Below are 57,671 nucleotides of genomic sequence, written 5' to 3' on the forward strand. Positions count from 1 at the left end.
GTTGGTGGAGAAAAAATATTTATTGAAAAAATTCACCTCTTTAGTTCATAAACTTTCTTTTCATTTATATGAAAAAAGGAAGTCTTATGAAGCTCTTAGTAACCGGATCTGCTGGATTAATTGGATCCGCATTATCCTCTGCCTTAAAAAAACGAGGCATAAAAGTGATCGGAATCGACATTAAAGCACAGTCGAATTGTGAAGATTATGGAGATATTTTAGATTATAATCGAGTTTTAGATGCAGCGTCTCAAGTCGATGGGATTGTACATTTAGCAGCTGTCTCTCGAGTGATATGGGGAGAAGAAAACCCAAAATTTTGTTGGGAAACCAATGTTGAAGGGACAAAACACATTCTTGAAGCGGCTCTTGAATCTCCTTTAAAGCCTTGGGTCCTTTATGGGAGTAGTCGAGAAGTTTATGGACAGCAAGAGCGATTACCCGTAAAAGAAACCGCCCCCTTAGCTCCTGTAAATATTTACGGAGAATCAAAAGTTGCCGCAGAACAAGCAGTTAAAAATGCAGTCAAAAGAGGCCTCAAAGGGTCTATTGTCCGCTTTTCTAATGTTTTTGGAAGCGTGAACGATCATCATGATCGGGTGATTCCTGCATTTTGTTTGGCCGCATTTTATGGAACACCTATTCGGATTGATGGTAGAGAAAACCTTTTTGATTTCACGTTTATTGATGATGTTGTTCGAGGGATGTTATCTTATATTGATATTTTAAACAAAAGCCCTATTCCCCTTATGCCAATTCACTTCACGACAGGTCTTGGAGTGAGTTTAGAAGAAGCCGCTTTCTATGCACAAGAAGCAAGCGTTCATAATATAGAAATCATAGAAGCGCCTTCCCGCTCATTTGACGTTTCAAAGTTTTCGGGAGAGACGTCTCGTGCTAGAGAGATTTTAAAATGGAAAGCCTCTGTCCATCTTCGAGAAGGGATCCATCAGATGCTGAATCAATTGAAATCCTCTTGAAAAAGAGAAGCTGTTTCAAAGATGTCTTCTAATTATACCCATTATTTCATTAGGCACGCACATAGAGCTCCATTCAGCCTGAATGACTGGGGACACGAAGTATCTATTACCCTGCAAGGCCAAAAAAGATCTAGAGAATTTGGAAAGCAGATCGCTCAATCTAAGGTAGAGGTCATTTGGAGCAGTCCTATTAAGCGATGCATCCAAACTGCAGAAGAGATAAAAAACGGAATAGGAGTCGATATTCCAACTTACCAATCAATATTGCTTGGAGACCCAGGTTTTATGATTTTGAATCCTAAAATTGCTGAAAAAGCGTTTCAAAACGACCCACTTGTTGAAATTATAAAATGTTTGTTGGATGGAAAGTCTATGCCTGGTTTTTACTCCGTAACTGTTGGATGCGATCGCATGTTAAGAAAACTATTAGAAAACAAACAATCGAATCAAATATGGATTTCACATGATATCCACGTTTGTTTACTGACTTGTTATATTTTTAAAAGTCAAAATCCTGAAAGGATGATGCCAACATTTTTAGAGGGACTCACATTTTCTTTCGAAAACTTAGGTGTCTTTGCTCACTTTAGGGGCTTAAGAACAAAGATAGATGAGACCTCATTAAGAGGCTCTTGAGACTCAACAGAAAAACCCGCTTCTTCAAATAGAAAATGGAATGCATCAAAGGTGCGCTCTTGACCTCCTGTCATTACGAGCATGTTTAGATTTAAGAGGGCACCCTTTCCTGTGTCCTGATCCAAGATACTTTCTATCACAAATAATCGACTGGCAGAATTTTTTAGTAATGTCCGCACCTGTTTTAAAATATGAAGAGCCCTTTTGTTGTCCCAATCATGAATCACGCGACAGAGCAGTGCCGCATCCACTTTTAGATCCGGCCATCGTTTAAAAAAATTACAGGGATGTAGGTGCATTCTTCTTCTAACGGATTCTTCTATTTTGATTTGATCGATTACAGTGGGTAAATCAAGTAAATGGCCATTTAGATGTTGATATTGGGTTAAGAATCTTTCTAAGACAGTTCCTGTTGATCCTCCAATGTCAGCAAGGGATTGATAGCTTGAACAATTGATTCTTTTTACAATTTCTCCATAGTCTCTCTTTGCATATTGAGATAGAGCTCTATGATACAAGGCTTGCTTTTTGGGATGTTGATTCAAAAAGTCAAACCACTTAACTTGATAGAGTCTTTCAAACGCGCATTGCCCATTTTTGAGCGCCTCAAGAAGTCCATGCCAGCTATTAAAGTGTTCCATCATCCAAAGCTCTTGAGCCTCTTTTAGAGAAAAAGGATGGGAAGAGGTCAGAAGCTGTCCAGTATTTGTAGTATTCCACCCTTCTTTTGATTCCCTCACATATTGCATTTCTTTGAGAGCCAGGAGAATTTTTTCAACAGTTGAAGAAGACAACCCGATCTGATCAGAAATCAGGGAAAGGGTGCTAGGAAGCAAGTCAAAGAGATTAAGATCTTGAGCTGTTTTTAAAGTGAATAACTTCCAATAAGAGACCAGATCTCTAGAAACGTGATGAAAGGGATCTTTTGTTTGCTTTCGGATCTCCTGAATGACCTTTCCCTCCTGGTTAATTAATACAAGTGCTCCCCAATGTGTCTCCACACGGGCAATCTTATTGTAAAAAGGCTCAATACATGCATATTTTTCTCGATAAATCGGTTGACCTAATCGGTCAATATGAAACCATCCCTCAGAATCTTTGGCCCGAGCAAATCCTTTATGATAAACATCTAAGTCGAGAAAGCGATAAGGATGGATGGGCTTTCCCCTTGGATTGATATGAAAATGGGCTCCTTCTTCTGTTTGAACAACGGCTGTTCCATCATGAAAATCTCCAACATAAGCATACTGCTCAGGATAAGGGCGCTCACCTGTCAGATCAATATGAAAAAAGCCTAAATTGTCTCTAACTGCGCAGAATGCTTCTTGAAAATTTCCACACCACTGATAGCAATGCGGATATAAAGGGGTCCCATCTAAAAGGATATGGAACCACTCCCCTTGTTGGCTCACTGCCGCGCGCTCAAAATAAAAACCAAACGCATGTGTATAGCGTTGCGAGTAGATCGGTTCTCCGAGTGAATTAATATGATAAGCCCCTGTTTCATCTAAAACTGGAGCAACTCCTGGAGAATGAAACTTTAGGACATGAAAAAAACGCCTTGTGTAAGCAGGTGTTTTTCCAATCAGATGATGGGTTTCATCTGGAGAGACTTGGTAGGTCGTCCAATTCAACTTCTGACCCGTTTTCATAAAGCTCCTCTGGTTTTTTACGCATGTTACAACTTTGACAGACGTCGTAGTTTAGGTAATTTTTTTGAAGCTTTTGATAAGCATCGCTCTGCCATACGGTTTGAATAGACTGGTGATGCAAAGAGCCAAAATTTCCTAATTTTTTTCTCTCTTTATCAGGCGCGCAGCACGGTCCGAAAAGACCCTCTGCGGAAACCCAGGCCTCTTTTCCTAAAAAAGGACACACTCCTTGAGGCACTAATTCTTTCTCTGCTGTTTCGTCTAAGGCATAAATGTTTTCTAACAAGACTTTTTCTCCATTAGGCAATCGAAAATTTTCAGCAGCAACATGCGCTTTGGCAACAATTTGATTCCACCTTTGAATCACTTCTTTACTTCGCCTCATGGATTGATTTTCCATTTCTTTCGTAAAGATCCATAAATGGTGTCCCTTAACCCGATTGACACCGAGTGCAGCAGCAAGTTTCACTACTTCAGGAATTTCTTCGATTCCAATTTCTATAAAAGTTAATTGAAAAGTTACGCGACATGAATTCCTTCCTTGAGCTGCGATCTCATTGCGCACTTGAATGAAATCTCGAACGTTTTGGACCCTTTGCTCAAAGTTTGAACCAATCATAATCTTTTCAGAGGTCTCTTTTGTAGCTCCATTCCAAGAAATTTTAACATCTGATCCAATTGGGACAATTTTTTTTGCCCACTCAGTCGCTCCAAATTTTGGAAAGGTTCCATTAGTGGTCAAATTCATTTTCACATTAAATTCGTGGCAAAGATCAATAATCTTCTCAAAGTGACGATAGAGTAGGGGTTCACCCATTGTTGAAGGGATAATCTCTTTTAAAGGAGAGCCTTTGGATTCCTCAAGCACTTTTCGCATTAAATCAATGTCCATCCGTCGTCGTGAACGTCCTTCTGCTTTTCTTTTTATTTGACATTGGCTGTAAATCGAATGCTCCTCACACATGATGCAACGCAAATTGCAATCATCAGGATTAGTATCAAATGTGATCCTCCAAGGACCTGGTTTTTTGTCCATCATTCATACTCCTTTGTTGAATGATTAAACGATAATAAGACTCGACTTGCTCTACATGCTCTTGGATGCTAGGAATGCGTCCGTCATCAGATTGTAGATACCCTTTGCACGTAATAGACTCTAAAAGCTCCGGCTCTTGAATCAGTCGTTGCATCTGAATAGCAAGTTTAGAAAAAGAGCGGTGCTCAAATAAAAGTCCATTGATTTCGTGATGGATATATTCTTTCATTCCTCCAAAGTTTGCAGTGATAATCGGAATTTTTGCTTCTAAAGCTTCATGAATAACTAGAGGAGAATTTTCGCCCCATATCGAAGGAATAACAATCGCATCCACATAGTTAAAAACATCTTCGACAATTCTCCCATTTTGATATCCGCCCATCCAGAAGATCTTTTTCTGAACCTCAGGAGACATATTTAAGACGAGTGTTTCTAAAGAGCTGGTGAAAGGTTCTAAGGGAGATCCCCAAATTTTAAGTTGCGCTTGTTTAGTATTCAATTGAGAGAACGCTTGAAGCAAAAGGAAGATGCCTTTCGCTTGTTTATGCGTGCCAATATACCCAAATGTAAACGATTGATTTCCTACTCTCTTTCTTTTTGTAAGGCTGTCTCTTAGAAAGCCATAATCCAAATAAATAATTTTCGAGGGGTCCATTGGAAAATCATAAATAAATCGTTCCATCAAATAGCGAGAGGGAGCGATAAACAAATCAACCCTAGGTAGGATCTCTTCTTTAATATGGCGCATTCTTTTACTCACCCACCCTGTCCAATACAGGATGTCTTCTTGATTGTCCTGAGAACTGAAGTAACGCCAATAGCATTTTCTAGCACATGTTTTGTCTTTTTGGGAGTGACAGAGAGGGTAAAGATCTGCGTCTTTAGAGTTAGTAGATTGTAGAAATTGCCCACGAGGACACATCAGCCAAAAATCATGCAACGTAAATATAATGGGAACGTTTTGTTTGAATGCTTCCAAAACAATGGAAGTGGAAAGGTGGTTGAGATGGCCAATATGAACAATATCGGGTTTGTATTCTCTTAATAGTTTATTAAATTCTACATCAACAGCGGCGTGTCGGTATCCATCTCGACTCTGCGCCATATTAATTAAACACAGTCTAATATCAGAACACATTGGGTCCACTTGCCAATCAACTGCATACTCTTTCTTATAGGCATTTTCTTGTCGAGTAAATACAACCACTTCATGTCTTTGTTTAACAAGCTCGCAGCAAAGGGCTTGTGAATAAACCTCCGAACCAGCAGAATAAAATGGGGGATACCCGTGGATCACTTTTAAAATTTTCAATTCTTTTCCTTGTACTAAATATTTGAGATCAATAATACTTCTAATTGTTTTTTTAAGAAACCAAAAATGTCATATGGATCCAGTACTGATTACAGGATTATTTTCAAAAAAATATGGGCATTTAGAAAAAATTTCTCAAAAAATTTTGCATGAAGTGCAAACTTCTTTGTATATTAATCGAGAGTACAGAGAGCGACTGATTTTTTTAGCCGGAGATGTATCCGCAGCAAGTGTTTTAAAAAATTTTGGGCTAAAGGTGCACTGCATATTCGACGATGCGCCAGATTTTATATTAAAAGAACCTGCGTTCCGCATGAAACATTGGATGGTTTATCAAATGCTTCGGCACCATCAAGAAGTGATTTGGATCGATTGGGATACAGTGAATATAAAACCTCTAGATGTTCCCTTTTTTCAATTCTGCAGAAAATATCAAACACCTAGATTTGTCTATATTCCAGGGTATCATGCAACGATTAATTGTAGTGTCTACTATGTATGTCAAAAATGGCTTTCAGCCATGGAAAAAAGTTTTTATATTCCAACTTTAGAGACAAATGATGAACTGATGTGGCTTTCCGTTCTTCCCAAAGACATAAAGGAGAAAAAAGAGTTTTGGTGGGGAGATTATGTTGTGAATGTTTGGCTACAAAACGAATGTGATTGGGTTACTTCTAACACATATTTTGTTCATATCAAAACATTTGATTATTATCAGCGTTTAGAACCTCTAATAAAAAAATATGCCAAAAAAATCTAAAATTATGCTAGAGGGAGTAAAATTTTGCTTGGGATTTGTAATAGATCTCTTGCATAACTTGTAGATAATTTATAAAATGATTAAAACTTTAAACGGTTTTGTCATGAAATACAATTGTTTAAAGGATTTTAAGAAAGAAGAGTTTCGTCGATTAACAGGATTAAAAAGAGCCACATTTAAAAAAGGTTTGAAGGAAGACTCCATAGATCCTCTACAAAGGATCAGCTTCTTATGACCCTTGAATATATAAGAGCCTGTTTAAAATCTTTTCATTAAGGTATAATGATAGTTTTCATAAAACCTTTGGAGGTAGTTATGACCCGCTCTTATCCAAGCGATATTTCTCGTAAACAATTTAGCAAAATCCATCTAATACTTGAGTCTACACGCAAAAAAACACGTCCACGAAGAGTTGATCTATATGATATTTTTTGTGGAATTTTGTACATTTTAAAAAGTGGTTGCCAGTGGCGTATGTTACCCATAGAATATCCTAAATGGGAATTATGTTATTATTATTTCCATCTTTGGAATAAAAAGATGATAAAAATTCTAAGAGTATTCTTGAAATAGTTTTAAAAAAAATTAGTTGGCGAGGTCAGAAAAAGCAGTGGTCGGAAAGAGAAAACAAGCTTTGTAATTATTGATGCTCAAAGTGTTAAAAATACTGATACAGCGGAGAAGAAAGGATATGAAGCATTTTCACTACATAAAAACAATTTGTTCGGTGTAAAAAATGTTTTAGCAGACGGAGGATATTCTGGAGAAAAATTTGCAAAGAGTGTGCAGGAGATATTGCGAAAGAAAACTACATACAAGCCTGAATATGGTGGTTCTTGCTTTTATTGCTCTACTTTTGAAAAGATTTTAAACAGGCTCTAAGAGAATATAGAACCTATTTTCCTGTTGCAGCATCCTATCATATTTCAGATAAGTGCTTGCTATCGGAGTATTTGTTGGATAGAAGAAGTGCTGATTAAGCACCCTGATTTTGCAATTCCTGGGCGTAAAGCTTTATTAAAAAACGATATGTCTTATGAAGTTGTTTTACTAGATGCAACAGAAACACCTAATTGAACGGCCAAAAAAAACCAAAGATATTTTTATTCAGGGCCCTTTCAACCTTGAAGTGCACAAAAAAGAACATATAAATACTTGAAAAAACATCTATTGTGCACCCGAGCATAGCATGTTTGTAGATAATCTCGTAAACACTTCTAGTGGAGTTTCGAAGTTGAGAGCCTTTCTAGGTCTGTTATTTAGTAAAGTTTCCACCCTTTCTATATCCTTGGAAGTCGTATCTAAAAAGCTTTGTGTTTTAGGAAAATATTGCCTAACTAGTCCGTTTGTATGCTCATTTAAGCCTCTTTCCCAAGAATGGTAGGGCGTTGCAAAGTAGAAGTCTGTCTCTAGCTCGAAACTAACCATTTGGTGATAGGCAAATTCTTTTCCGTTGTCTGCTGTTAATGTGTGTACAAAATCTTTGATAGGTTTAAGTTGTTCAATTAACGCTTGACTTACTTCCTCTGCAGTTTTATGAGAAACTTTGGCGAGCTTAGTTAGCTTGGAGTTCTTTCTACCATTGATACAATTACGCCTTTATTCCTGCCCCTATGACTGTATCTAGTTCCAGTCTTAAACGAGTTTTTTTCTACAATACAAGGCCGTTGCTTAAATCTATACGAAAAGCATGTTCCCTCTCCAGAAGCTCCCTTTCTCTGCTTGTTATATTTTTTTCCTCGATGACGGAGTCGATGACGGAGCTCTCTATAAAGCTGTCCTCCCTGTCGTTTATCTTTCCAGATATGATTATAGATGGTCTCATGACTAACATGTTCTTTACCATGTCTTTTAAGCCATCCGGATATTTGTATAGGGCTCCATTGCAACTTGATTTTTTCTTCAATACGGGTAACTATTTGAGGAGTCATTTTTTTATTGGGCTGAGAATTTTTTCTAAGAAATGCTTTTTCTTGAGCTTGCTGATGACGGTATCCTCGTTGCCCTTTATTTCTCTTAAGTTCCCTACTAATAGTGCTATGATGAACTTTTAGAATGTTTGCTATTGAGCTAGATGTATCTCCTCTAGCTTTTAAAATATAAATCTGACATCTTTGGTCATAGGTTAGGTGATGGTAGCCTTTAGGCAAGGTCTCTCCTTGTGTTTGATTGTTAAAAATCACAATAGAGATTCTTTCATCGCCTGCCTATTCTTTTTTTAATTCTTCTGTGCACTTCAAACTTGAAAAGACTCAGGAAAAAAGAAAAGGCATACGTTAAAAAGTCAGGAGATATAGTGGTTCCGATTCAATCGTATAGAAAAATATAGGATTAACGACAATTTTCAAGTCGTTGACTTGAACCCCATTAAGCTAGCCGTTTGAATTGGCACTACTATATACTAGTTTGATTTCAAATTAAGAATTGCATAACTGGGTTTTTTTGAAAAAACCGCTCTATCTTACAAGGATATGTTATCTTTTGTATAAAAATGTTTATATATTAAACCTCTTAATTTGAATGTAAACGAGTATATCATGAAGGCTATATAGTTGATTGAGCGCCTTTCTTGGGTCTGGTAATTTCGAAAAATGCATCATAATAGATGAAGAATGAATGAATCCTTCCATTTTATACTCCTTATGAAAAAGGAGCCAGAATCATTTTTTATCTCTCAATTATCAAGCAAAATCTTCATGCGTTGGCCCTGGTAGGAATGTAGGATGAAAAATATAAAGTAAGGAAAAAGCTTATTAGCCTTACTACAAAACATGAAGAAGATAAATCTTAAGAAAGAGAAAGTATTTTTTTAGTTTGTAGAACTTTATCAAAATATTGGATGGTTTTAAAAAGACCTTCTTCTAGATAAACTTGCGGTTGCCAATTCAGTAGTGATCTAGCTAAAGCAATATCAGGACAGCGCTGTTTGGGATCATCTTGTGGCAAGGGATAGTAGATTATCTTTGATTGAGAACTTGTTAGCTTAATAATTAATTCCGCTATTTCGCGAATTGTATATTCCAAAGGATTTCCTAAGTTAATTGGTCCTGTTTGACACGCTTGTGTTTTCATCATAGAAATAATTGCATCGATGAGATCATCAACATAACAAAAAGAGCGGGTTTGCATCCCGTCTCCATAAAGAGTAATAGGAAGGTTTTGCAAAGCCTGCACGATAAAATTAGAAATTACTCTCCCATCATTTGGATGCATTCTAGGTCCAAAGGTATTAAAAATACGTATTACTTTAATTGATAATCCATATTGTCTATGATAATCAAAACATAGAGTCTCTGCGCATCTTTTTCCTTCATCATAACAAGATCTAAGACCAATTGGATTTACATATCCCCAATACTTTTCCTGCTGTGGATGCATTTGAGGATCACCATATACTTCACTCGTTGATGCTTGTATAATCGTAGCTTTTTGACGCTGGGCTAGATCTAGCATATTAAGTGAGCCTAATACATTGGTCTTAACCGTTTTTACAGGATCTTTCTGATAATGAGGCGGTGAGGCAGGGCAAGCAAAATTACAAATATAATCTACTTTAAGATCGAAAGATTCACAGATATCTTTTTCCATAAAGGTAAAAGAGATGTGCTTGATAAAGCTCCGTAAGTTATTTAGGCCGCCAGTAAAAAGATTATCCACACAAATTACCTCATGCCCTTCCTGTAGAAGACGTTCACACAAATGCGAGCCTAAAAACCCAGCACCGCCTGCCACTAAAATTCGCTTTTTTGCATCCATTTTATCCTCTAGTAATTCTCCTCTATGATGACAAAAGTAGCCGAGAATCCGTTTCGTTTTTTGGGTAATGTGATACAGAGTATAGGATAGTTTAAAAAAACTCGATATACTTCAGGAAGCTTAACATAGTAATCTGTTATTTTTGTAGTTCGTTGAATACTGACTTCTGCTAAAAATTGAGGTTCTTTGGTTAATAAAAAAATAAATGCGCAAAAAAAAGAAACCGGTGCCATTATTCTTAATGCAAAGATCTAGCGGAAAAAGATTTTCTTAAGATTGGGGTCATTCATGAATATTTTACTCAAGAGTTACTTCTAAAAAGCGATATCACCAGGATATCAATAACGTCTAGGATAAGCTCCTTATATATTTTTAAAATGTATACATACTTTATTTCTAGATGATAAAATATCTTTGCTAAAGCTTGTTTTAAAGGAATAAAACCATGGGAACTATTAATAACACTCTTCTTCTACATGTTCCTAACATCATTATATAAGAATTTTTTATATCCTGAAACATCTCTAAAGATATTTATGCAAGCAGCAAATCCCTAAAAATAATAAAATCACGCGCTTAATCATTTCTAAAATCACATTTTCCGATAAACTGATGGGATCAATGTTAAAAGAGTAATCATTTTCATCAAATTATGGATAAAATTTTCATTACAGGCATTGCGGGATTTATTGGGTTTCATCTTGCAAAAAAACTACATAAGCTAGGTTTTTATGTTAGCGGTTGCGATAATTTCAATCCTTACTACGATCCTGCTTTGAAACATCAAAGAGCTGCTTATTTACATAAATTAAATATTTTAGTGCTTAATTGCGATCTCAATGATAAAGAAATCATAGATCTACATCTCAAAACATCGAATATTTCTCATTTTGTGCATTTAGCTGCACAAGCAGGGATACGTCATTCAATCACTCATCCCGAAAGTTACATGCATAGCAATCTTTCTGGCTTCTTTCAGGTTTTAGAAGTTATTAGAAAGAATCCTAATCTTAAGTTAATTTATGCATCTTCTTCTTCCGTATACGGAAAAAGAGCTGAAACTCCTTTTTGTGAAACCGCACCTACAGATCAGCCTAGTAGCTTTTACGGAGCCACAAAGAAATGCAATGAAGTGATGGCAGAATCCTATCATAAACTCTATGGGCTTCATTGCACAGCCTTGCGTTTTTTCACCGTTTATGGTCCATGGGGACGGCCAGATATGGCTTATTTCTCTTTTACAAAAGCTATTTTAGAAAACCAACCGATTCCTGTTTTTGGAGAAGGCAAGCTAATGCGAGATTTTACCTACATTGATGATATTATCGATGGGATTATAGCTTCTCTGCAAAAATCAAATGGATGTAATGACATTTTTAATCTCGGACATCATAAACCCTATAGCATATCAGAACTCATCTCTTACCTTGAAGCTCTCTTAGAAAAAAAAGCCATTATGGAATTCTTACCCACTCCTCCAGGAGATGTGCCTATTACCTATGCGAATGTATCCAAAAGCAAAAGCGTTCTTAATTTTGATCCTAAAGTCGATTTAAAAGAAGGACTCTCTTACTTTATCAAGTGGTATCAAAAGCAGTATAGCTAATTAATCTTTGAACTTCTCTCTTCTTGTGTGTATGCATACTTGTAAAAACCGCCCAAGCAGCTAATAATGCTATACAAATTACATATAGAGCTGGGGCTGCAATCCAACCAGATGCTTTATATAGCCAAAGAGAAATAAAAGCTGTAGAAGTGCCGATAACTTGCGAACCAACCGCATGAGCGGTACATAAAATCCTATAGCGATGCTCTTGTTTAACTAAATCCTGTGCCCAGACGTGATATGTTGCAGAAAATACAACACCTGCAATAACCAATAGCACACGCCCAATGCTAACTATTAAGATAGAAGAACTAGAAAAACAATAAAAACAAGGAATAGCTATAAGAGCCGTACCCAATGCGCCTATAAGCATTTGTTTTTCCCTGCCTATCTTTGTTGCTAAATAACCAAATAAAGGAAGAATACACATGTCAAAGCACAAAAGATACGTATTGATTTTGACAATTTGATTTTTCGTGATCGAATTAACTAAAGGAATATATCCACTAGCTAAAGTAAATGCTAGACAATATATACTAGAGGAAAACCCCGCAACTAAAGCAATAGTTACAAATACACGTTTGTATTGCAGGAAAACGTTGAATTTTTTTTCTTTTCTTATTTTAGGTTTTATTTCTTCTTTGCTTGCCATTCTTAAAATCAAAGCAACAATGGCAGTAAGCGCTCCTGCCCAAAATAAATAACGCCAATAAATCTCTTGAGCAGAATGGCTATAGAGAAAAAGCATAAAAGAAGCGGTTAGCATCCCTAAGACAGAGCTTGCATCATAGAGACTACTCATCCAATTTTTTTTTCTATTTTCTGTTTGTTCCAGCACGAAAATAGCTCCACCTATCGTTTCCCCTGCTGCAAAGAAACCTTGTAATAAGCGCGCTAGAAGAAGTCCCAAAGGAGCCATCATGCCCACTTGAGCATAGGTTGGTAGAAAGCCCATTAGCACTGTTGTAATAGATAGACCGGTAAGAGAGCTACATAATGCCCTCTTGCGACCTAAGTGATCGCCTAACCAGCCAAAAAATAAAGAGCCAACAAAACGAGAAAGAAAGCCCAATGGCAACATGGCATAGGTTAAAATCAGCGAGACAATAGGATCTTTCTGATCAAAAAATAAAGGAGCTAAAAAAGGAGCTAATAATGAAAAAAGAGCATAGTCGTAATGCTCTAAAAAATTGCCAAAAAAACCTGTAAGAATACTACATTTTGATGATTTCATAACACTCTCTCTACGCTGGCATAATCCAGATCAGATTTAAAGGGTTTAAGCAATATTTAAGCTTATCTCAGCCGTTAGGCACCCCCGGTGATCAACGATCATTTTATATAAGTCATGAATTTTAGTAAAACTAAAACAATTTATATAAAAAAACCGAAAGTATAGACGATTAAACAAAATCTAATCTTTCCTTTAATCTCCTATAAGAATCCCAAGCGCAAAAAGGTATCAAAACCCATAATGCTAAGGGCAGTTCCTATAGATCCTTTCGTCATGCTATAAGTATATTAGATAATAGAGCTCTTCTGAAACCTAAATTTTAATCACCACCTAAGCTACTATATCACCTCACGCGTGAGGTGATATGAGATTTGAGAACATTAAAAAATTGCAAAGCTCAAATATAGGATTTGCTTCTAATTTCTACTCATAAAAAATTTTTGATGTTATATAAACCCAGAGAAAGAAGAAAAGATCTTTTTTATTTTAGAAAGACCCAATCCAAATCTATAGTTTTTGTAAATAGTCTGCTTTTTTCATTAAAGAAAGAGCCTTTGGCAAATACTTTACAAGATCTGATGCTATAACACTATATGAAGTCAAATCCTCAGCTGCTTTTTTTCCTGCTACTGCATGAATAAAACAACCTAAAGCAGCAGCATAACGAGAGGTTAACCGATGACAGAGAAGAGCTGCAATCACTCCTGTTAGTACATCTCCGCTTCCAGCTGTTGCAAGTGCTGGATCTCCTTGAGTGATAATTAAGGGCAAATGACCACAAGTAAAGATAAAAGTAGGAGCCCCTTTTAAAACAAGAGTTACTTGTTTTTCATCTACATAATTTTGACATAAAAATAACCAGTCTATTTCTTGTGTTGTATCTGATTCAAGCAATCTTTTCATTTCCTGTTTATGAGGAGTCAAAATACAAGAAGGAGGCAATTTCCAAGAGGAGTGTGTAGCTAAAGAAAACAAAGCATCTGCGTCGATGACTAATGGTTTATTGAACTTAAGTAGATGCTGAACGATTTTATCCGTTTTTTTTACACGTCCAAGACCTGGGCCTACTAATACAGCTTTAGCTCGAGCAATTTCTTGATCTAACGCGTCAAAATTCTTATCATCTAAAGTCTGATGCATCATTTCATAAGGAACTAAAATCTTATCTGGGGAAAATACACGCACAATCCCCGCACCTGATCTTAAAGCTGCATAGCTTGCTAAAACAGCAGCTCCTGGCATCTCTTCAGAGCCTGCAATAGCTACAACATACCCTTTTTGATATTTATGCCAAGAACGTTGAATAAGAGGTAATTTAAGAGAAGACAAATTAAGCAAACAAGCAGAGGCTTTTACTTGATCTTCTGGGAGACCAAAACCACCTCGAACAATTTCTCCTACATGATCCCACCCGTCTCGTAGAAAGAATCCTGTTTTTGCTAATTCTAAATAGATGGTTTTAGTAGCATGAATAGCGATTAATCCAACCTCACCTGTGGTGCCATTTAAACCTGAGGGAATATCAATGGCAAGAATAGGAAGTTTTGAGCGATTAGCTATTTCAATAGCAGCGGCTAGCTCGTTATCTGCACTCTTTTTCATTCCAGTTCCTACAAGAGCATCTAGAATAAGGCCCGCATGACTCATCCTCTCTTGTATTTTTTCAAGAGAGAATTCTATTTTTCCTCCTTGAGAACAAAAATTCTCATACATATTCCGACACAAAGCACTAAATCTCTCTACCGGATAAATGGGGTAAGCTATAACAGAGTATCCCTTTGCTACTAGAATTGCACCTGCAGCAAAACCATCTCCTGCATTATTTCCTCTACCTGCAAAAAGCAATACTTCTTTAGGTAGTTTTCTTTCCTGGGTAAATTTTTCTACTTGCATTGCAACAGAAATTCCTGCTTGTTGCATAAACCCTAATTCTGAACAGCCCTTTTGAAAGGCTCTATTCTCTATATCCTTCATCTCTTGAGCGGTAACAACTTTTATGCCGTCTAATTCCATTATAAATGCTCTTCCTTAATAGCTCTTTGCAAAAGAGATTTTACCGCATCTCGTGGATCTAATTGTTCATAGAGTATAGAACAAATAGCGGCTGTAATAGGGACAGGGATATTTTTTTTCTCTGCTAATTGTAATGCAGAAATACATGTATAAGCCCCTTCAACTACCATGTTGATTTTTTCTTGAGCCCGTTCCCTTGTCAATCCGTCTGCAATTAATCTTCCAAACATATAATTACGACTAAGCTTGGATAAACAGGTAACACAGAGATCTCCTAACCCAGACAAACCATTTAAAGTTTCTGGATTACACTTTTTAGTAACAGAGAGTTTTCGAATTTCATGCAACCCTCGTGTCATTAGAGCAGATTTGGTGTTATCTCCAAATCCCAATCCATCTGAAATACCGCAAGCAATAGCGATAATGTTTTTCATAGCTCCACCAAAAGCCACTCCATTTATATCTGCATTGGGATAGATACGAAAATAGGAAGTCATAAATAAATCAACAACTTGGTGCATCAAAGGAACATGATAAGCTGCGCACACAATCGAAGTAGGCAATTTTTGAATGACTTCTTCTGCATGACTTGGACCACTTAAACAAGCAATCTTATCCCGCATCTTTTCCCCCAAAACCTCTAATACAACTTCGTGCAATAATAAACCGGTATTTTGCTCAATTCCTTTGGAAGTAACAATAACAGGACAATGTACTTTTCCCCTTTCTAGGACCTGTTCAAAAACAGGGCGTATTCCTTTTGAAGTAACCGATTCAACAATATATTCAGCACCTTCAACCGCTTCCGATAAGTCAGAGGTAAAGCTAAGATTGTCACTTGCTTTACAACGAAGTAACTTAGGGTGTTCTCTTTTTTCTGATAGCAAATCGGCAAATTCTGGTTTTGCCGTCCATAAAATGACTTTATGGCCTTTTGATGCAAGTAAAGCTGCTAAACAAAAACCCCATGTTCCTGCGCCTAAATAGCCAATTTTCATTTAGATCCCTTTTTCTTTTTTTGAATAACCCTGTATTATCTATTTATTTTAATTGTAAAATAAAGTATATATATTATGTGTTTTAAACCATTTCTATTGATTCTCATAAGCAATCAAGGCTTTCTTGACATTTTCTAAATCGTCTAATTCTTTTAAAGGTGCATAGGTAAGATATCGTGGATAGACAAGCGTAGCGCTGCGAGGTAAATAATCCAATACATCAAAAAGGAATTTTTCACATTTCCAAATAAAGCAAGAAACCTGTTTTGTTTGATTGAAGAGAAGCAAGTTCGTTTTTTTTCTAGCTAGATGCAAAGGTAATTTTACACGACAATAAAGATTTTGTAAATCAGACAAACAAAAGCAAAATATATTTACATTGCAAAAAAGAAATTCTTTATATCTCTCTGGAGATATTTCTGAATATTCTATAATCGAAATGCCTTCTTTTTTTTGTGCTACAACCCCCATTTTTTCTTGAGAAAATTCTCTTTTGACCACTTTCAAAGCTACACTTAAACCAGATTCTACTGTATAACCTGTAAGTTCTGGATCTAAAGGATCTGCTAAGGGGTTATCTATGGGGATCACATGAACATATTCTATCTGTAAATCTCGCCATAAATCCGCAATTTTGCTCGTAAAAAAACTATCCAATACGTCGCCATTACCATTGGGACCTTCTGCTATTTTACCAGGAGCTTCTAAACACCAATTGCCTTTTTCATCCAAAAAGGGAAGGTTTGTTTGTGAAAAAAATTGCACCTGAGAACTCTTCAATCCAAAGAAATGATTTTTTTTTAAAAAAATTTCCGTTTCTACGTGGTTAGACAAAGAGGTCATAATCGCAATTTGCAAACACTGCCCTAACGACTGTTTTTTTTTTATTCTTTCACAAAACCTTTGAAATAAACTTTTTCTCTGGTTTTGTATACAAATGGAAAATGTGCCTTTGGGGCCCCTCCAATTCAAGCGAGATCCATCTCCTCCAGCTAATATAATGCAGCCTACTTTTCCTCGATCGATGAGCTCACGACCTAATCGTTTACAGTTTTTTGACCCTAACAAGCCAGGAGTTTTTAAAGGCGTAGATAAAATGGGGGTTTTATCCCTATCGAGCAATCTTCTTTGTTCAAGTAAAAGAGAAGGATCTAGACGTTGTGCCTGTTGCCAAAATACCTTTAGCTGATCACTGCCTAGTGTTTCTAAACCATGTAAGAGATGCGCCTGATCTAAGGAATGAAAATGTTGAGATAAAAGCTGCTTTAGCATATCTATTTCTGCAGTTCACCAAGGATTTTTATGACTTGTCTAACTGAAATATTACAAATATCTTTATGTTTTGCAATAATTGGAATATGCTGCAGCAAGGGATTTGGGGATTTCACTTGCTGTTTCAATATTCCTTGCTTAGGATCTGCCCACAAAGATATCACATTAAGTTTAAAGGGACTATTTAAATAATACGTCATAGAAAGCACTCCTGAGTCAGGAGTAAGTAAGTAACAACAATGATTCTTAATAATAGAGAGCATCTCTAATAAATTGGTTTCTCCTCTTAAATCAACAACTCCTTCTTGTACAAACGGTATTTCTTTAGAAAATCCAAATAAGATAGGGGTTAGTTTTAATTCAAAAAATAGTTGATATAGACACTCTTTCCAATAAATAACAGGCCAATTTTTCTCATATTTGTATTTTGTTTCTGTCTGAATGTGAATCGCTATATATTTTTGCATGGGATCTAATCTAAACCGCTCACATAAAGCATCATGTTCTTCTAACCAATTTAACTTTGGAGTAATCCTTCCCAATTGCCATTTTAACCAACGCGTAGGATCTGGATGTTCGATAATTACATCAAATGATTTTTCGCTTTTTTGCAAACGAGCTAAAGAGCTTTTAAGATCAAAAGGTTTTCCTCTTTTCCACGAGGAGTCGACAAGTACTTTTACTTGACTTAATAAGTTAAATCCTAAAAAAAGGTCAGGACGTGTAAGAAAAGTAATTTTAGCATCAGGTATGAACTCACGAATCCTATATATTAAAGCATAAAGACCCAGAGGAATATCGCCTAACCCTCGATTCCAGCAAATCAAAAAATATGTACTTTTTTTCTTTGCTGCATTTTTTAATAAACGATCAAAAAAGGAGATTTTAAATGTATATAGTAACGTATCAAGCATGTGAATCTTAAGAGGGTTGGCTAAACAACGCTTGTAAAACTTGTTGATAAACCTCTTCTACTTCAATGGCTTTCATACAGCGAAAATCAATGGGACAAGTACGCTTATAACAAGGCGAACATGTGACGTGTTTATGGATTACTCTACCCTGAGAAAAAGGACCGGTCACTATTTCATTAGTAGAGCCGAATAATGCAACAACAGGTACGCCTAACGCATCAGCAATATGCATAGGTCCACTATCATTAGAAAGAAAAGCTCTACATAGAGAAATTAGGCTGGCTAACTCTCTTAAAGAGGTTAAACCTGCTAAGTTTATAGCTCTTGGTGGCAGAGTCCGACAAATGCTTTTAATAAGAGAGACACTCTCTAGATCTCCAAAAAACACAAGATGAATCTTTTCGTTTTGTAATAACTTATGGGCCACTTCCACGAATCTCTCAGGGAACCAACATTTAGCCGAACCATACGTAGCAGCTGGGTTAATACCGATTAAGATATCACCCTCTTGCACTCCTTGCTGCTTGACTAGCTCTTGCGCTGCTTTTATTTCTTGATTAGCAAGATACAACCGAGGGTTTGTTTTTGAAACAGGAATTCCCAATACAGACAATAACATTTTATATGTCTTGACGAGATGTTGCTTTTTTAATTGAGAGGGAGGATGAATAGGATGGGTTAATAAAAAACTTCTAAAATTACCCCCGTATCCTATCCGATAGGACACATGCCCTCGATAAAACCACCAGGAAGAAGAAAATGAATTGGTCAATAAAATGCCTAAGTCATACTTCCCTTGCCGTATTTTTTCCATAAGATCTCGGTGATTATCTCTACGATTAAATCCACTAGCCTTACTAAAACAAAATATCTCATTAATATCGGGATCCGTCTCTAATAACTGACAAACGCCTATACGACACATTGCTGTAATGGAAGCTTTTGGAAAAGAGCTGCGTACATCGGAAAGAATAGGAGTTGCCATGACAAAATCCCCTATCCAATTAGGCATGCGTATGATGATACTCTTAGGATCTATGTGTTTAATTGATTTCATGGGTTCATCATAATAATAATCAGCAAAAACTCACAAAACAATTCGTTTTAATAATTGTGGTAAGCACCTCATCAGGTGTAATTTTACGAATACAATTCATTAGATCTCTTGCATAACCAATAAGCAATCTAAAATTTTAAAGTATTTTAATCCATGAGAGCTGGAAGTAGCCCTCGAGGCGGTAGCAAATCAAAACTTTCACAAGACCAAAAAGAGTCTCTACTAAAACACCTACATGAAAAGACCTATCTTAAAGTCAAAGGGATCATAGCTTATGTGCATGAGCAATATGGGATAAAATATTCCCGAAGTGGCATGACAGATTGGCTCATACAGCACGGATTTGTTTATAAACGTCCTAAAAAGATTCCTGGGAAATTAGATCCTGAAAAACAACGAATTTTCATAGAACCTTAAACCCTGATTAAGAGATCTATTTCATAGATGCTGTGCATCCTGAACATCAGTCCCAAGCCGTATGTGGATAGATCAAAAAAGGCGTTCAAAAGACTTTGCAGACATCCGGGAAACAATTGCGATTGCATTTTGCTGCAGCTCTTTGCCTGACAGGAATGAAGATTTTTACAGAGGAATATAAGACAGTTGATGCCGATGCAATGCTCGATTTTTTCAAGAAGCTAGAAAAACAGACAGAGGCTCGAATTATTCATGTAATTTTGGATAATGCGAGATCAAACAAAAATAAGAAACTAGAAGAGTTTCTGATGTCTTCTAGGATTAAAGTGCACTATCTCCCTCCTTATTCGCCGAATTTGAATCCTATTGAACGCTTGTGGAAGATCTTAAAGGAAAAGACGGTATACAATCGATATTACGAAACGTCGGTGACTTTTTTTCAGGCAATTAGAGGATTCTTCTTAGAAGAGATACCGAAAATAACAGATATTTTGAAATGTAGGATAAACGACAAGTTTCAAGTCGTTGACTTAAATCCCATTAAGCTAGCCGTTTGAATCGGCACTAGTATAGAAGCATTTTCACTACATAAAAACCATTGGAGGATATTCTGGAAAAAAATTTGCAAAGAGTGTGCAGGAGATATTAGGATGTATATTAGAAATAGCCAAAAGAAATACACTTCATACTTTTACAGTTATTCCCAAAAGATGGGTTGTAGAGCGTTCTTTTGCGTGGATAGAAAAATGTCGCAGGCTATGGAAAAATTGCGAAAGAAAACTACATACAAGCCTGAATATGGTGGTTCTTGCTTTAAAAGTTGGCAAAAAAAACCAAAAAGTTTTAAAATTAATCCACTCCATCACACTAATGAAAGCTTTAAAATAAGGGGTTATGCAAGAAATCTAATGATAGGCCCTGACCCAAACGCCATCTACCCCATTAAGGACTATACGAAGCTCGTCTTCCTAAAAAACTTCGTCAAGGCCACCAATATTATCGTAGGTGAATATACCTATTTCGATGACAGGCGCCATGGTCCAGAGAAATTTGAAGAATATAACGTCCTCTATAACTACGATTTCTCAAAAGTTAAACTCATCATCGGGAAATTCTGCGCCATTGCAGCAGAAACAAAATTCATCATGACGGGAGATCACAAGCTCGATGCGATCAGTACATATCCATTTCCCATCTTTCAGAAAGGGTGGGAAAACGTTTTCAATATATTTGATCTTCCTGTAAAAGGGGACATCGTTGTTGGGAACGATGTTTGGTTTGGATATGATGTGCTTGTCAAGGGGGGTGTAAAGATCGGAAATGGAGCGATTATCGCTACGCGCGCAGTCGTCGTCAAAGATGTTCCTCCCTATGCAATCGTAGCAGGCAACCCTGCAAAAATTGTCAAAATGCGCTTCGATGACAAGACCATCGAACGACTTCTACGCATCTCTTGGTGGAACTGGGATATTGAAAAAATTAATCGTCACCTTTCCTTGATCTGCAATCTTGATGTGGATCGATTAGAAGCGGCTGGCTTGGAGGAGTAGAATGATTGACATCAAAAGAGCAAGCTTTTGGTTGTACAATAGAGGCTTTTTCTAAAAGTGTTTTTGCAGTTGTTGTCTCTGCTATATGTGTTATGCATTTTTCGGCGATTGAAATAGTTTTTTTTAAGACTAATTGAGTAGAAATATCTGGAAAAGGGTGATTTTTTCCTGCCGTTTTCCGTGGTACTTTCGAATGCGAAATTACAGAGCCTACTACATGCATAGTGCAAGACATTCATTCCTTGTATTTTTTTTATCAATTAATAAATTTATGGAAATACAAGGACTATTGCAACCTAATATTTTGAATCGACCGCAATTAAAAGAGGGAATTTAGCTAGTTTTTGCAAACCTGCACTTAAATCGTATATAGTGGTTCCGATTCAATCGCATAAAAAAATATAGGATTAACGACAAGTTTCAAGTCGTTGACTTGAACCCCATTAAGCTAGCCGTTTGCATTAGCACTACTATATACTGAAATGCATTAGAAAAAAGACTTTTCAAACACTAAATTCATTGAAATTTTCTAATGGATTGAGATATGAGTTTTGCTCATATGCAACTAAAAGAGAACTTTTTAACAAGAAACCAAAAAGACCTCCTCAAGGCTCGTCATCGCCATGAACGGGATAAAAGGCTATGCGATAGAATCAAATCTATTTTATTGTTAGATGAAGGGTGGACATACCCACAATTAGCACATGCTTTACTCCTAGATGAGGATACGATAAGGCGTTACTATAAAACTTATTTAGAAGGTGGCAAAGAAGCATTGCTGAATTTGAACTATGCAGGATCGGAATCATATTCTCTGAGGTATTTCTGAACAGTGATAGGGCTTATCCGGAGTGCTTTAGCAAGATTTTTTGTTGAGATACCCTCATCATAGCCCAAAATTACACAAAGCCTATTCCGTTCAGAGTAGTCTTTTGGATGCTTTAACTTGTGTTCTAAGTCAGCTATCTGGCTAGGGGTCAGTTTTTTCATACTCAATAGCTTAACACAAAACAAAATATTTTTCTATACGATTGAATCGGAACCACTATATACATGCCATAATTGCACACAAAGAAGGGGTTGCTCCTTAAACGGAGTAGGTTAAACTCTCCAATATAAACGAGATTTTTTCAAATCTCAAAACCGCTCATTAAAGAGCAAAAAAATGAGGAGCAACCCATGAAGCATTATATTGGATTAGATGTATCAATGAAAAGAACTTTTATCTGTGTATTAAATGAACAAGGTAAGATTGTCCATGAAGGTTCAGAAAAAACAGATCCTGATTTACTAGCAGATGATTTTTCCAAAAGAGATTTTCAAGAAATCGTTGTTGGCTTTGAAAGTGGATGTTTATCTCATTACCTAGTCACAGGATTTAGAAAAAGAGCTATAGATCCCCTATGTATGGATGCAAGGAAGCTGAGTACGATTCTTGCTTTGAAAATAAATAAGACAGACAAAAATGATGCACGAGGAATCGCAGAAGCTCTTCGATCAGGTATGTATACACGAGTACACTGTAAGCCCCAAGATTCAGTAGAAAAAAGCATTTTGTTAGTTTCCAGAAGAGCGCTAATTAAACAGCAAACGCAGTTAAAAAATACTGTAAGGGGCTTGCTTAAAAGTTACGGAATACGATTGGGATCTGTGGGATCCAAAAGATTTTCGTCTGTGGTTGTAAAGCAGATAGAAAAACAGGAAAAAAGTATTGTTCTGAGCATAACCTCTCTATTAAATACCTTTGATAAGGTAGTTGAGGAAGTAGAAAAACTGGATAAAGAAATGCTTAAGCTGGTCAGTCAAGATAAAGAAGTACAACGGCTTATGACAATCCCTGGCGTAGGACCTGTAACAGCATTAACCTATAAAACAGAAATTTTTGATCCCACTCGTTTTAACGATTCTAAATCAGTAGGAGCCTATCTTGGTATGACGCCTAAACAGTATGCCTCCGGAGAGGTGCAAAGACAGGGAAGAATTTCAAAATGTGGATCCAGTGAACTTAGATCTCTATTAGTTGAAGCCGGAATAGTAATGCTGACACGAAGTAAGAAATGGAGCAAGCTAAAAGCTTGGGGATTAAAAATCATGAGAAAAAAAGGAATGAAGAAAGCCGCCTTAGCAGTAGGTAGAAAGTTATCCGTAATTATGCATAAGATGCTGATTGAACAAAAAGAATTTATTTACGGTGAGCCAAAGGCAGCTTAAAAACGCATTTTTTTAGAAATAAAAACATTAGGAAAAGTGACTAAAATTTTTTGCAGGAGAAAAACGAAGAAATAGGTAAAGACGACAAATGAGTTGGCTCTTAGAAGCCGTAATATACATTGTCTTGCCCATTTCATTTCGGATAGCATAATGGAGCGAAGAATCTAAAATAGTTTTCTTCAAAAAGACTCCGCAGAGAACCCTGGACTTATCTCCCGCATTAAACTTTGCTGTCCTAAGATCTTAAAAAACGCCTTTTATTTTGCAAGCAAAATATCGGCTCGGAGAGCTTATGAAGAATTAAGAGAATTTATATTCCCCTTGTGTGCAATTAGAGAACTCGTTTACATTCAAATTAAGAGTTTGAGTGTATAAACATTTTTATACAAAAGATAACATCTTCTTGCAAAATAGAGCAGTTTTTTCAAAAAAAACTAGTTATGCAATTCTTAATTTGAAATCAAACTAGTATAGATTGATTATTGACATCTTAAAGTTATTCTCGGAAACGATATCCTACACCGCGCACTGTTTCAATCCAATCAAAGTTAGGACCTAGTTTTTTGCGTAAGGATGCGATGTGTACATCTATGTTCCGATCGACGATAAAAGCATCGTCATTATGGATATCATCCAGTAATTGATTGCGTGTTAAAACTTTGCCGCGGTTTGTTAGAAGGCGGCGTAGAATGCCGAATTCAGATAAGGTAATGGTAATTACTTTATCTCCTTTGCGGAGCAAATAACGATCTACTTCTAAGGAAAATTCGCCAAAGGTAATGATTTTTGGCGCCTTTTCAGGTTCTTTAGCACGGCGTAAAACAGCTTTAATGCGAGAGAAGAGCACTTTAGGAGAAAAGGGTTTAGGTACATAATCATCAGCGCCTAGTTCTAAACCTAAAATCATGTCTAACTCTTCTGATTTAGCTGTTAGAATGATGACGGGAATGCCACGTAGATCGGGGTTTGCTTTCATTTTACGGCATACGTCAAAACCGTTTTGTCCGGGTAACATAATATCGAGAATGACCAAATCTGGTTTTTCTCTTTCAATAGCGCGATAACCATTTATGCCATCTACTTCAACATGCATCTTGTATCCAGATGCTTCTGCTTGTAATTTGATTAGCGCTGCAATATCTTCTTCGTCTTCGATTAGCAAGATTCTTTTTTTATGACTCATCTATGACCTCGTTTAGCAATGGATAAATTAAGTTTGTTTTTTAATTCAAGCAGAGAAATTAAATTTTTTTCACGCTTTTTGTGTACTTGTGTCATGATGAGGGGCGATGTTTTTTCGATGGGATGGTGGAAAAATCGTTTGCTTAGTGTGGAAAATCTCTCTGGATCTTGCGATACAAAAAATTGGTATTTGGCAGGATCTGTTTGCTGGTTTAATAAATCTAGTTTAGATAAGAACTGTCTTGTTGTTTGGGCGCATCTGCTTGCTGGATCTAATAAGGGAATTTTATTCCCCATACACTGTCGAATGAGAGACTGAATGAGAGGATAATGCGTGCATCCAAGCAATATCGCATCAATCGATTCTTCTGTAAGGGGGGATAGATACTCCGTCACTGCTAATTGAATGATTGGATGATCAAAATATCCTTCTTCGATTAAGGGAACAAACAGAGGGCATGCAATACAAGATAGGGAAACATCAGGCAATTTGGTGTATAATTGTTTTTGATAAGTTCCAGATGCAATTGTAGCTCGTGTTCCTAAAACAACAATAGATTCATTAGGTTTAGTCTCCATAATTTCTTCTATGGCCTGCTCTATTATGGCTATAATGGGTACATTGATAATACTACGAATAATCTCTAAGCAAGCAGCACAAGCTGTATGACAAGCAATGATTAATAATTTGATATCTTGAGATAGTAAAAAATCTATGCTTTCTAAGACGTAAGTAGTAATTAACTCAATGCTTTTATTCCCATAGGGAAGATGTGCGGTATCTCCGAAATATGTGATATTTTCGTGTGGCAAGCAAGTAGAAATTGCTTGCATTACGTTAAGACCTCCTAATCCAGAGTCAAAAATGCCTATTTTTTTTTGACTGATATCACTCTGTGTCATGGGGAATTTTTAGCTCCTGTCCGGGGAATATGGTATCTTTAATCAGTTTATTATTTGCTTTAAGCTCTTCAACCGATACATGATGAAGCCTAGCGATTTTTTCTAAAGAATCTCCTGCTCGAACCTTATAAGATTTTACTCTTGTTTTTGTTGTAGAGGGATGTATTTTTTTAAGTAGGTCTGCTATTGTGTTTTTTAGCTCAGAGACATTTTGCAAGCCCTTTTCATGAGCGATTAATTGTGTGTTCATTTTGTTTAGATGTTCTAAGAGTTGCTCTATATCTTTTTTCAGGTTTTTTATCTCAGAAGAGAGTTTATCTATTGTATTTTCTTGCATTTGCATACGTGATTGAAGTTCTTTGCATTCAATGAATACAGGAGTTTTTTGTGCATCTATTTTTTCTTCCATTAATTGCATATCGACTTCAAATGTACGGATTTGATGCTTTAAATCTGCTATTTCTAATTGCAGCTCGTAAGAAGAGGGAATATATTCGCGTGTTTTCCCATAGCAAAAAGTGGTTATGAGCATGCATGTAAGAAAAAGGGTACTCATTATTTAAGAGGGATTGTAAATTTTGAATTCTGCACGTCTATTTTTGGCCCAAGCCCCTCTGCTGCATTCTCGAATAGCGGGTTTTTCTTTTCCATAGGAAACGGTGTGGACTCTTTCTGGATGGACTCCTTTTTGGACAAGCATAGAACGGATATAGTTAGCTCGTCTAGCTCCAAGAGAGAGGTTGTATTGCTCTGGCCCTCTTTCATCGCAGTGTCCTTCAACAAAAATAAACAACTGGGGATTTTTCTTGAGGTATTGTGAAATTTGATCGATGATTTGGTAGTAGTTTTTCCCCTCAATTGTATCTTTATCTGTATGGAAATAAAGGGTTCTAAAAATCTCTGCTTCAAATCCTTTAGGACAGCTAAATCCTTCAATTCCAGGCAGCCTTCCTCCTCCAGGGTCGTTTTTAGGAGGGGGAATAGCTGCTTCGCTAAACTGTTGCTGCAGGTCTTCTTCATTTAATGCAATAAACTCTTCTTCCATAGGACCTAGAAGATGGTCATAAGGGTCATTTGCATAATCCCATAAATCATTTGCCTTTTTATAATTACTAGATGTCAAGCTGTCTTTCCAGACAGAGAATCTATTTCCCATACACCCTGTTAAAAAACAGGTGCAGCTCAAAATTCCTATAATGGTTTTTTTATTCATTTTTTTCCTCTCTTAAAGTCCCCAATTAGGGTAGTGTTTTTTCCCAAGGCCTCGACTGATTTTAATAACTTGGGGTTGGTTTAAATTAACAACGTAAATTTCAGAGTTGCAATCTTGTGTAGAGTTAAAAATAATATGGTTGCTATTTGGAGCCCAAAAAGGATTTTCTTTATTACCAGGCCCTGAGGTTAGTTGCCACTCTTCGTTTTTTTCAAAATCGTAAATCCATATTTGCCGTATACCATTTGTTTTAGCACTATAAGCTAATTTTGTGCCATCAGAGGACCAAGATGGACAAGAGTTTTCTCGGTTTTTTTTAGTAATCATAACAGCAGGGGGGCGTTTTTTATCAGAGTTTATAGAGATAATGAAAATCCGCGTTCCTCCATCTTTATTGGAAGCGAAAGCAATTTTAGAACCATCGGGGCTAAATGCAGGAGAAGCTTGTACTGCATGTGGGTGTGAATAGATTTGAATGGGTTTTTCCATTTTACCCGTTTCGGGTGAAAATGCTTGGAGAAATAGATCTACACGGCCACTTGCATCAGAGATAAAGGCAATTTTATTTCTTTGGCTAGAAACAGCAGGTAGTAATTGATTTCCTCTTAAATGACTAACTCGTTTAGCTTTATCTGTTTTTGAAGCTTGAAAATAAATTTTAGGTTGACCTGTTTTATAGGATACAAAAAAGAAGCCTTCTTTAGAAGAGTTTTCTCTTTTAGGTAATAAAACAGGGCTGATGCAATAAGTTTTTTCTGAAGTGACTTGACATGCATTAGCTCCATCCCAATCGCATTCCCAAATTTCAGAAATCCATTTTCCTGATTCGTTATGTGGAATTTTTTGAGAGAATAAAATTCTGGTGCTAGCAACGCCTTCTATAGAAAACAAGGCTTTATGAAGAGCATCTGCTAATTTATGAATTTTTTTTCGGTCTTGCGATAAATTACCGCTAAGCAAAATAGGGCCGAATGTTTTCAAGCAAGACTTGCTGACATTAAAAAGATATAGGGTTAACTGCTTTTGGTTAACACAACATTTCAGTATATAAGGAATCCCAAATTTTTGCCAGTTTTGGATTTGAAAAGCTGCTGTTAGATCTTTGTTGCGGAGTAATTGTTCTTTATCAGACGTTCTTTGACAAACCTTTGTAGATCCATTATAGTCCAGATCGTAGCAAAGAATAGCTTCTAATTGATTTAAATAATGGACATCAAAAACCGCTTTTTGAGAAAAGATTTTGCCTAAGTAGATCGGTTGTAGCTGACTTATAGTTGGTAAATGGACTCTAATTTCCTCTTCTATTTTCTCCGCACAAACCACCGAGGAGAAAAGGGTAATAAAAAGATAGACGCTGATAAAATAGATATAGATTTTAGAGAGCATTGCAAAAAGTTAGGGTAAAAGTTTGTTCGTTATTAAGTGTGACTTTTTCATTGTATTTAGGTAATACAATGTTAGGTAAGCACTTTTCTAAATACAGTTTATTTGCTTTACTTTCTGCTTGAAGGACCAATAGCTCAATTATTTTACCAGCTGGGCTGACTGTTATTTTTACCTTTACTTCTCCATATTCAGGAAGCTGTAGTATCTGAGTGAGCTCTTTAACCAATGATGCTGTATAGCTAGGTAATGTAGGCTCTTCTTGTGCAGGAGCCACAGCTACTTTAGAAGGTAAAGATGCTGTAACAATTGTACTGCTTTTGCATTGTTTATCATCTTTTTGTTCAATTTTCGCAATACTTTCTTCTAATTGTTTGAGAATAGAAGGAGGAATATCAAATTCTTGAAGTGGGGGTTTTGGAGTAGGGATTCTTCTTTTCCTCTGTTTTATAACAGAGGAACTCTTTTTAACTAACGGTTTTATGGGTTTTGGAATGGGTGTTTTTTTTGGGGTTAGACTTGTTGTTTGTGCATTAGGGTAAGAGGATTTTAAAGAGATGGTTTTTACAACAAGATTCTGCGGTTTTTTACTTTGTTTCTGCGGCTTTGATCCCATTAACATGCCCACAAACCCTATGTGGGCGCTTATCAACAAAAAGAGAAGAATCTTCTGATCCATACTCTCATCCAGATTTTACGATGACATCAAGCTGCTCAAATCCTGCTAATTCTGCTGCATTCTTAACAGATTGATAAACTCCAAATTGTGCTCTTTTATCGTGAAAAAGCTGCAGAGGGATATTGCCTTGTTTTTGATGAAGGTCTTTTAGGCAGTGCATTAATTGTGCTTCAGAGATTCTTGTTTGATTTAACCAAATAGAATTATCTTCATGCACATAGATAGTAGCTATTGCATTTTCATAAACAGGGTAGGTTAATTCAGAAGAAAAAAAAGAGAGCTGTACACGATCTACTTCTACCATAGGGGCAATAAGAATAAATAAAATTAACACAACAAAAACGACATCAATTAGTGGGGTTAAATTGACCAGGTTTTCTTCAGAGGAAATCTCTTGATAAGAGAACTGTCTTTTTTGACGCATCAATCCAGATCCACCCTGCGATATTGTAGTTCTAAATAAGAAAGAAGCTCATATAAAAAATCCTGCATTTCTGAGGAATAATTGGAAATTCTATGTTTTAAGTAATTATAAGCAATTAAAGCGGGGATTGCAATAACAAGGCCTAAAACAGTGGTTGCCAAAGCTGTAGAAAGACCTCCTATAATCACACTATTAGAACCAATGGAGCTACTGTTTTGCAAACCTGAAAAAGTCACTAAAATGCCCCAAACCGTTCCTAATAAACCTAAAAAAGGAGCAAGTGATACAATAGTTGGTAGAATAAATAGGTTTTTTTCGAGTTGTTTTACATGATAAGAAATCGTGGTCAGTACATGGCTTTCCACAGCCTCTAAATCAGTAGAGGATAGATAGATCTTAGGCTTTTCCAAATCTTGTGTAGAAAAATACAAATTCTTGTTGAGAATTTCTCCTGTTTTTACTTTAAGAGATCCGAGAATATGAGCAAAAGGGTGCAGATCTTTACAAGCGTTTACCTCTTGTAAATCTATTTGTAGCATTCTTTCCTTTTGACTTGTGTAGTTTTTATAGAAAATTTGAGATAAACGAGCGGTTCTATGGGTAACTTTAATTTTCTGGATCAGTATAATCCAACAGATCAGAGAAAGGCCGATTAAGGCCAACATAATTGCTTTGCCAAAAACATCGGACTGGGCATAAGCATTGATAAATGTAGTAAAACTAGCTATTGGGATTTCAGGCATGATCATACGAAGGGTTCTTCCCTAAAGAGATAATGGGAAAAAAGAAATTTGTCAATCTTAAACATTCGATAGGAACGATTATCAACTTTTGTAGTTATGACTTTGCTTTTCTATCTCTTTGTATACAGGCTGCTCAAGAGTTTTCCACACAAATTATTGTGCCTGTCTGTGATCATATGTTTAGCGGGGAAAAAGAAGATTCTCTTTTTTTACAAAAGGTTTATGCGCTTTTTCCTGATGTGCAATTCATTGAATTTCCTTTCAATATCTCTAAGAAACACGACCCTCATTATTGGCATAATTTATCCCGTTTGATAGGTAGTTTTTTTTTACAAAAAGAGATTCAATATGTGCTCTTTCTCGATTGTGATGAAATTGTAGACACAAGCCATTTTATAAAATGGCTAGAGCATTTTAACTATACTCAATACACAGCAATACGGCTTGCTAATTACTGGTATTTCCGCAGTAGCTCTTACCAGGCGACGAATTGGGAAGACACGCCTCTTTTCTTAAAAAAAACCAGAGAGAATCTACAAGCTCTTATGCATCCACAAGAAAGAGCGGGTACCTATTTCTCTGTGCAGTCAGAGAAAAAACGGATGTGCTTAAGCTTGGACAAAAAGCCCATGGTTCATCATTTTAGCTGGGTTCGGACAAAAGAACAGATGCTAAAAAAAGTATCTAATTGGGGCCATCGTAAAGAGCGTAATTGGAAGCATTTAGTAGAGCAGGAGTTTTGTTCTTCTTTTCAAGGAACCGACTTTGTCCACGGTTACTGTTTTGAAACCGTGGATCCTTTTACTATTGATTTATCAGCTCAACCTCTAGAAGTAGCCTCTAATGCTAGCATAGTGAGGCTTAAAGCTCATGAGGTACATTGTATCGATCTTTCTATACATTTTGAAATTGATTTGCCTCAAATCGCTCATCTTTTAAAGCATTTTTAGTTCTAAAATAGTTAGTGAATTTTTATAAAAGTAGTATTAGAGCCTGTTTAAAATCTTCTCATTAAGGTATAATGATAGTTTTCATAAAACCTTTGGAGGTAGTTATGACCTGCTCTTATCCAAGCGATATTTCTCGTAAACAATTTAGCAAAATCCATCTAAGCGCCTGTTTAAAATCTTTTCATTAAGGTATAATGATAGTTTTCATAAAACCTTTGGAGGTAATTATGACCCGCTCTTATCCAAGCGATATCTCTCGTAAGCAATTTAACAAAATCCATCTAATACTTGAGTCTACACGCAAAAAAACACGTCCACGAATAGTTGATCTATACTAGTGCCGATTCAAACGGCTAGCTTAATGGGATTTAAGTCAACGACTTGAAACTTGTCGTTTATCCTACATTTCAAAATATCTGTTATTTTCGGTATCTCTTCTAAGAAGAATCCTCTAATTGCCTGAAAAAAAGTCACCGACGTTTCGTAATATCGATTGTATACCGTCTTTTCCTTTAAGATCTTCCACAAGCGTTCAATAGGATTCAAATTCGGCGAATAAGGAGGGAGATAGTGCACTTTAATCCTAGAAGACATCAGAAACTCTTCTAGTTTCTTATTTTTGTTTGATCTCGCATTATCCAAAATTACATGAATAATTCGAGCCTCTGTCTGTTTTTCTAGCTTCTTGAAAAAATCGAGCATTGCATCGGCATCAACTGTCTTATATTCCTCTGTAAAAATCTTCATTCCTGTCAGGCAAAGAGCTGCAGCAAAATGCAATCGCAATTGTTTCCCGGATGTCTGCAAAGTCTTTTGAACGCCTTTTTTGATCCATCCACATACGGCTTGGGACTGATGTTCAGGATGCACAGCATCTATGAAATAGATCTCTTCATCAGGGTTTAAGGTCTCCTTTAAAGCCCTATATTGTTCTATGAAAATTCGTTGTTTTTCAGGATCTAATTTCCCAGGAATCTTTTTAGGACGTTTATAAGCAAATCCGTGCTGTATGAGCCAATCTGTCATGCCACTTTGGGAATATTTTATCCCATATTGCTCATGCACATAAGCTATGATCCCTTTGACTTTAAGATAGGTCTTTTCCTGTAGGTGTTTTAGTAGAGACTCTGTTTGGTCTTGTGAAGGTTTTGATTTGCTACCGCCTCGAGGGCTACTTCCAGTTTTATTTTCGGAATCATATTCTCTGAGGTATTCCTGAACAGTGATAGGGCTTATCCGGAGTGTTTTAGCAAGATTTTTTGTTGAGATACCCTCATCATAGCCCAAAATTACACAAAGCCTATTCCGTTCAGAATAGTCTTTTGGATGCTTTAACTTGTGTTCTAAGTCAGCTATCTGGCTAGGGATCAGTTTTTTCATGCTCAATAGCTTAACACAAAACAAAATATTTTTCTATACGATTGAATCGGAACCACTATATACATGCCATAATTGCACACAAAGAAGGGGTTGCTCCTTAAACGGAGTAGGTTAAACTCTCCAATATAAACGAGATTTTTTCAAATCTCAAAACCGCTCATTAAAGAGCAAAAAAATGAGGAGCAACCTATGAAGCATTATATTGGATTAGATGTATCAATGAAAAGAACTTTTATCTGTATATTAAATGAACAAGGTAAGATTGTCCATGAAGGTTCAGAAAAAACAGATCCTGATTTACTAGCAGATTATTTTTCCAAAAGAGATTTTCAAGAAATCGTTGTTGGCTTTGAAAGTGGATGTTTATCTCATTACCTAGTCACAGGATTTAGAAAAAGAGCTATAGATCCCCTATGTATGGATGCAAGGAAGCTGAGTACGATTCTTGCTTTGAAAATAAATAAGACAGACAAAAATGATGCACGAGGAATCGCAGAAGCCCTTCGATCAGGTATGTATACACGAGTACACTGTAAGCCCCAAGATTCAGTAGAAAAAAGCATTTTGTTAGTTTCCAGAAGAGCGCTAATTAAACAGCAAACGCAGTTAAAAAATACTGTAAGGGGCTTGCTTAAAAGTTACGGAATACGATTGGGATCTGTGGGATCCAAAAGATTTTCGTCTGTGGTTGTAAAGCAGATAGAAAAACAGGAAAAAAGTATTGTTCTGAGCATAACCTCTCTATTAAATACCTTTGATAAGGTAGTTGAGGAAGTAGAAAAACTGGATAAAGAAATGCTTAAGCTGGTCAGTCAAGATAAAGAAGTACAACGGCTTATGACAATCCCTGGCGTAGGACCTGTAACAGCATTAACCTATAAAACAGAAATTTTTGATCCCACTCGTTTTAACGATTCTAAATCAGTAGGAGCCTATCTTGGTATGACGCCTAAACAGTATGCCTCCGGAGAGGTGCAAAGACAGGGAAGAATTTCAAAATGTGGATCCAGTGAACTTAGATCTCTATTAGTTGAAGCCGGAATAGTAATGCTGACACGAAGTAAGAAATGGAGCAAGCTAAAAGCTTGGGGATTAAAAATCATGAGAAAAAAAGGAATGAAGAAAGCCGCCTTAGCAGTAGGTAGAAAGTTATCCGTAATTATGCATAAGATGCTGATTGAACAAAAAGAATTTATTTACGGTGAGCCAAAGGCAGCTTAAAAACGCATTTTTTTAGAAATAAAAACATTAGGAAAAGTGACTAAAATTTTTTGCAGGAGAAAACCGAAGAAATAGGTAAAGACGACAAATGAGTTGGCTCTTAGAAGCCGTAATATACATTGTCTTGCCCATTTCATTTCGGATAGCATAATGGAGCGAAGAATCTAAAATAGTTTTCTTCAAAAAGACTCCGCAGAGAACCCTGGACTTATCTCCCGCATTAAACTTTGCTGTCCTAAGATCTTAAAAAACGCCTTTTATTTTGCAAGCAAAATATCGGCTCGGAGAGCTTATGAAGAATTAAGAGAATTTATATTCCCCTTGTGTGCAATTAGAGAACTCGTTTGTTTTTAAATTAAGATTTAACTAAGCAAAATTTCCTAGATAAAAGAGGTTGCAGTTCTTCCCGATATTTAGGAATATTTTCAAAAAAAGCACAAATTGCCTTCTTAAAATCTAAGAATTTTTCATAATATCGATTATTGCGGACTTTTTTATTCATGAATCGCCAAAGGCGTTCAATCAGATTGAGATCGGGAGAATAAGGAGGCAAGAATTTGATTTCTACTCTGGATGTTTTTAGGTAATTTGCAACGATTTTTGACCTATAGTAGGCAGCGTTATCGCATATAACCACGATTCTTTGTGCAAAAGGATACTTTTCTTCCAATTTTTTAAACAAATCAAGAGTAGATTGCGCATTGATAGAGTCGGAAGAAAGAGTTGTAACTTCTAAGCGCTTTACATCTAAGGCTCCATTGATATTGATACGTTTACGTCCTGTATTTGTTAGCAATATAGCCTTAGATCCTTTTTCATACCATCCATAAGAGGGTTTGGAATTGTGTTGAGGATGAACCCCATCTAAATAAAGCAGTTGATCTGTTTGAGCGAGTTCTTTTTCTAGATTTTGCAATTCTTGTGAAAAAAGCTCTTTAGCTTCCTCATTCACTTTTCCAGGAATCAGCTTAGGCTTTTTATAGGTAAAGTTTAACCGATGCAATAAAGAAACCATAGCTGATGGTGTATAACATATTCCAAAGTGGTCTTTGGCAAAATTGACAACTTGTTTAGCTGAACTGGGAGCTTCTTCTTTTACATATAGAAAATTTCAATGAATTTAGTGTTTGAAAAGTCTTTTTTCTAATGCATTTCAGTATATCGATTATTGCGGACTTTTTTATTCATGAATCGCCAAAGGCGTTCAATCAGATTGAGATCGGGAGAATAAGGAGGCAAGAATTTGATTTCTACTCTGGATGTTTTTAGGTAATTTGCAACGATTTTTGACCTATAGTAGGCAGCGTTATCGCATATAACCACGATTCTTTGTGCAAAAGGATACTTTTCTTCCAATTTTTTAAACAAAAAAGATTTTAAACAGGCTCTAAGGGAATAATAGAGGAACCGCATAGCTGAAAATAAAATCAGCTCCTGCTCGTTTAATACTGAGCATGGCTTCTTGAAAGACCTCTTTTGCTTGTAAAATCCCTTTTTCTTCAGCAGCCATGATCATAGCATATTCTCCGCTGACGTGATAGGCACAAATAGGCAGAGAAAGCGCTGCTTTCATTTTAGTAATGATATCTAAATAGTAAAGCGCGGGTTTTACCATAAGAATATCAGCTCCTTGTTCTTCGTCTAATAGAGCTTGGCGGATTGCTTCTCGAGCATTTGCTGGATTCATTTGATAGCTTTTTTTGTCTCCGTGTTGCAAATGAGAACCTACTGCACCGCGAAAGGGAGAATAGAGACAAGAAGCGTACTTGGCTGTATAAGCTAAAATTCCAATTTGATGAAAAAAGTGTTTGTCTAACACGGTTCGGATTGCTCTGATACGACCATCCATCATATCGCTAGGAGCTACTAAATCAGCGCCGAATTGGGCGTGTAAAAGAGCCATTTGGGAAAGAATGGAAACCGTCTTATCGTTAAGGATTTCTTTCTGTTCATTGATAATACCATCGTGTCCATGAGAGGTGAAAGGATCCAATGCGATATCGGTAATTACACATAAAGAAGGGATTTCTTTTTTTAATTTCTGTAGAGCTTGGGGTATTAATCCTTTTTCTTGGAGCGCATAAGTAGCATTTGGGTCTTTATATTCATGGGGAATAGTAGGAAATAAAGCGATTGCTAAAATTCCTTTACCATGCCAGGTTTCTGCTTCTTTAGTGAGTTTTTCTAGGGGCCAAGCAAATATACCTGGCATATTGAAAATGCTCTTTTTTTCCTTTTCTGTTGTAACAAAAACAGGTAAGACAAAGTCACTGGGAAGCAATACCGTTTCTGCTAGAAGAGAGCGGATGGCTACGGTTTTTCGATTGCGGTGAGGTCTTTTAATCAACATGAGGCCACCTTTTAAGAAAACGCATATTGATCAAAGCACACCAAAGGCTATTTATGCAAATGTTGAGCTTTAAATTCTTAATTTGTAAGGGATGGTTTTTTTCTTGATTGTGCCCAAAGAATGTGTCACTCTATTAATGTTTAAGGCAAATCATTAAATGAAAGAAACAAGGATTAAAAGGAAGATTTCATGACCGAAGGTTACGAAGAATTCACAGATAGTCAAATTAAAATCCTTCAAAGATATGTAACTCATACTACAAGTAATATTTTTTGTTTACGAAATTTACCAGAAGTAATTAAAGGAGCTTTATTTTCTCGCTATTCTAGATCTAGTTTAGGGCTGAGATCTTTATTGCTTAAAGATTTTATCCTTAATGAGGAAACTGCCTTTGTAGCGATTACAGGGACTCAAGTGGATTTAGATCAGAAACAAGTAGAAGATCAGATCATAGGAATCAAAAAAGCGCAAAACTTTTACGATCGGATTTTAGATGGCTATGGTGATGATTCTATTGGAGAATTAGGTGGGGGACATCTTGCTATTGAAAATATTTCTATGATTTCAGCTAAGATTATAGAAGATGCTCGAATTGGTGGATCTCCTTTAGAAAAATCTACTCGTTATATTTATTTTGATCAAAAAATAGACGGAAAATATTTGTTTTATCGAGAGCCTATTCTACTAGCATCAGCATTTCGTGAAACGTATTTGCAAACTTGTAACTCGTTATTTGAAACCTATTCTTCTTTAATACCTCCTTTAATGGGGCAAATGGAAAAAAAATTCCCTAAGGAGCACGATGTTTCCAAAGTGGCCTATGCAGCTGCTTTGCGTGCTAAGGTTCTTGATTGTTTGAGAGGACTTTTGCCTGTAAGCACACTGACAAATATGGGGATATATGGAAATGGGAGATTTTTTGAATATTTAATCCAGAAATTAAATAGCCATAATTTGGCTGAAGTACAAGATATCGGTAGAAAAAGCTTTCAGGAGCTGAATAAAATCCTTCCCTCCTTTGTTCGAAGGGCTGACCTTAATCATAAATATCAGCTTAGCTTTACACAGTTTCGTGAGCAGATGGGCAATACATTAAAACTGCTAGCTTCTAGGCACTCTGTTGGTTTAGATAAAATGGAGCATGCAGGGGTGAGATTGATTGGTTATGAAGAAGAATCTCCTATAAAAGTAGCAGCGGCTTTATTATTTGAGCATTGTCATGCAGGATTATTTGAGTTACAAGAGCACTGTAAAAATCTTTCTACAGAGGAATTAAATCACATTTTAGATTCAGCCTCTAATTTCCGTGAGAATAGAAGACATAAATCTCCTAGAGCTTTGGAACATGCAACATTTACTTTTGAAATAGTAGCTGATTTTGGTGTATATCGCGATCTTCAACGCCATCGAATGCTCACTCAAGAAAGACAAATTATTACCTGTGATTTTGGTTATTTTATTCCCCATGAAATTTTAGATACAGAGATGGAAAAACCCTATAGAGAAGCGATGGAAAGAGCTAAAAAAGTTTATGATAAAATTGCAGAAGAATTTTCTGAAGAAGCGCAGTATGTAGCTCCTATGGCTTTTAATATGCATTGGTATTTTCATGTAAATCTGCGCTTGCTTCAATGGCTTTGCGAACTGCGTTCTGCTCCAGCAGGTCATCCTACCTATCGATTTATTGCGCAAGAGATGGCAAAACAAGTATGTCATGTCTTGCCTATTTTTGAGCGTTTTTTCAAATTTGTGGATTATGAAGGATATGAACTAGGTCGTTTAGATCAAGAGATTCGAATTATTGAGAAGAAGACGGCTAAAGGCTCTGGATGAAACAAGGCAGTGTTCTGGGAGGGGCTTTGCTCGTTGCGGGAAGCTGTATTGGAGCTGGTATGTTAGCCTTGCCTATAGTGACGGGAATGGCTGGTTTTTTCTACTCCACTATTTTGTTTTTCCTCGCTTGGAGTTTTATGACTTCTACAGCTTTATTACTTGTAGAAACAAATAGTTGGTTTCATGAGCGAATGAATTTTTTATCCCTTTTGGATCGAATCATCGGAAAATCTTTTAAGGCAATCGGTTGGGTTACTTATCTTTTTCTCTTTTATGCATTACTAGTTGCCTATATTTCTGGTACTGGCACATTATTTGCTTCTTTTTTTTATTCCTTTTTTAATCTGCAGATTCCCGATTGGACAGGATCTGTAGCATTAATTGTATTGTTTGGATGGGTTGTCTATTTAGGAACAAGAAGTGTTGATTTGTGCAACCGTTTTCTTATGTCAATTAAAATTATTTTTTTTGGGCTTCTTGTATTATTTAGCATAAACTATGTCAACCCTCAGTTACTTTTGCATGTAGATTTTATGTATGCGCCGAAGTCTTTTCCTTTACTCATTATTGCATTTGGATTTCAAAATATGGTTCCCTCTCTTACCAATTATATGAAAGGAGACTTAAAGCGTGTTCGTCTTTCTATTGTTATGGGCAGCTTAATAGCATTTGCAGTCTACTTAATTTGGGAATTTATTGTGTTAGGCATTCTTCCTTTAGATCAAATTATGGAGTCTTTACAAACAGGAAGAGACTCTTCACAGGGGCTTTCTTTATTTTTGAATCTTACTCAAGTTAAAATATGGGCTGGAGGGCTAGCCTTTTTTGCTATTCTAACTTCTTTTTTTTCTCAGGCATTGAGCTTAGTGCATTTTTTATCTGATGGGTTTAAGGTTAGGTGTAAAAAGCACGAGTCTTTAAGCCTTTGCCTGCTTGCTTTCTCTCCTCCTTTACTTTTTGCTCTTTGCTATCCGCAGTTTTTTTTTAGAGCTTTGAGTTTTGCAGGGGGGATTTGTGCAGTGATCCTTTATGGGATTTTACCAGTGATTATGGTATGGGTTGGTCGCTATCATAAGGCAATGAAAGGGGCTTATCAATTTCCTTTTGGTAAACTTTCTTTGGTTTTAGTATTTATTGTTGCTGTTTCTGTTCTTCTTTTACAGATAGTGAATATGCTAGGATCAAACAGCGTTTAATTTGGATTTTTTATGATGTTTTCCCTAGACAGTGCATTCATTCCTTGCGGGGATCAACCACAAGCTATTGATCAGTTAGTAAAAAGAGTGCAGGAAGGAAAAAAAGCCCAAGTCCTTTTAGGAGTAACAGGATCGGGAAAAACATTTACTATGGCTAATGTAATCCAGAGATTAAACAGGCCTTCTTTAGTGATTGCACACAATAAAACTTTGGCTGCTCAACTATATCAAGAGTTCAAAGGATTTTTTCCAAATAATGCAGTTGAGTACTTTGTTTCTTATTATGATTACTATCAACCAGAAGCATATATTGCCCGAACCGATACCTATATTGAAAAGGATTTGGCGATTAATGATCAAATCGATCGGATGCGCTTGAGTGCTACACGATCTTTGATCGAAAGAGAAGATGTCATTATCATTGCTTCTGTCTCTTGTATTTATGGCTTGGGATTGCCTGAATATTATAGACAGATGCTATTAACAATTACAGTGACAGAGAAGCGTCGTCGTGATGATATATTATTGCATTTGGTCGAAATGCATTATAAGCGCAATGATTATGATCTTGTGCGCGCTAGTTTTCGCGCTCGGGGAGATGTATTAGAAATTGTTCCAGCCTATGAAGAGAGCCTAGCTTATCGTATAGAATTTTTTGGAGATGAAATTGAACGTATTTGTGAGATTGATCCTTTAACAGGCAAAGTTTGCACCGTTTTAGAAAAAATTACTATTTATCCAGGCTCTCACCATGTAACTCCTGAAGGCGTGCGTTTTAAAGCAATAGATGCCATTAAAAAGGAATTAGAACAAACAACTGCTTTTTTAACGGCAGAAGATAAAATGTTGGAAAAGCAAAGGTTGTGGCAGAGAACAACGTATGACTTAGAGATGATACGAGAAATAGGCTTTTGTAAAGGAATTGAAAACTATTCTCGTCATTTTAGTGGTAGAATGCCTGGTGATCCTCCTCCTTGTTTATTAGATTATTTTCCAGAAGACTTCCTGGTCTTTATCGATGAGTCTCATCAAACCCTTCCACAATTACACGCGATGTACAATGGAGATAGAGCACGTAAAAAATCTTTGGTGGAATATGGATTTCGCCTGCCTTCTGCATTTGATAATCGTCCTTTAAAATTTGAAGAGGTTCACCAAAGGATCAATCAAGTGATTTATGTTTCTGCAACTCCTTCTGAATGGGAAGTAAAGGAAGCAGAAGGGGAAATTATACAGCAGATCATTCGCCCTACGGGACTATTGGATCCTATTATTGAAATTAAGCCAGCTACTGGTCAAGTCGATGATTGCTTAGAGCTTATTCGTCAAGAAACAGAAAAAAACAGAAGGGTTTTAGTAACTACTTTAACTAAAAAGCTAGCAGAGGATCTATCTAAATATTTAACAGAAATTGGAATTAAGGCAAAATATCTGCATTCAGATATAGATACTTTAGAGCGTGTGCAGATCATCAATGACTTGCGTAAAGGGACTTTTGATGTTCTAGTTGGTATTAATTTGCTACGAGAAGGTCTAGATATTCCAGAAGTATCTCTTGTTTGCATTCTCGATGCTGATAAAGAAGGTTTCTTACGTAGCCAGACGGCTTTGATTCAAACCTGCGGAAGAGCAGCGCGCAACATAGATGGTCGAGTTGTGATGTATGCAGATAAGATCACAAAATCGATTCAAGGTGCGCTTGATACTACAAAGGCAAGACGAAGCACACAGCAAGAATATAATGAAAAACACGGCATTATTCCTCAAACGATTCAAAAGAGAAAAATAGAAGACCTTGCTCAAACATTTGCAAATGTCGTGGACACTTTAGAAGAGAAAAAAATCACTCACATGACAACTAAAGAAATTGAGCAAAAAATTAAAGAATATGAGAAGAAAATGAAAATAGCAGCTAAAGAAATGCGATTTGAAGAAGCAGCAGCTTTTCGCGATCAACTCCAATCTTATAAAGATTTGCGTTTGCTAGAAGAAGAGGTATAAAAATGTAATAGACAAGACTTAAATTGACACTTAGTGGTAAATAGCAAAGAAAAACAGCTTTTGCAACTAAGGCATCATGCCTTAGTTGCAAAAGCAGAACCAAAGTGGTAATTTATGAATATAGCAATAGAGAGAAAAGTGATAAAAAATAAACTAGGTCTTTTAAAATTAGCAAAAACGCTAGGAAATGTATCTCAAGCATGTAAGCACATGGGATATTCAAGAGAAAGCTTTTATACATACAAAGAGCTTTATGAAAAAGGCGGAGAAGCCGCATTACAAGAAATCTCTAGAAGGAAACCCTGCCCTAAAAATAGAGTGGAAGAAAAAATAGAAACTAGCGTAGTTGCATTTGCTATAGAAAAACCTGCATATGGACAGCTCCGAGTTTCCAATGAGATGAAAAAGAAGGGAATTCTTGTTTCTCCTGGAGGGGTCAGATCGATATGGCTAAGGCATGATCTAGAAACATGTAAGAAGAGACTAAAGGCGTTAGAAGCAAAAGCAGCTCAAGATCACTTGATCTTTACAGAAGATTAATTAAGAGCGCTTGAAAAAGCTAAAGAAGAAAAAGAAGCGCATGGTGAAATAGAAACACAACACCCTGGCTATCTTGTTGCACAAGACACCTATTATGTAGGCACTATTAAAGGTGTGGGAAGGATCTATCAGCAAACAGTGATTGACACCTATAGTAAAGTTGCTTTTACTAAGTTGTATGACAGAAAAAATGCACTAGTAGCAGCAGAAGTATTAAATGATAAAACAATACCCTGGTTTGAAGAACAAGAGTTAAGAGTGTTAAGAATACTTAACCGTAGAGGGACAGAGTACTGTGGGAGTCGGGAATACCATGAATATGAGCTCTATCTTACAATAGAAGATATTGAACATACTCGAACAAAGGCAAGGCATCCTCAAACCAACGGAATCTGTGAGAAGTTTCCTCAGACGATTCAAAATGAATTTTCTGCATCAGCATTTAGGCAAAAAGTGTATCATAGTCTAGAAGAACTGCAAATGGATTTGGATAAATGGGTAAAAGAGTACAATGAAGAGCGAGTCCATTCTGGGAAATATTGTTATGGGAAGACACCATGGCAAACATTTCAGGATGCAAAGCATCTAGCACAAATGAAAAAGCTAGACACATTACACCAAATTGACACTGTCAATGAAGTGCTGTCTGTCAACTCAAGTTCTGTCTAGGACATATAAAAAATATGCTTATTCAAAAACCATTTTATTTTTGGATCCAGAGATTGCTCTATTTATTCTCTAATGCTGTGTTGATTCTTTTATTTTTGCTTCTTCCTTTTCAAAAAAGATTCCGCGCTTTTTTAAGTGCGTTTTCTGATCGAATGATCCCTGCTGATCTGGTTTTACCCGATTTTTTTTATCGTCATATTGAATTTTTTCCAGGTGACTTAGTGATTTTTGTACTTGTGCTACTTGTTCTTTTACAAGCGCCAAAAACCTTGGGCGGCAGATTACTTACGACACCTGTTCGATGGTTGGTTTTATTTTGTTTAACGGCTTTTTTCTCGATTGTTTTCTCTTCCGCACGGTGTTACTTGTTGCAGTATATTCGTCTTGTACAGTTCTCAACGATGATTTTGCTTTTTTGTGCTATTGAATATATCGTAGCTCAAAATAGAACCCGTCAACTCATCAAATGGATTGCTTGGACAGTTGTAATTACGGCAAGCGTGCAATGTATCATTGCTTGTATGCAGTATTTTTCTCAAAGCTCTCTAGGGTTTCATAAAATAGGAGAGCCTCCTTTACATTGGTTTAGTTTTTCCAACCCAGGAAAACAGCGTTGGATTTTTGATCAAATCTCTCATTTTCAGCTGCCCTTAAATGTGCTTTATCGAGCAACAGGGCTATTTTCTCACCCTAATGTATTCGGAGGATTTTTATTTTTCTCTCTCTTGAATGCATCTTATTTATATGTAATCCATCAGGAAAAGTGGATTAAATGGGTATTAACGCCGCTTATTTTCCTGCATTTTCTAGCTTTAAGCATTTCTTTTTGTAGAGCCGCGATGATTGCTTGTGTTGTAGGGATGATCATTTGGACGATTATTCAATATTTTTGGATAGAAGATCTTACTTATAGAAAAGAGATTAAAAAAGTTTGGCTACTTTTTTTTGTCAGTAGCGTTATTTGCTTAGCTCTTTTTTATCAGCAGTTTTTTAATAGGGGAGGGATTGTAAACTATAACCAGATGGTACAATACGCGGATGGGGAAAGAATTGTTTATCAAGAAATAGCTTTAAAAATGATCAAAGCAAATCCTTGGTTTGGTATAGGGTTTAATAATTTTCAACTCTGTAATGATCCCGTTCAATTTGGGCTTTTTCTCTGTGCAAAAGTGCACAATATTTATTTGTTGATTGCTGTTGAAACAGGGATTATCGGATTTATATTCTTTGGTGCCTTTTTACTTTCTATCTTAAAAAAAGCTATTCAAAAACCTTTTTCTCAAGAACAAGCGTTATTTTTGAGTATATTTATAGGGTTCTTATGGGTTGGATGTTGTGATTATTATTTTGTAGAACAGATGTATGGAAAAGTCTTGTTTTTTACTTCTTTAGCATTACTTAATGCTATTGCTCAGAAGACGACTATTTCACAACTTCGTCATTTGAAAAAGAGAGCTTTTTTATCGAGATCATGAGTAAAAATCATTCTAAAATCAATTTAATAGCAAATTTCTGCAATAAAGCTTGTTCAGGGCTAATTTTATTGATTTGTGTGCCTTTTTACTTGGAATACCTGGGAATAGAAGCCTATGGGATCACCGGTTTTTATCTTCTACTAAGTTTTCTGCTGGTTCCCATTGAAGCAGCAATTGGTACAACAATTAATCGTCAAATGGCTCAGCTTACAGTAGTAGAAAATACAAGAATAGAAGCAGCCGATCTATTGCGATCCTTAGAAGGAGTATATTGGTTTATTTGCGTATTAGTGGGTCTTAGCATTAGTTGTTTATCAAGCTCGATCGCCAATAACTGGGTGCAGCCTGTGCATCTTTCTTCACAAGAGGTTGCTCAAGCGGTTATTTTAATGGGAATCTGCTTGAGTTTTCAGTGGCCAAATTCTCTGTATTCTAACGGTTTGATGGGCTTGCAGAAACAATTGATCGTAAATTCTATCCAAATATTTTTCACATTTTTTAAATCAATAGGAGTCATTGCAGTACTTGCCTTTATTAATCATTCTTTACGCGCTTTTTTTATTTGGCATTTAAGTATTCTCATCTTACATACACTAACCCTTGCTATTCTGTTATGGAAATACATGCCTCAAAATAGGGGGTTTTTTAGAGCGCGTTTTTGTAGAAAGCTTTTAGAGCAATCATGGCCTTTTATTTCTCAGACTTTTTTTTTAACACTAACAAGTACATGTATTGTTTCCTTGGATAAGCTTTTTATAAGTAGATACGCTCCTTTAGAAGTATATGGGTGCTATATACTCGCCTATAATCTATCCAATGGACTTTACTTAATGATTCAACCTTTTTTTCGTTCTCTATTCCCTAGGTTTGCTCAGTTGATTGCACAAAAAAAACTAGTGGACCTCTATAAATTATATGAAAACGCTTCTCAAGTAGTAGCTGTTTTGGTTTTGTCTTTAGCCGTTTTATGTGTTTGTTTTGCTAATGAACTTGTTTTTATTTGGATTCGTAATCATCAAATAGCAGAAAAAGCAGTTCCTATTCTCCGCCTTTTTATTTTAGGAACAGCCTGTAATGGATTGATGAGCTTGCCTTTAGCCTTGCAGTACTCCTTTGGATGGTTAAAAGCACTAATTTGGCAAAATGTCATCACATTAATTCTTTTGTTTCCGATGGCGTTCTTATTTTATGAAAGGTTAGGAGTGCTTGCAGTTGCTTCAATTTGGTTTATTCATAACTTATGTTCTATTTTGATTCTTCCCATTATTCATCGCAAATTGATACCAGAAAGTAGTAATCGTTGGATAAAAGATCTATGTATTCTGCCTCTACTTGCACCGCTTGTTTTAAATATTTTAGCGATGAATTTTTTGCCAAAGATCGAATCTATATATCTTTTAATGACTATTTTAAGTTGCCTAGGGATAGGATCTATAGGTTTTTCTTTTTGTTTAACCTCGATTTTTAGAGATTGGGTAAGAAAAAAATTTTCTCCAGAACTTTTAATAAAGTAGAATGGAAAAAATATGAAAACAATTTGTTATGATATTTTTTGTGGAATTTTGTACATTTTAAAAAGTGGTTGCCAGTGTCGTATGTTATCCATAGAATATCCTAAATGGGAATGATGTGATTATTATTTCCATCTTTGGAATAAAAAAGATCATAAAAATTCTAAGATCCTGTTTAAAATCTTTTCAAAAGTAGAGCAATAAAAGCAAGAACCACCATATTCAGGCTTGTATGTAGTTTTCTTTCGCAATTTTTCCATAGCCTGCGACATTTTTCTATCCACGCAAAAGAACGCTCTACAACCCATCTTTTGGGAATAACTGTAAAAGTATGAAGTGTATTTCTTTTGGCTATTTCTACTATACATCCTAATATCTCCTGCACACTCTTTGCAAATTTTTTTCCAGAATATCCTCCAATGGTTTTTATGTAGTGAAAATGCTTCTATACTAGTGCCGATTCAAACGGCTAGCTTAATGGGATTTAAGTCAACGACTTGAAACTTGTCGTTTATCCTACATTTCAAAATATCTGTTATTTTCGGTATCTCTTCTAAGAAGAATCCTCTAATTGCCTGAAAAAAAGTCACCGACGTTTCGTAATATCGATTGTATACCGTCTTTTCCTTTAAGATCTTCCACAAGCGTTCAATAGGATTCAAATTCGGCGAATAAGGAGGGAGATAGTGCACTTTAATCCTAGAAGACATCAGAAACTCTTCTAGTTTCTTATTTTTGTTTGATCTCGCATTATCCAAAATTACATAAATAATTCGAGCCTCTGTCTGTTTTTCTAGCTTCTTGAAAAAATCGAGCATTGCATCGGCATCAACTGTCTTATATTCCTCTGTAAAAATCTTCATTCCTGTCAGGCAAAGAGCTCCAGCAAAATGCAATCGCAATTGTTTCCCGGATGTCTGCAAAGTCTTTTGAACGCCTTTTTTGATCCATCCACATACGGCTTGGGACTGATGTTCAGGATGCACAGCATCTATGAAATAGATCTCTTCATCAGGGTTTAAGGTTCTATGAAAATTCGTTGTTTTTCAGGATCTAATTTCCCAGGAATCTTTTTAGGACGTTTATAAACAAATCCGTGCTGTATGAGCCAATCTGTCATGCCACTTCGGGAATATTTTATCCCATATTGCTCATGCACATAAGCTATGATCCCTTTGACTTTAAGATAGGTCTTTTCCTGTAGGTGTTTTAGTAGAGACTCTGTTTGGTCTTGTGAAGGTTTTGATTTGCTACCGCCTCGAGGGCTACTTCCAGTTTTATTTTCGGAATCATATTCTCTGAGGTATTCACTGAACAGTGATAGGGCTTATCCGAAGTGCTTTAGCAAGATTTTTTGTTGAGATACCCTCATCATAGCCCAAAATTACACAAAGCCTATACTTATTTGCATTCAAATTAAGAGTTTGAGTGTATAAACATTTTTATACAAAAGATAACATATTCTTGCAAAATAGAGCAGTTTTTTCAAAAAAAACTAGTTATGCAATTCTTAATTTGAAATCAAACTAGTATAGATTGGAAAAAACTTCCATAATCAGGTACCATCCTTTGAATTAGATTTCAAGGATGGTTTTTTTATGTTTATAGATACTCATGCACATCTTACAAGTGACACGCTTGTAAATGATACACAGCAGATTTTGGCGCGTGCTCAAACCAATCAAATCGATAAGATCGTCAACATTTGCACAGATGAGAGAAGTCTAAAAGCAGGGCTACTTTTAAGAGAAAAAACCTCTTGGGTATTTAATGCTGCAGCTACTACTCCGCATGATGTAGAAAAGGAGGGAGAGAGCTTCTTTACTCTTGTAAAACAAGCAGCATATCACAAACAGCTTATCGCTATTGGAGAAACCGGTTTAGACTATCACTATCAATATTCTCCTAAAGAGATGCAAAAAAGATATCTAGAGCTTTGTTTAGATTTACGTCGCAAGGTGGATCTTCCGATCATTTTTCATTGTCGCGATGCCTTTGCTGATTTGTTTACTATAGCAGGTAAAGTGCCTGCGGTATTGCATTGTTTCACGGGATCTCTAGAAGAGGCAAAAAAAGCACTAGAGCTTGGATGGTACTTATCGATCAGTGGAATTGTCACTTTTAAAAAGTCTCAAGCATTGCAAGAGATCGTGAAATATGTGCCTTTAGAACATGTATTCATAGAGACAGATGCTCCTTATCTAGCACCAGTGCCTTATCGTGGGAAAGTCAATGAACCTGGGTTTCTTACAGAAACAGCTAAGATGATCGCTCACTTAAAACAAACGAGCATAGAGGAAGTAGCTAGAAAAACCAAACAGAATGCGGAAATTTTTTTTCGTTTTTGAGGAATTTTTCCTTTTGTAAAAGTTACTCGATCTATTTAATACAATCTTTGATGTTGGACATCAGGAGATTGTAACAGTGGTACCTAAATCTTTTATTTGGCGCAGACTTCACTCTTTAATGGGTCTTTGGCTCGTCTTATTTCTATTAGAACATTTATTGACTAACTCGCAGGCAGCTCTTTGGGTAGGAGAGGATGGGCGTGGGTTTGTGAAGATGGTAAATAGTCTCCACAATCTGCCCTACCTTCAAGTGATTGAATTAGGATTATTAGCGGTTCCTTTTGCTATCCATATGTTTTGGGGTGTTAGGTATTTAATGACTTCTAAGGCGAACTCTTATTCTACTAAAGAACAGAATCCCCATTTGAATTATGGGAGAAATAGAGCCTATACCTGGCAAAGAATTACCTCTTGGATCTTATTGGTAGGGATCATTTTACACGTAGCTAAATTCCGTTTTATAGAATATCCAACTTCTGTGCGCTTAGGATCGCAAACTTTTTATTTGGTAAATGTCACGCTAGACAAAGGATTATATACACTAGCAGATCGTTTGCAAGTGGCTTTGTATGATGAAAAGCAGATTTTAGAAGAACAAGCTTTGTTAGAAAATTGCAACGCTGAAGAAAGAGTTATGCAGGCTGCTCAAGAGCTAAAGCAGCAGCATAGTTTATGGAAAGGGCCTTTTGTCGATCAGTACAATGAACAAGAAGCTCTTTTGCTAAACGCAGCACAAAGCTATCAACAACGACTAGATTGGGCACTTACCCTAAAAAAACAAAAACTCTTAAAAACAGAATTGGTAGCCGTGGCTAAAAATTTTGGTACAGCTACCTTGCTTACCGTACGTGATACTTTCAAAAGCCCGGTTTATGTAGGTCTCTATACTATTTTTGTGCTAGCTGCTTGCTTTCATGCCTTTAATGGCTTTTGGACTTTTCTGATCACCTGGGGGTGGGTTTTAAAAATGGCTGCGCAAAAATTTTGGGTATGTGTTGCTATTAGCCTGATGACTGTTGTTGCCTTTTTAGGATTAGCTGCGGTTTGGGGAACGTACTGGTTTAATTTAACATCTTAAAAAGATATGTCGAAGCGAAAAATGGGAAAAGAAGTCATTGTTGTTGGAGGAGGTCTAGCTGGTTTATCCGCTGCTATGAAACTAGCAGAAAAAGACTGTCATGTCAAAATTATCTCTGTGACAAAAGTCAAACGCTCGCATTCTGTTTGTGCTCAAGGTGGAATTAATGCGGCAATGAACTTAAAAAATGAAGAGGATTCTCCTTTCATTCATGCCTACGATACGATTAAGGGAGGGGATTTCTTAGCGGACCAACCTCCTGTTTTAGAGATGTGTTTAGCGGCACCGGGCATTATCCGTATGATGGAGCGCTTCGGATGCCCATTTAATCGAACTCTAGAAGGAAATCTCGATTTTAGACGTTTTGGTGGGACTTTATATCACCGAACAGCTTTTTGCGGCGCTTCTACAGGGCAACAACTGCTCTATGCTTTAGATGAGCAAGTGCGTCGCTATGAAGTACAAGGCAGAGTAGAAAAGTTTGAAAATCACGAGTTCATGCGTCTTGTCCTTGATAGCGAAGGCAAGGCACGCGGCATTGTGCTGATGGACTTATTTAATTTAGAGCTTAGTGTATTAAAAGCAGATGCAGTGGTTTTTGGAACAGGAGGACCAGGATTGATTTTTAAAAAGTCCACAAATTCTACTTTTTGTAGCGGAGCTGCTAACGGTAGATTATTCAAGCAGGGAATGTACTATGCAAATGGAGAATTTATTCAAATTCATCCCACTGCGATCCCTGCGGAGGATAAAATGCGTTTGATTTCAGAATCCTCTCGTGGAGAAGGAGGAAGAATTTGGGTTTGGGGGAACAGCTCTAAGACAATTACAAATTCAGAGGGAAAAACCCTTCCTTGCGGCGAAACGGGAAAACCTTGGTATTTTTTAGAAGAGCTCTATCCTGCTTTTGGGAACTTAGTACCCCGAGATATTGGTGCAAGAGAGATCTTGCGTGTTTGTGAAATGGGATTAGGGGTCGATAGAAAAATGCAAGTGTATTTAGATGTGTCGCATCTTTCAGAGAAAACCCAGCATAAAATTGCCTCTGTTTTGGATATCTATCAAAAATTTACCGGAGATAATCCGCATAAAGTACCTATGCGTATTTTCCCTGCAGTGCATTATTCCATGGGAGGTGCCTGGGTGGATTGGCCCGCTGCTGCTGATCCCGATCGTTGGCAGAGATTTAGGCAAATGACGAACATCCCCGGTTGTTTTAATGTAGGGGAATCAGAATTTCAATATCATGGGGCAAACCGTTTAGGGGCTAATTCGCTACTCTCTTGCATTTTTTCTGGACTAGTGTCTGGAATAGAAGTGCCTCGTTATTTAGATACGTTAGAACATAGTTATGGCAACATACCCAATGCTATTTTTTCACAAGCGCTGCGGAAAGAAGAGGATTTCAAACAAGATCTCATGCAACGCAATGGATCGGAGAATGTGCATCAATTGCATGAGGAATTATCGGATGTATTGATTAAATACGTTACGGTTAAACGTAATAATAGAGATCTGATAAGAGCAATAGATGTGATAAAAGAGATTCGTGAGCGTTATCAAAATATCTGTTTAGATGATAAGGGAACTGTTTTGAATCAAACTTATGTATTTGCCAATCAATTTTCTTATATGTTAGAGATTGCTTTGGTGATTACAAAAGGAGCTCTTTTGCGCAATGAGTTTAGAGGAGCTCATTACAAGCCTGAATTTCCTCATCGAGATGATGAGAATTGGTTAAAAACAACGATGGCTACCTATCAAGAGATAGAGCCAAAAATTAACTATAGAGCGGTTGACTTGCGTTATTTAAAACCCATAGGGCGCGATTACAGCAAAGCTAAAAAAGTCATTCCTCAATTTGAGAACGTTCCTGTAAACATCATATTGCCTTTGTGAGATATCATGGAAAAAACATTCACTTTAAAAGTATACCGCGGGGTTGCTAATCAGCAATATTGGGAAGAATTTGAATTGGAATTGAAGCCTTTTTTGAACATCACATCAGCGTTAATGCAGATACAAAAATGTCCTATTACTAAAAAAGGAGAAAAAGTCACTCCAATTGCTTGGGAACAGGGATGTTTAGAAGAGGTGTGTGGTTCTTGTTCTATGTTAATCAATGCCCGTCCTCGTCAAGGGTGCACAGCTCTTGCCCATCAATTATTACAATCTACAGGTAGTTCTTGCATTACATTAGCTCCTTTAACAAAATTTCCTCTTATGAAGGATTTAGTCGTAGATCGTACAAGTATGTTTGAAAACTTAAAAAAAGTACGTGCTTGGATAGACGTAGATGATGCTCTAGATCGAGGCTTTGGACCTAAAATCAGTCCTGAATTGCAAGAGGCGATATATGTTTTATCTACGTGTATGACTTGTGGTTGTTGTACAGAAGCCTGTCCTCAAGTCAATCCCCATTCGCCATTCATGGGTCCAGCACCTCTATCCCAAGCGCGTCTTTTTAATGCGCACCCCGTTGGAAAACTAGCAAAAGCAGATAGGCTTCGACCTTTAATGGATGAGTCGGGTATCAGCGGTTGTGGGAATGCGCAAAATTGCGTGAGGGTATGTCCCAAGAACATACCCTTAACAGAATCCATTTCCGTCATTGGTAGAGAGGTAAGCAAACAAGCCTTAAGAGATGTGGTAAGTTTGCCCGATGTGTAATTTAACCTTTTCTTAAATAACACCTGTTGTTACAATCTTTTTCAAAGATTCTCCGCTGTTGGGGATATCCGAGCAAATGAAATGCGCATTAACGATAAGTAGATGTTATTAAGGGTTCATGACGCTAAATCACTTTTACAGTTTTTTAGGAAATGATCCCACCTGTTGAGAACAAGGTTATTGCAGCCATTGCTCGAACCCCAAACGGCGGTTTTTTTCTTTGCTTAGCGTCAAAAAATAGTACTCCAATTTTCCTTTCTTGCCATTTAAGCGACTTTTCTTAGGGCAGGGTTTCCTTCTAGAGATTTCTTGTAATGCGGCTTATCCGCCTTTTTCATAAAGCTCTTTGTATGTATAAAAGCTTTCTCTTGAATATCCCATGTGCTTACATGCTTGAGATACATTTCCTAACGTTTTTGCTAATTTTAAAAGACCTAGTTTATTTTTTATCACTTTTCTCTCTATTGCTATATTCAAAATTACCACTTTGCTATTTGTTTATGCAACTACGGCATCACGTCGCAGTTGCATAAGCTGTTTTTCTTTGCTATTTACCACTAAGTGTCAATTTAAGTCTTGTCTATTACAATTTTGCCAAAGACCGCTTTGGAATATATTATACGCCATCAGCTATGGTTTCTTTACTGCACCGCTTAAACTTCACCTATAAAAAGCCTAAGAGCCTGTTTAAAATCTTCTCATTAAGGTATAATGATAGTTTTCATAAAACCTTTGGAGGTAGTTATGACCCGCTCTTATCCAAGCGATATTTCTCGTAAACAATTTAGCAAAATCCATCTAATACTTGAGTCTACACGCAAAAAAACACGTCCACGAAGAGTTGATCTATATGATATTTTTTGTGGAATTTTGTACATTTTAAAAAGTGGTTGCCAGTGGCGTATGTTACCCATAGATTATCCTAAATGGGAATTATGTGATTATTATTTCCCTCTTTGGAATAAAAAAGATGATAAAAATTCTAAGAGTATTCTTGAAATAGTTTTAAAAAAAATTGGTTGGCGAGGTCAGAAAAAGCAGTGGTCGGAAAGAGAAAACAAGCTTTGTAATTATTGATGCTCAAAGTGTTAAAAATACTGATACAGCGGAGAAGATAAGGATATGATGCAGGGAAAAAAATATCAGGAATAAAAAGACATATAGCAGTCGATACCCAAGGGCTTCCTCATGCGATTCACATTACCACCGCTAATATCACTGACAGAAATGGGTGTATAGAAGCATTTTCACTACATAAAAACCATTTGTTCGGTGCAAAAAATGTTTTAGCAGATGGAGGATATTCTGGAGAAAAATTTGCAAAGAGTGTGCAGGAGATATTAGGATGTATAGTAGAAATAGCCAAAAGAAATACACTTCATACTTTTACAGTTATTCCCAAAAGATGGGTTGTAGAGCGTTCTTTTGCGTGGATAGAAAAATGTCGCAGGCTATGGAAAAATTGCGAAAGAAAACTACATACAAGCCTGAATATGGTGGTTCTTGCTTTTATTGCTCTACTTTTGAAAAGATTTTAAACAGGATCTAAGCTGATTCCCGGAAAAGTGCATGAGGAAGCAAAAAAGCTTTTTTCACAAGAATTACAAAAACTAGAAAAAGAACTCGCTCAAACAGATCAACTGCTTTATCTAGATGGGGTTCATCCTCAACACAATTCCAAACCCTCATTGCTAACGAACACAGGACGTAAACGTATTAATATCAATGGAGCCTTAGATGTAAAGCGCTTAGAAGTTACAACTCTTTCTTCCGACTCTATCAATGCGCAATCTACTCTTGATTTGTTTAAAAAATGGGAAGAAAAGTATCCTTTTGCACAAAGAATCGTGGTTATATGCGATAATGCTGCCTACTACAGGTCAAAAATCGTTGCAAATTACCTAAAAATATCCAGAGTAGAAATCAAATTCTTGCCTCCTTATTCTCCCGATCTCAATCTGATTGAACGCCTTTGGCGATTCATGAATAAAAAAGTTCGCAATAATCGATATTATGAAAAATTCTTAGATTTCAAGACGGCAATTTATGCCTTTTTTGAAAACATTCGTAAATATCGGGAGGAACTGCAGCCTCTTTTATCTAGGAAATTTTGCTTAGTTAAATCTTAATTTAAAAACAAACGAGTATACCATGAATATGAGTTCTATCTTACAATAGAAGATATTGAACATACTCGAACAAAGGCAAGGCATCCTCAAACCAATTTTGATCTTAAAGACACATGTTTATAAAGGAAAACAATGTGTTTCTTCAGTGGCTTTCCTACATACTGTTTTGGAATTAGGATGTTGATTTTTAGGTCCTCGTTGAGGAAGCTCAACCCAACTAAAATTATCCCTATTAAAATATGGCGGAGTACTTTAGCTCTTTCTTTTCTTCAAGTAGAAGGATTTCTTTATTTCTGGGATTTACAGGTATTCTTTCTGAGATTGACGAGTGCATAAAACATCTCTTGTGTGTCAAGTACATGCTTTTCCTAAAATACTAGTCAGGGTTTCGATCGCCTACTTTAACCCCGGGTATCTAAATTCTAGTTAGCAATAAGGTTCTCTCCCTTTTAGTTCTTTTAAACACTTAGAGTTGTTAAGTTTTTTCATCCGCACCTTGATTTTTTGGAGGATCTTGGTAGTATAACTAGATTTAAAAACTAAAGATTTTTGTTTCTCCAACTCCTCTTGTTCAAAAGAAATGTATGTTAATAATAAAAAAAAGATAAGTCAACAAGAAGTTTTTTTATTTCGGATAATTATTTTGAAATATCTGAATGTCAAAAACTTCCAAACTCATTTTATATTGTAAATTCATTTTTTTTAATAAGGGTTTTTCTAGGAAATATAGAAGAGTTTATTATGTTAAAATTTAAGCTATTATTTTTTTAACCTTATTAGGTTATTTGAATAAAAACTAAAGAGTTTTAAAGCCTACATTCCTAGACCTACAGCGCAATTTTTTTGAATTAGTCCATATATTTGAGCCGCTGTTTTCCCAAATAATAAAATGATTTTTTCCCGAAGCTCGTTGAGATTAGTAATAACTTCTCGAATATTATATAGTAGTGCCAATTCAAACGGCTAGCTTAATGGGGTTCAAGTCAACGACTTGAAACTTGTCGTTAATCCTAATGATATTTTTTGTGGGGTTTTGTACTTAGTCTTTTCAAGTTTGAAGTGCACAGAAGAATTAAAAAAAGAATAGGCAGGCGATGAAAGAATCTCTATTGTGATTTTTAACAATCAAACACAAGGAGAGACCTTGCCTAAAGGCTACCATCACCTAACCTATGACCAAAGATGTCAGATTTATATTTTAAAAGCTAGAGGAGATACATCTAGCTCAATAGCAAACATTCTAAAAGTTCATCATAGCACTATTAGTAGGGAACTTAAGAGAAATAAAGGGCAACGAGGATACCGTCATCAGCAAGCTCAAGAAAAAGCATTTCTTAGAAAAAATTCTCAGCCCAATAAAAAAATGACTCCTCAAATAGTTACCCGTATTGAAGAAAAAATCAAGTTGCAATGGAGCCCTATACAAATATCCGGATGGCTTAAAAGACATGGTAAAGAACATGTTAGTCATGAGACCATCTATAATCATATCTGGAAAGATAAACGACAGGGAGGACAGCTTTATAGAGAGCTCCGTCATCGAGGGAAAAAATATAACAAGCAGAGAAAGGGAGCTTCTGGAAGAGGGAACATGCCTGGTCGTATAGATATTAAGCAACGGCCTTGTATTGTAGAAAAAAAGACTCGTTTAGGAGACTGGGAACTAGATACAGTCATAGGGGCAGGACATAAAGGCGTAATTGTATCAATGGTAGAAAGAACTTCCAAGCTAACTAAGCTCGCCAAAGTTTCTCATAAAACTGCAGAGGAAGTAAGTCAAGCGTTAATTGAACAACTTAAACCTATCAAAGATTTTGTACACACATTAACAGCAGACAACGGAAAAGAATTTGCCTATCACCAAATGGTTAGTTTCGAGCTAGAGACAGACTTCTACTTTGCAACGCCCTACCATTCTTGGGAAAGAGGCTTAAATGAGCATACAAACGGACTAGTTAGGCAATATTTTCCTAAAACACAAAGCTTTTTAGATACGACTTCCAAGGATATAGAAAGGGTGGAAACTTTACTAAATAACAGACCTAGAAAGGCTCTCAACTTCGAAACTCCACTAGAAGTGTTTACGAGATTATCTACAAACATGCTATGCTCGGGTGCACAATAGATGTTTTTTCAAGTATTTATATGTTCTTTTTTGTGCACTTCAAGGTTGAAAGGGCCGTTATTCCCAAAAGATGGGTTGTAGAGCGTTCTTTTGCGTGGATAGAAAAATGTCGCAGGATACAAGCCTGAATATGGTGGTTCTTGCTTTTATTGCGCTACTTTTGAAAAGATTTTAAACAGGCTCTTAGAATTTTTATCATCTTTTTTATTCCAAAGAGGGAAATAATAATAACATAATTCCCATTTAGGATATTCTATGGGTAACATACGCCACTGGCAACCACTTTTTAAAATGTACAAAATTCCACAAAAAATATCATATAGATGAACTCTTCGTGGACGTGTTTTTTTGCGTGTAGACTCAAGTATTAGATGGATTTTGCTAAATTATTTACGAGAAATATCGCTTGGATAAGAGCGGGTCATAACTACCTCCAAAGGTTTTATGAAAACTATCATTATACCTTAATGAAAAGATTTTAAACAGGCTCTTAGAAGAGATACCGAAAATAACAGATATTTTGAAATGTAGGATTAACGACAAGTTTCAAGTCGTTGACTTAAATCCCATTAAGCTAACCGTTTGAATTGGCACTACTATATAGTGGTTCCGATTCAATCGTATAGAAAAATATTTTGTTTTGTGTTAAGCTATTGAGTATGAAAAAACTGATCCCTAGCCAGAGAGCTGACTTAGAACACAAGTTAAAGCATCCAAAAGACTATTCTGAACGGAATAGGCTTTGTGTAATTTTGGGCTATGATGAGGGTATCTCAACAAAAAATCTTGCTAAAACACTCCGGATAAGCCCTATCACTGTTCAGAAATACCTCAGAGAATATGATTCCGAAAATAAAACTGGAAGTAGCCCTCGAGGCGGTAGCAAATCAAAACTTTCACAAGACCAAAAAGAGTCTCTACTAAAACACCTACATGAAAAGACCTATCTTAAAGTCAAAGGGATCATAGCTTATGTGCATGAGCAATATGGGATAAAATATTCCCGAAGTGGCATGACAGATTGGCTCATACAGCACGGATTTGTTTATAAACGTCCTAAAAAGATTCCTGGGAAATTAGATCCTGAAAAACAACGAATTTTCATAGAACAATATAGGGCTTTAAAGGAGACCTTAAACCCTGATGAAGAGATCTATTTCATAGATGCTGTGCATCCTGAACATCAGTCCCAAGCCGTATGTGGATGGATCAAAAAAGGCGTTCAAAAGACTTTGCAGACATCCGGGAAACAATTGCGATTGCATTTTGCTGGAGCTCTTTGCCTGACAGGAATGAAGATTTTTACAGAGGAATATAAGACAGTTGATGCCGATGCAATGCTCGATTTTTTCAAGAAGCTAGAAAAACAGACAGAGGCTCGAATTATTCATGTAATTTTGGATAATGCAAGATCAAACAAAAATAAGAAACTAGAAGAGTTTCTGATGTCTTCTAGGATTAAAGTGCACTATCTCCCTCCTTATTCGCCGAATTTGAATCCTATTGAACGCTTGTGGAAGATCTTAAAGGAAAAGAAGGTATACAATCGATATTACGAAACGTCGGTGACTTTTTTTCAGGCAATTAGAGGATTCTTCTTAGAAGAGATACCGAAAATAACAGATATTTTGAAATGTAGGATAAACGACAAGTTTCAAGTCGTTGACTTAAATCCCATTAAGCTAGCCGTTTGAATCGGCACTAGTATATAGTGGTTCCGATTCAATCGTATAGAAAAATATTTTGTTTTGTGTTAAGCTATTGAGTATGAAAAAACTGATCCCTAGCCAGAGAGCTGACTTAGAACACAAGTTAAAGCATCCAAAAGACTATTCTGAACGGAATAGGCTTTGTGTAATTTTGGGCTATGATGAGGGTATCTCAACAAAAAATCTTGCTAAAACACTCCGGATAAGCCCTATCACTGTTCAGAAATACCTCAGAGAATATGATTCCGAAAATAAAACTGGAAGTAGCCCTCGAGGCGGTAGCAAATCAAAACTTTCACAAGACCAAAAAGAGTCTCTACTAAAACACCTACATGAAAAGACCTATCTTAAAGTCAAAGGGATCATAGCTTATGTGCATGAGCAATATGGGATAAAATATTCCCGAAGTGGCATGACAGATTGGCTCATACAGCACGGATTTGTTTATAAACGTCCTAAAAAGATTCCTGGGAAATTAGCTCCTGAAAAACAACGAATTTTCATAGAACAATATAGGGCTTTAAAGGAGACCTTAAACCCTGATGAAGAGATCTA

At 36.4% G+C, this 57,671-nt stretch carries 52 protein-coding genes, 13 pseudogenes and 1 riboswitch (2 of these 66 cut by a window edge); of the genes and pseudogenes, 34 read left to right on the forward strand and 31 right to left on the reverse strand.

Annotated elements, in window-relative coordinates; translation table 11 throughout:
• The 3 genes in view from asnB to RHABOEDO_RS01160 are tightly spaced (at most 42 nt apart) and all read left to right on the forward strand, a layout consistent with a single transcriptional unit that may run on beyond the window.
• A protein-coding gene (asnB, locus tag RHABOEDO_RS01150; RefSeq protein WP_245397624.1) for an asparagine synthase (glutamine-hydrolyzing) crosses the window boundary here: on the forward strand, window positions 1-26 show its 3' portion. It extends 1,672 nt beyond the left edge of the window; 26 of the gene's 1,698 nt are visible here — the last part of the coding sequence; its start codon lies beyond the left edge, outside the window; it ends in the stop codon at window positions 24-26.
• A gap of 42 nt (window positions 27-68) precedes the next feature.
• Entirely contained in the window at window positions 69-980 is a 912-nt protein-coding gene (locus RHABOEDO_RS01155) for an NAD-dependent epimerase/dehydratase family protein (protein ID WP_220017668.1), read from the forward strand.
• 21 nt (window positions 981-1,001) lie between these two features.
• Window positions 1,002-1,616, forward strand: coding sequence for a histidine phosphatase family protein (locus RHABOEDO_RS01160; protein WP_215216379.1), 615 nt, complete (start codon window positions 1,002-1,004; stop codon window positions 1,614-1,616).
• On the opposite strand, the gene RHABOEDO_RS01165 is transcribed toward RHABOEDO_RS01160, so the two are convergent.
• The 3 genes from RHABOEDO_RS01165 to RHABOEDO_RS01175 form a co-directional block, all read right to left on the reverse strand.
• Entirely contained in the window at window positions 1,562-3,028 is a 1,467-nt protein-coding gene (locus RHABOEDO_RS01165; RefSeq protein ID WP_220017669.1) for a methyltransferase, read from the reverse strand. The genes RHABOEDO_RS01160 and RHABOEDO_RS01165 overlap by 55 nt on opposite strands.
• A gap of 187 nt (window positions 3,029-3,215) precedes the next feature.
• Window positions 3,216-4,307 carry a radical SAM/SPASM domain-containing protein gene (locus RHABOEDO_RS01170; RefSeq protein WP_215216381.1) on the reverse strand — a complete coding sequence of 364 codons (1,092 nt, stop codon included), beginning with the start codon at window positions 4,305-4,307 and terminating at the stop codon, window positions 3,216-3,218.
• The gene (locus RHABOEDO_RS01175) at window positions 4,267-5,616 is read right to left on the reverse strand and encodes a glycosyltransferase (protein ID WP_215216382.1); all 1,350 of its coding nucleotides are present in this window, start codon (window positions 5,614-5,616) and stop codon (window positions 4,267-4,269) included. Before RHABOEDO_RS01175 ends, RHABOEDO_RS01170 begins: the two co-directional genes overlap by 41 nt.
• Window positions 5,617-5,638: 22 nt before the next feature.
• On the opposite strand from RHABOEDO_RS01175, the gene RHABOEDO_RS01180 reads away from it, so the two are divergent.
• The 3 genes and pseudogenes from RHABOEDO_RS01180 to RHABOEDO_RS01190 form a co-directional block, all read left to right on the forward strand.
• The gene (locus RHABOEDO_RS01180) at window positions 5,639-6,376 is read left to right on the forward strand and encodes a hypothetical protein (protein WP_220017670.1); all 738 of its coding nucleotides are present in this window, start codon (window positions 5,639-5,641) and stop codon (window positions 6,374-6,376) included.
• 315 nt (window positions 6,377-6,691) lie between these two features.
• Window positions 6,692-7,247, forward strand: a pseudogene (locus tag RHABOEDO_RS01185) (transposase).
• Between the two features lie 7 nt (window positions 7,248-7,254).
• Window positions 7,255-7,489 (forward strand): annotated as a pseudogene (locus RHABOEDO_RS01190) (helix-turn-helix domain-containing protein); the annotation flags it as partial.
• A 54-nt stretch (window positions 7,490-7,543) separates the two neighbouring features.
• Here the strand turns inward: RHABOEDO_RS01190 and RHABOEDO_RS11375 are convergent.
• Window positions 7,544-8,559, reverse strand: a pseudogene (locus RHABOEDO_RS11375) (IS30 family transposase).
• A gap of 604 nt (window positions 8,560-9,163) precedes the next feature.
• The gene (locus RHABOEDO_RS01205; protein WP_215217095.1) at window positions 9,164-10,132 is read right to left on the reverse strand and encodes a UDP-glucuronic acid decarboxylase family protein; all 969 of its coding nucleotides are present in this window, start codon (window positions 10,130-10,132) and stop codon (window positions 9,164-9,166) included.
• Window positions 10,133-10,784: 652 nt separating this feature from the next.
• Between RHABOEDO_RS01205 and RHABOEDO_RS01210 the strand changes: the two genes are divergently transcribed.
• On the forward strand, window positions 10,785-11,738 hold the full coding sequence (locus RHABOEDO_RS01210) for an NAD-dependent epimerase/dehydratase family protein (protein ID WP_215217094.1): 954 nt from the start codon (window positions 10,785-10,787) through the stop codon (window positions 11,736-11,738).
• On the opposite strand, the gene RHABOEDO_RS01215 is transcribed toward RHABOEDO_RS01210, so the two are convergent.
• The 6 genes from RHABOEDO_RS01215 to waaF form a co-directional block, all read right to left on the reverse strand.
• Complete coding sequence (locus RHABOEDO_RS01215; protein WP_215217093.1) at window positions 11,710-12,972, reverse strand: MFS transporter; 1,263 nt, start codon at window positions 12,970-12,972, stop codon at window positions 11,710-11,712. The genes RHABOEDO_RS01210 and RHABOEDO_RS01215 overlap by 29 nt on opposite strands.
• Window positions 12,962-13,068, reverse strand: a riboswitch (TPP riboswitch). Its footprint overlaps the gene before it by 11 nt.
• Before the next feature lie 411 nt (window positions 13,069-13,479).
• Complete coding sequence (locus tag RHABOEDO_RS01220; protein WP_215217092.1) at window positions 13,480-14,985, reverse strand: NAD(P)H-hydrate dehydratase; 1,506 nt, start codon at window positions 14,983-14,985, stop codon at window positions 13,480-13,482.
• A complete protein-coding gene (locus RHABOEDO_RS01225) occupies window positions 14,985-15,983 on the reverse strand; it encodes an NAD(P)H-dependent glycerol-3-phosphate dehydrogenase (RefSeq protein ID WP_215217091.1) in 999 nt (332 codons plus the stop codon). The genes RHABOEDO_RS01220 and RHABOEDO_RS01225 overlap by 1 nt, the downstream gene beginning before the upstream one ends.
• 93 nt (window positions 15,984-16,076) lie before the next feature.
• Window positions 16,077-17,255 (reverse strand): UTP--glucose-1-phosphate uridylyltransferase, encoded by a 1,179-nt coding sequence (locus RHABOEDO_RS01230; protein WP_215217090.1) that lies wholly within the window; start codon window positions 17,253-17,255, stop codon window positions 16,077-16,079.
• A gap of 2 nt (window positions 17,256-17,257) precedes the next feature.
• The gene (locus RHABOEDO_RS01235; protein ID WP_220017672.1) at window positions 17,258-18,082 is read right to left on the reverse strand and encodes a glycosyltransferase family protein; all 825 of its coding nucleotides are present in this window, start codon (window positions 18,080-18,082) and stop codon (window positions 17,258-17,260) included.
• A 94-nt stretch (window positions 18,083-18,176) separates the two neighbouring features.
• On the reverse strand, window positions 18,177-19,226 hold the full coding sequence (gene waaF, locus RHABOEDO_RS01240) for a lipopolysaccharide heptosyltransferase II (protein WP_215217088.1): 1,050 nt from the start codon (window positions 19,224-19,226) through the stop codon (window positions 18,177-18,179).
• A gap of 153 nt (window positions 19,227-19,379) precedes the next feature.
• On the opposite strand from waaF, the gene RHABOEDO_RS01245 reads away from it, so the two are divergent.
• The 6 genes and pseudogenes from RHABOEDO_RS01245 (at window position 19,380) to RHABOEDO_RS01265 (ending at window position 22,022) form a co-directional block, all read left to right on the forward strand.
• Complete coding sequence (locus RHABOEDO_RS01245) at window positions 19,380-19,643, forward strand: helix-turn-helix domain-containing protein (RefSeq protein WP_220017673.1); 264 nt, start codon at window positions 19,380-19,382, stop codon at window positions 19,641-19,643.
• Between the two features lie 71 nt (window positions 19,644-19,714).
• The gene (locus RHABOEDO_RS01250; protein ID WP_434062176.1) at window positions 19,715-20,200 is read left to right on the forward strand and encodes an IS630 family transposase; all 486 of its coding nucleotides are present in this window, start codon (window positions 19,715-19,717) and stop codon (window positions 20,198-20,200) included.
• Window positions 20,201-20,246: 46 nt separating this feature from the next.
• Window positions 20,247-20,531, forward strand: a pseudogene (locus RHABOEDO_RS01255) (transposase); the annotation flags it as partial.
• A gap of 20 nt (window positions 20,532-20,551) precedes the next feature.
• Window positions 20,552-21,193, forward strand: a complete 642-nt coding sequence (locus RHABOEDO_RS01260) for a CatB-related O-acetyltransferase (protein WP_215217210.1) — start codon at window positions 20,552-20,554, stop codon at window positions 21,191-21,193.
• 5 nt (window positions 21,194-21,198) lie between these two features.
• Window positions 21,199-21,330, forward strand: a complete 132-nt coding sequence (locus tag RHABOEDO_RS11070; RefSeq protein WP_281069554.1) for a hypothetical protein — start codon at window positions 21,199-21,201, stop codon at window positions 21,328-21,330.
• 422 nt (window positions 21,331-21,752) lie between these two features.
• Entirely contained in the window at window positions 21,753-22,022 is a 270-nt protein-coding gene (locus RHABOEDO_RS01265; RefSeq protein ID WP_220017675.1) for a helix-turn-helix domain-containing protein, read from the forward strand.
• Here RHABOEDO_RS01265 and RHABOEDO_RS01270 read toward each other — a convergent pair.
• On the reverse strand, window positions 21,983-22,183 hold the full coding sequence (locus RHABOEDO_RS01270; RefSeq protein ID WP_220017676.1) for a helix-turn-helix domain-containing protein: 201 nt from the start codon (window positions 22,181-22,183) through the stop codon (window positions 21,983-21,985). The two genes, RHABOEDO_RS01265 and RHABOEDO_RS01270, sit on opposite strands and share 40 nt — an antisense overlap.
• Window positions 22,184-22,372: 189 nt before the next feature.
• On the opposite strand from RHABOEDO_RS01270, the gene RHABOEDO_RS01275 reads away from it, so the two are divergent.
• Window positions 22,373-23,404 (forward strand): IS110 family RNA-guided transposase, encoded by a 1,032-nt coding sequence (locus tag RHABOEDO_RS01275; protein ID WP_220017664.1) that lies wholly within the window; start codon window positions 22,373-22,375, stop codon window positions 23,402-23,404.
• Window positions 23,405-23,900: 496 nt separating this feature from the next.
• On the opposite strand, the gene RHABOEDO_RS01280 is transcribed toward RHABOEDO_RS01275, so the two are convergent.
• From RHABOEDO_RS01280 to RHABOEDO_RS01315, 8 genes are read right to left on the reverse strand one after another with little or no spacing between them, the layout of a single operon-like run.
• Complete coding sequence (locus tag RHABOEDO_RS01280; protein ID WP_194845051.1) at window positions 23,901-24,587, reverse strand: response regulator transcription factor; 687 nt, start codon at window positions 24,585-24,587, stop codon at window positions 23,901-23,903.
• On the reverse strand, window positions 24,584-25,489 hold the full coding sequence (gene murI / locus RHABOEDO_RS01285) for a glutamate racemase (RefSeq protein WP_215217375.1): 906 nt from the start codon (window positions 25,487-25,489) through the stop codon (window positions 24,584-24,586). The genes RHABOEDO_RS01280 and murI overlap by 4 nt, the downstream gene beginning before the upstream one ends.
• A complete protein-coding gene (locus RHABOEDO_RS01290; RefSeq protein WP_215217376.1) occupies window positions 25,476-26,045 on the reverse strand; it encodes a LysM peptidoglycan-binding domain-containing protein in 570 nt (189 codons plus the stop codon). The genes murI and RHABOEDO_RS01290 overlap by 14 nt, the downstream gene beginning before the upstream one ends.
• A gap of 3 nt (window positions 26,046-26,048) precedes the next feature.
• Complete coding sequence (locus tag RHABOEDO_RS01295; RefSeq protein WP_215217377.1) at window positions 26,049-26,702, reverse strand: OmpA family protein; 654 nt, start codon at window positions 26,700-26,702, stop codon at window positions 26,049-26,051.
• Window positions 26,703-26,714: 12 nt separating this feature from the next.
• Window positions 26,715-28,088: a Tol-Pal system protein TolB gene (gene tolB / locus RHABOEDO_RS01300; protein WP_215217378.1), complete on the reverse strand. Its 1,374-nt coding sequence runs from the start codon at window positions 28,086-28,088 to the stop codon at window positions 26,715-26,717.
• The gene (locus RHABOEDO_RS01305; RefSeq protein ID WP_215217379.1) at window positions 28,078-28,764 is read right to left on the reverse strand and encodes a hypothetical protein; all 687 of its coding nucleotides are present in this window, start codon (window positions 28,762-28,764) and stop codon (window positions 28,078-28,080) included. The genes tolB and RHABOEDO_RS01305 overlap by 11 nt, the downstream gene beginning before the upstream one ends.
• Window positions 28,765-28,768: 4 nt before the next feature.
• A complete protein-coding gene (locus tag RHABOEDO_RS01310; RefSeq protein ID WP_215217380.1) occupies window positions 28,769-29,188 on the reverse strand; it encodes an ExbD/TolR family protein in 420 nt (139 codons plus the stop codon).
• The gene (locus RHABOEDO_RS01315; protein ID WP_215217381.1) at window positions 29,188-29,931 is read right to left on the reverse strand and encodes a MotA/TolQ/ExbB proton channel family protein; all 744 of its coding nucleotides are present in this window, start codon (window positions 29,929-29,931) and stop codon (window positions 29,188-29,190) included. Before RHABOEDO_RS01315 ends, RHABOEDO_RS01310 begins: the two co-directional genes overlap by 1 nt.
• 32 nt (window positions 29,932-29,963) lie before the next feature.
• Here RHABOEDO_RS01315 and RHABOEDO_RS01320 point away from each other — a divergent pair, with 32 nt between their 5' ends.
• A complete protein-coding gene (locus RHABOEDO_RS01320; RefSeq protein WP_215217382.1) occupies window positions 29,964-30,881 on the forward strand; it encodes a hypothetical protein in 918 nt (305 codons plus the stop codon).
• A 227-nt stretch (window positions 30,882-31,108) separates the two neighbouring features.
• Window positions 31,109-31,216: pseudogene (locus RHABOEDO_RS01325) on the forward strand (IS5/IS1182 family transposase); the annotation flags it as partial.
• A gap of 10 nt (window positions 31,217-31,226) precedes the next feature.
• On the opposite strand, the gene RHABOEDO_RS01330 reads toward RHABOEDO_RS01325, so the two are convergent.
• The gene (locus tag RHABOEDO_RS01330) at window positions 31,227-32,261 is read right to left on the reverse strand and encodes an IS630 family transposase (protein WP_220017678.1); all 1,035 of its coding nucleotides are present in this window, start codon (window positions 32,259-32,261) and stop codon (window positions 31,227-31,229) included.
• A 189-nt stretch (window positions 32,262-32,450) separates the two neighbouring features.
• Between RHABOEDO_RS01330 and RHABOEDO_RS01335 the strand changes: the two genes are divergently transcribed.
• A complete protein-coding gene (locus tag RHABOEDO_RS01335; RefSeq protein ID WP_220017679.1) occupies window positions 32,451-33,482 on the forward strand; it encodes an IS110 family RNA-guided transposase in 1,032 nt (343 codons plus the stop codon).
• A 355-nt stretch (window positions 33,483-33,837) separates the two neighbouring features.
• On the opposite strand, the pseudogene RHABOEDO_RS01340 reads toward RHABOEDO_RS01335, so the two are convergent.
• From RHABOEDO_RS01340 to hemB, 3 genes and pseudogenes are all read right to left on the reverse strand, one after another.
• A pseudogene (locus RHABOEDO_RS01340) lies at window positions 33,838-34,560 on the reverse strand (IS630 family transposase); the annotation flags it as partial.
• 65 nt (window positions 34,561-34,625) lie between these two features.
• Window positions 34,626-34,838, reverse strand: a complete 213-nt coding sequence (locus tag RHABOEDO_RS01345; RefSeq protein WP_220017680.1) for a transposase — start codon at window positions 34,836-34,838, stop codon at window positions 34,626-34,628.
• A gap of 31 nt (window positions 34,839-34,869) precedes the next feature.
• A complete protein-coding gene (gene hemB / locus RHABOEDO_RS01350) occupies window positions 34,870-35,832 on the reverse strand; it encodes a porphobilinogen synthase (protein ID WP_215217442.1) in 963 nt (320 codons plus the stop codon).
• A 189-nt stretch (window positions 35,833-36,021) separates the two neighbouring features.
• On the opposite strand from hemB, the gene RHABOEDO_RS01355 reads away from it, so the two are divergent.
• The 4 genes and pseudogenes from RHABOEDO_RS01355 to RHABOEDO_RS01370 all read left to right on the forward strand — a co-directional run bounded on the left by RHABOEDO_RS01355 (window position 36,022) and on the right by RHABOEDO_RS01370 (window position 42,071).
• Window positions 36,022-37,665: an FAD-dependent thymidylate synthase gene (locus tag RHABOEDO_RS01355; protein WP_215217441.1), complete on the forward strand. Its 1,644-nt coding sequence runs from the start codon at window positions 36,022-36,024 to the stop codon at window positions 37,663-37,665.
• Window positions 37,662-38,861 carry an amino acid permease gene (locus tag RHABOEDO_RS01360; protein ID WP_215217440.1) on the forward strand — a complete coding sequence of 400 codons (1,200 nt, stop codon included), beginning with the start codon at window positions 37,662-37,664 and terminating at the stop codon, window positions 38,859-38,861. The genes RHABOEDO_RS01355 and RHABOEDO_RS01360 overlap by 4 nt, the downstream gene beginning before the upstream one ends.
• A 12-nt stretch (window positions 38,862-38,873) precedes the next feature.
• Complete coding sequence (uvrB, locus tag RHABOEDO_RS01365) at window positions 38,874-40,862, forward strand: excinuclease ABC subunit UvrB (RefSeq protein WP_215217439.1); 1,989 nt, start codon at window positions 38,874-38,876, stop codon at window positions 40,860-40,862.
• Window positions 40,863-40,982: 120 nt separating this feature from the next.
• A pseudogene (locus RHABOEDO_RS01370) lies at window positions 40,983-42,071 on the forward strand (IS481 family transposase).
• 69 nt (window positions 42,072-42,140) lie between these two features.
• Here RHABOEDO_RS01370 and RHABOEDO_RS01375 read toward each other — a convergent pair.
• Window positions 42,141-42,335: a hypothetical protein gene (locus RHABOEDO_RS01375; protein ID WP_220017681.1), complete on the reverse strand. Its 195-nt coding sequence runs from the start codon at window positions 42,333-42,335 to the stop codon at window positions 42,141-42,143.
• Between the two features lie 101 nt (window positions 42,336-42,436).
• On the opposite strand from RHABOEDO_RS01375, the gene RHABOEDO_RS01380 reads away from it, so the two are divergent.
• Together RHABOEDO_RS01380 and RHABOEDO_RS01385 are read left to right on the forward strand one after the other, a co-directional pair.
• Window positions 42,437-43,546, forward strand: coding sequence for an O-antigen ligase family protein (locus tag RHABOEDO_RS01380; RefSeq protein ID WP_220017682.1), 1,110 nt, complete (start codon window positions 42,437-42,439; stop codon window positions 43,544-43,546).
• Between the two features lie 68 nt (window positions 43,547-43,614).
• A complete protein-coding gene (locus RHABOEDO_RS01385; RefSeq protein ID WP_220017683.1) occupies window positions 43,615-45,060 on the forward strand; it encodes a lipopolysaccharide biosynthesis protein in 1,446 nt (481 codons plus the stop codon).
• Between the two features lie 172 nt (window positions 45,061-45,232).
• Here the strand turns inward: RHABOEDO_RS01385 and RHABOEDO_RS01390 are convergent.
• The 4 genes and pseudogenes from RHABOEDO_RS01390 to RHABOEDO_RS01405 all read right to left on the reverse strand — a co-directional run.
• A pseudogene (locus RHABOEDO_RS01390) lies at window positions 45,233-45,472 on the reverse strand (transposase); the annotation flags it as partial.
• 46 nt (window positions 45,473-45,518) lie between these two features.
• On the reverse strand, window positions 45,519-46,061 hold the full coding sequence (locus tag RHABOEDO_RS01395; RefSeq protein ID WP_434062177.1) for an IS630 family transposase: 543 nt from the start codon (window positions 46,059-46,061) through the stop codon (window positions 45,519-45,521).
• A gap of 14 nt (window positions 46,062-46,075) precedes the next feature.
• Window positions 46,076-46,375: a helix-turn-helix domain-containing protein gene (locus tag RHABOEDO_RS11650; protein WP_434062178.1), complete on the reverse strand. Its 300-nt coding sequence runs from the start codon at window positions 46,373-46,375 to the stop codon at window positions 46,076-46,078.
• Window positions 46,365-46,472, reverse strand: coding sequence for a helix-turn-helix domain-containing protein (locus RHABOEDO_RS01405; protein WP_220017686.1), 108 nt, complete (start codon window positions 46,470-46,472; stop codon window positions 46,365-46,367). Before RHABOEDO_RS01405 ends, RHABOEDO_RS11650 begins: the two co-directional genes overlap by 11 nt.
• Window positions 46,473-46,655: 183 nt before the next feature.
• Between RHABOEDO_RS01405 and RHABOEDO_RS01410 the strand changes: the two genes are divergently transcribed.
• The 4 genes from RHABOEDO_RS01410 (at window position 46,656) to sdhB (ending at window position 51,153) form a co-directional block, all read left to right on the forward strand.
• On the forward strand, window positions 46,656-47,405 hold the full coding sequence (locus tag RHABOEDO_RS01410) for a TatD family hydrolase (protein WP_215217500.1): 750 nt from the start codon (window positions 46,656-46,658) through the stop codon (window positions 47,403-47,405).
• 118 nt (window positions 47,406-47,523) lie between these two features.
• Window positions 47,524-48,483: a succinate dehydrogenase/fumarate reductase transmembrane subunit gene (locus RHABOEDO_RS01415; RefSeq protein WP_215217501.1), complete on the forward strand. Its 960-nt coding sequence runs from the start codon at window positions 47,524-47,526 to the stop codon at window positions 48,481-48,483.
• A 21-nt stretch (window positions 48,484-48,504) separates the two neighbouring features.
• Window positions 48,505-50,382 carry a succinate dehydrogenase flavoprotein subunit gene (gene sdhA / locus RHABOEDO_RS01420; protein ID WP_245397534.1) on the forward strand — a complete coding sequence of 626 codons (1,878 nt, stop codon included), beginning with the start codon at window positions 48,505-48,507 and terminating at the stop codon, window positions 50,380-50,382.
• A gap of 6 nt (window positions 50,383-50,388) precedes the next feature.
• Entirely contained in the window at window positions 50,389-51,153 is a 765-nt protein-coding gene (gene sdhB, locus RHABOEDO_RS01425; protein ID WP_215217498.1) for a succinate dehydrogenase iron-sulfur subunit, read from the forward strand.
• Window positions 51,154-51,477: 324 nt separating this feature from the next.
• On the opposite strand, the pseudogene RHABOEDO_RS01430 reads toward sdhB, so the two are convergent.
• Window positions 51,478-51,624, reverse strand: a pseudogene (locus RHABOEDO_RS01430) (helix-turn-helix domain-containing protein); the annotation flags it as partial.
• A 137-nt stretch (window positions 51,625-51,761) separates the two neighbouring features.
• On the opposite strand from RHABOEDO_RS01430, the pseudogene RHABOEDO_RS11380 reads away from it, so the two are divergent.
• The 5 genes and pseudogenes from RHABOEDO_RS11380 to RHABOEDO_RS01455 form a co-directional block, all read left to right on the forward strand.
• A pseudogene (locus RHABOEDO_RS11380) lies at window positions 51,762-51,932 on the forward strand (helix-turn-helix domain-containing protein); the annotation flags it as partial.
• A pseudogene (locus RHABOEDO_RS01440) lies at window positions 51,898-52,691 on the forward strand (IS5 family transposase). The pseudogenes RHABOEDO_RS11380 and RHABOEDO_RS01440, both read left to right, overlap by 35 nt.
• Before the next feature lie 27 nt (window positions 52,692-52,718).
• Window positions 52,719-53,282 (forward strand): IS630 family transposase, encoded by a 564-nt coding sequence (locus RHABOEDO_RS01445; RefSeq protein WP_220017687.1) that lies wholly within the window; start codon window positions 52,719-52,721, stop codon window positions 53,280-53,282.
• Window positions 53,283-54,393: 1,111 nt separating this feature from the next.
• Complete coding sequence (locus RHABOEDO_RS01450; protein WP_215216525.1) at window positions 54,394-55,407, forward strand: IS30 family transposase; 1,014 nt, start codon at window positions 54,394-54,396, stop codon at window positions 55,405-55,407.
• A gap of 56 nt (window positions 55,408-55,463) precedes the next feature.
• Window positions 55,464-55,582, forward strand: a pseudogene (locus RHABOEDO_RS01455) (IS5/IS1182 family transposase); the annotation flags it as partial.
• A 60-nt stretch (window positions 55,583-55,642) separates the two neighbouring features.
• Here the strand turns inward: RHABOEDO_RS01455 and RHABOEDO_RS11655 are convergent.
• Window positions 55,643-55,784: pseudogene (locus RHABOEDO_RS11655) on the reverse strand (transposase); the annotation flags it as partial.
• A gap of 282 nt (window positions 55,785-56,066) precedes the next feature.
• Between RHABOEDO_RS11655 and RHABOEDO_RS01465 the strand changes: the two are divergent.
• A complete protein-coding gene (locus RHABOEDO_RS01465; RefSeq protein WP_220017482.1) occupies window positions 56,067-57,101 on the forward strand; it encodes an IS630 family transposase in 1,035 nt (344 codons plus the stop codon).
• Between the two features lie 73 nt (window positions 57,102-57,174).
• Window positions 57,175-57,671: the beginning of an IS630 family transposase gene (locus RHABOEDO_RS01470; protein ID WP_220017632.1), read on the forward strand. The gene runs 538 nt beyond the window's last position; 497 of the gene's 1,035 nt are visible here — the first part of the coding sequence; it begins with the start codon at window positions 57,175-57,177; its stop codon lies beyond the right edge, outside the window.

It is taken from the genome of Candidatus Rhabdochlamydia oedothoracis, assembly GCF_019453995.1.
Classification (GTDB): Bacteria; Chlamydiota; Chlamydiia; order Chlamydiales; family Rhabdochlamydiaceae; genus Rhabdochlamydia; species Rhabdochlamydia oedothoracis.

Coding starts and splice junctions, on each gene's coding strand:
- RHABOEDO_RS01210 (WP_215217094.1), top strand. CDS start 10,785: ATGGATAAAATTTTCATTACAGGCATTGCGGGATTTATTGGGTTTCAT.
- RHABOEDO_RS01170 (WP_215216381.1), bottom strand. CDS start 4,307: ATGATGGACAAAAAACCAGGTCCTTGGAGGATCACATTTGATACTAAT.
- RHABOEDO_RS01225 (WP_215217091.1), bottom strand. CDS start 15,983: ATGAAAATTGGCTATTTAGGCGCAGGAACATGGGGTTTTTGTTTAGCA.
- murI (WP_215217375.1), bottom strand. CDS start 25,489: ATGACACAGAGTGATATCAGTCAAAAAAAAATAGGCATTTTTGACTCT.
- RHABOEDO_RS01160 (WP_215216379.1), top strand. CDS start 1,002: ATGTCTTCTAATTATACCCATTATTTCATTAGGCACGCACATAGAGCT.
- RHABOEDO_RS01310 (WP_215217380.1), bottom strand. CDS start 29,188: ATGCGTCAAAAAAGACAGTTCTCTTATCAAGAGATTTCCTCTGAAGAA.
- RHABOEDO_RS01320 (WP_215217382.1), top strand. CDS start 29,964: ATGGGAAAAAAGAAATTTGTCAATCTTAAACATTCGATAGGAACGATT.
- RHABOEDO_RS01305 (WP_215217379.1), bottom strand. CDS start 28,764: ATGGATCAGAAGATTCTTCTCTTTTTGTTGATAAGCGCCCACATAGGG.
- RHABOEDO_RS01360 (WP_215217440.1), top strand. CDS start 37,662: ATGAAACAAGGCAGTGTTCTGGGAGGGGCTTTGCTCGTTGCGGGAAGC.
- RHABOEDO_RS01315 (WP_215217381.1), bottom strand. CDS start 29,931: ATGCCTGAAATCCCAATAGCTAGTTTTACTACATTTATCAATGCTTAT.
- RHABOEDO_RS01295 (WP_215217377.1), bottom strand. CDS start 26,702: ATGAATAAAAAAACCATTATAGGAATTTTGAGCTGCACCTGTTTTTTA.
- sdhA (WP_245397534.1), top strand. CDS start 48,505: ATGGGAAAAGAAGTCATTGTTGTTGGAGGAGGTCTAGCTGGTTTATCC.
- RHABOEDO_RS01330 (WP_220017678.1), bottom strand. CDS start 32,261: ATGAAAAAACTGATCCCTAGCCAGATAGCTGACTTAGAACACAAGTTA.
- RHABOEDO_RS01415 (WP_215217501.1), top strand. CDS start 47,524: ATGGGTCTTTGGCTCGTCTTATTTCTATTAGAACATTTATTGACTAAC.
- sdhB (WP_215217498.1), top strand. CDS start 50,389: ATGGAAAAAACATTCACTTTAAAAGTATACCGCGGGGTTGCTAATCAG.
- RHABOEDO_RS01270 (WP_220017676.1), bottom strand. CDS start 22,183: ATGAAAAAACTGACCCCTAGCCAGATAGCTGACTTAGAACACAAGTTA.
- RHABOEDO_RS01155 (WP_220017668.1), top strand. CDS start 69: ATGAAAAAAGGAAGTCTTATGAAGCTCTTAGTAACCGGATCTGCTGGA.
- RHABOEDO_RS01265 (WP_220017675.1), top strand. CDS start 21,753: ATGCAACTAAAAGAGAACTTTTTAACAAGAAACCAAAAAGACCTCCTC.
- uvrB (WP_215217439.1), top strand. CDS start 38,874: ATGATGTTTTCCCTAGACAGTGCATTCATTCCTTGCGGGGATCAACCA.
- RHABOEDO_RS01280 (WP_194845051.1), bottom strand. CDS start 24,587: ATGAGTCATAAAAAAAGAATCTTGCTAATCGAAGACGAAGAAGATATT.
- RHABOEDO_RS01275 (WP_220017664.1), top strand. CDS start 22,373: ATGAAGCATTATATTGGATTAGATGTATCAATGAAAAGAACTTTTATC.
- RHABOEDO_RS01215 (WP_215217093.1), bottom strand. CDS start 12,972: ATGAAATCATCAAAATGTAGTATTCTTACAGGTTTTTTTGGCAATTTT.
- RHABOEDO_RS01220 (WP_215217092.1), bottom strand. CDS start 14,985: ATGGAATTAGACGGCATAAAAGTTGTTACCGCTCAAGAGATGAAGGAT.
- RHABOEDO_RS01290 (WP_215217376.1), bottom strand. CDS start 26,045: ATGAGTACCCTTTTTCTTACATGCATGCTCATAACCACTTTTTGCTAT.
- RHABOEDO_RS01230 (WP_215217090.1), bottom strand. CDS start 17,255: ATGCTAAAGCAGCTTTTATCTCAACATTTTCATTCCTTAGATCAGGCG.
- RHABOEDO_RS01245 (WP_220017673.1), top strand. CDS start 19,380: ATGAGAGCTGGAAGTAGCCCTCGAGGCGGTAGCAAATCAAAACTTTCA.
- RHABOEDO_RS01260 (WP_215217210.1), top strand. CDS start 20,552: ATGATAGGCCCTGACCCAAACGCCATCTACCCCATTAAGGACTATACG.
- RHABOEDO_RS01205 (WP_215217095.1), bottom strand. CDS start 10,132: ATGGATGCAAAAAAGCGAATTTTAGTGGCAGGCGGTGCTGGGTTTTTA.
- RHABOEDO_RS01355 (WP_215217441.1), top strand. CDS start 36,022: ATGACCGAAGGTTACGAAGAATTCACAGATAGTCAAATTAAAATCCTT.
- waaF (WP_215217088.1), bottom strand. CDS start 19,226: ATGAAATCAATTAAACACATAGATCCTAAGAGTATCATCATACGCATG.
- RHABOEDO_RS01410 (WP_215217500.1), top strand. CDS start 46,656: ATGTTTATAGATACTCATGCACATCTTACAAGTGACACGCTTGTAAAT.
- tolB (WP_215217378.1), bottom strand. CDS start 28,088: ATGCTCTCTAAAATCTATATCTATTTTATCAGCGTCTATCTTTTTATT.
- RHABOEDO_RS01335 (WP_220017679.1), top strand. CDS start 32,451: ATGAAGCATTATATTGGATTAGATGTATCAATGAAAAGAACTTTTATC.
- hemB (WP_215217442.1), bottom strand. CDS start 35,832: ATGTTGATTAAAAGACCTCACCGCAATCGAAAAACCGTAGCCATCCGC.
- RHABOEDO_RS01465 (WP_220017482.1), top strand. CDS start 56,067: ATGAAAAAACTGATCCCTAGCCAGAGAGCTGACTTAGAACACAAGTTA.